This is a genomic window from Aliiglaciecola sp. 2_MG-2023, assembly GCF_030548145.1.
GTDB lineage: Bacteria > Pseudomonadota > Gammaproteobacteria > Enterobacterales > Alteromonadaceae > Aliiglaciecola > Aliiglaciecola lipolytica_A.
This window is the reverse complement of sequence record NZ_JAUORY010000014.1, coordinates 57,672-115,342: the sequence shown is the minus strand read 5'-3', so window position 1 is coordinate 115,342 and position 57,671 is coordinate 57,672. Positions and strand designations below refer to the sequence as shown.

The following is a 57,671-nucleotide window of genomic DNA, read 5'->3' as shown; positions in this document are numbered from 1 at the left end:
ATATTGTACGAGAAAAAATTCAGTATTTGAGTATAGATAAAGTCCCTTTAATCTTAGCTTTTTCTGGTCAGCAAGGTAGTCAATTAACCCTAAATATTCGCACCGATGATGGGGCTTTTTATCGAAGTACTGAGGCTCAAGTATCTCAAGGGCGAAGCAAAAGTTTTACATTACAATCGAGCAGCTTATTAGCAAAAAGTGATAAAAATGCGATTGACGAACAGGTCTTAGAGAAACGCTTTAGAAGTTTGGGGAATGGGGATTATGAGCTCCAAAGCATTGATACTCAGCATCTGTCAACTGGGTTAACTGTGCCTTTTAGTGAAATGACAACTTTGAAAAATGAAGCGATTAGATTGCTCAATGGTGCGCAAGCGTTGATCCCTCCTGTGACATTACCTAAATTGAAAAATCACCCAAAAAGTGCAGATACTAACGTTAAGCTTTCCATATTAATTTGTGACCAAGCAGATGTTGCTTTGGCAGACGTTTCCAGCGCTGATATTTACTTTAAATTACCCGATGCTTATAAACGTGATTGCACGAAGTACGTTGACTTTTTGGCTGACAATCCGCGCCTGATACCATGGTTTCCAGCAGTATTAATTGGCAAAGATTATGATGTGGCAATTAATATTTTGGAAAAAGTTATGCCGCCATTAATCGTTACTAACAATACAGGTATTGCTTACCGTGCTAATCAGTTAGGAATAAAGTGGATAGCAGGACCATTTTTAAATACAACCAACTCGTATGCATTGATGGCAATGAAAGAAGATTTTGATTGTAGTGGCGCATTTATTTCGAATGAGCTTAATCGTATGCAAATGAAAAACATTGCACGTCCTGAAAATTTCAAACTATTTTACAGCATCTATCACCCAATTTTACTGATGACTAGCCGACAGTGTTTCTTCCAGCAAAGTGTCGGTTGTGAAAAACCGAGAATAGATAACGGATGTATGCTGTCTTGTGATAAATCCACTAGTATTACTAATCTTAAAGGGATGTCTTTTGCCATTGATAAACAAAAAGCGGGTTACCCTAGCATTTACAACGAAGACCAGTTTTTGAATATGCAGGTGATACATGATTTGGCTGACTTATTTGATGGTTTTATGATTGATTTAACTAACATTGGTGCTGGCGATAAAGTTTCTCCGGATAAAATTGCGTTAATTCATCAATTCGAACAATTACTCGCGGGAGATAAAATGGTGGAGGCAACGTTAAATGCTATGGTGCCGGAATCAACAGTTAGTCAATATCATGCTGGGCTTTAAGTAATGGAGGTATATTGACAATTAACTTTTAAATACCGATGGTTCTCTAATTAAAAGAGCTCAAAATCTGGCAGGCTAAATTTAACATCTTAAGGCATTTGTTAATTTGTTCTCCGTCAGTCACTGTCACACTGACAACTCGGTTATATACTTCAAAATTAACATTGCTTGCGCAAACGCTATCACTTGCCTCTCCATTTTGATTTCAAGCCAAACTCACTATTAAGACACCCATGCTTAGTTATTGAGGCCGTTATCAAGACACCCACCTTTGGATGAGAACTTGAAGTAAACAATTTTACGGCTGGATTAAATTTAAAACCTTTCAGTTTTGAAACAGGTTATGCTCATGTGTCTATTTCAATACTATTAAATTCTCAACTCTCGGCTAAACTTAAAAGTCTTCAATCAACCAAGGAAGGATGATGTATGCCGCAAGCTCGAAAAAATCAAATAAGTTTAATCGATACTCCTTATTATCATTGTGTATCCAGATGTGTAAGACAGTCATTTTTATGTGGTGAAAATAAATTTACCGGGCAAAGTTATGAGCATCGACGAGGCTGGGTGGAATCTCGTCTATTATTTTTAGGTTCGGTCTTTGCTATCGATATCGCGGCTTATGCGGTTATGAACAATCATACTCACGTGGTGTTGTTTGTAGATAAAAACCTTGCTGAGAGTTGGTCGGAAAAAGAGGTACTTACTCGCTGGCATCAATTACACAGAGGCACTCTGCTTACGCAAAAATTCATGCGCGGTGAAGAGCTAAGCGAATATGAGCAGCTCACGGTGGATCAAATTGCCGAAGTAAATCGTAAACGCTTGTATGACATAAGTTGGTTTATGCGTGATTTGAACGAGTACATTGCTAGAGAAGCAAACAAAGAGGATGAATGTACAGGCAGATTTTGGGAAGGAAGATTCAAATCTCAAGCGCTCTTAGACCAACGAGCCGTTATTGCCTGTATGGCATACGTTGACTTGAACCCAATTCGAGCGAAAATGGAAAGTACGCCGCAAACCTCCAAGCATACCAGTATTTTCCAGCGTATCGCCGCTGTAAAAACGGGTAAACAACCTGATTCACTGCTGCGTTTTGTCGGTAATCATCAAAAAAATATGGCCTCAGGTATCGCCTTCAGCTTAATTAACTATTGTGAGTTAGTGGTTCGCACCGGTCAATTTATTCGAGACGATAAAGTGGGACACTTAAAGGCAAAAGAAAGCTCCATTATAGATAATTTAGGTATCAATTCAGAGCAATGGTTTACTCTTACCACTGAATTTGAACAGCATTTTTCGATTGCAGTGGGCAGTGAACATATGCTGCAACAATTTAAGCGCAACACAAAACATCAACGAATACGAGGCATGGGAAAAGCAAAAGTGTTGCTTAGACAAATTTAAAGTCATACACCTAAAATTACCAATATTGCAGCAAAAGTTGGCAATCACTGTTGTCTTTGGAATGTTAAAACAGAGACATTATCAATTTGAAAATGACCATTAGCCCTCCAGAATATATATAGAACCTCCTAAAGCTCAAGGAAACTAAAGCATCGTAGTCATCAAGTATTAACTTAGAGGAACATATATATTTTCATATATATGGGTGTCTTAATAATTAGGTGTCTTAATAATTAACGAAGACATTACTACTCGAGCATTTTACCGCAGACTTCTTTGTATAACTTAGTGGCAACCATAGCGGTCATATCGTTTATGTCACGTATGGGATTGTATTCGACAATGTCAGCGCCTATTACGGGTACGTTTAAGCGATGAATAACATCCAATATTTGGCGTACACTTAAACCACCTGGTTCGTGGTGAGATACGCCTGGGGCATAGGCTGGGTCCAGTGCATCCATGTCTATTGTTATATATACAGGGCCGGTAATGTTGATTTGTTGAGCGCCTTTGTAGTGGGTCATTTCGTGTACTTCAACCTCAAAGCGTTTTGCTTGTTCTCGTTGGTGTTGATTTAAGGTGCGGATCCCTACTTGTACTAAGTGATTGGCCAACTTATTTTCCATGATTCGCGCAAAAGGGCAGGCGTGGGATAATGGATTGTTATCAAGAATGTCATATAAATCGGGATGAGCATCGAAATGCAAAATAGTAATGTCAGAATGATGTTTTGCCAACGCTTTAATAATCGGATAAGTAATGGAGTGATCGCCACCAAAAGTCAGGGGTTTCGCACCTTGCAAGGCTATCTTATCAATGACCTTCTCAAGCGCTTCAAATGCGTCGACTTCTTGTGTCCAAGACACTTCACCGGCATCCACTAACCTAGGATTATCATTAAGCTCTTGCCCCAACTCAGTAGCTGAATTTGATGAGCCCGACTCCATCATTGTGCGTATTGCTTTTGGTCCCAAAGCAGCGCCTTTCAGATGTGACGAAAAAGCGTCAAATGGCATGTTCAGTAAAGCAATGTCATCTTTAGATAATGGTTTATCTTGCGGTTTTTTCATAGTGGCGTACTCAAAGTTTCATATCATTAGCACCACTTTAAATTGCCATGAATGATAAATCCACCTGCAGGCACCTGCTATCCTGTTTGTTTTATGGTAAATCGTCAGGAGCTACTCTGCTTTGATTAAGTGGATGCTGAATCTTGCCAACCAGATAGAAATTCAGGCTCAGATTGCCAAGCCGTATATCTGCTGCACTTGATAATAACACTCGAAATATGACGCCAGTTCATTAACCCATTGTAAAATTTTGTTATGGGTGTGGTGTCTAGTTAATACCTTCTATCATGGGTGTCCAGCTAATAATATCCCTATCATGGGTGTCCAGCTAATCATGGGTGTCTCGCTAATATCTAATATCTCCAGCTAACAATCATGGGTGTCTAGCTAATACCTTTACTGCAACTTCAAAGCAAAAAATGTCCACTTATGTGGACATTTTAATCTTGATTCTGGGTTCTATCTAGCGATAGCTATGGCTCATCATTGAGTAGTAATTCCTGGGCACGATGTTGATAGAATGCTGGATTTAAACCTATTAGTTGCGGGATTGTGGCCGAAACTGCAATTGAAGAGAGTGTTCCAAACACAACACCTGCAAATAACGCAATGGCAAAACCTTGTAATGGCTGTCCACCGAATATCCAAATGGCGCCTATTGTAGCCAGTGTTGTGCCTGAGGTTATCAGTGAGCGCGTTAATGTTGATTTAATTGCGGTATTGACTAAGTCATTCATCTTTAAGCCGGACTTGGCGCGCATTACTTCACGGAGCTTGTCGCCTATTACAATAGAGTCGTTGAGTGAGTAGCCGATGATGGCTAGTACGGCAGCAAGCACAGTTAAGTCAAAGGTCAAACCGAGCCAGGCGAATAGCCCAAGAACAACTAAAACATCATGTACTAAAGCGACCAATGAACCACAGGCTAAGCGCCATTCAAAGCGCCAAGTTAGGTATACCATCATAGCAATTGCCGCTACGATCAAGGCTAAACCACCGTTATCAATCAGTTCAGATCCAACCTGGGAGCCAATAAAAACCGAATCCTGAGGTGTAATATCGTAACCGCTTTGGTTGGCAAATTGATTTAGCCACTGTTTATCAATTACATCCGTTGTGTCATCCCCTTGGCGAATAGTCCAATGGGTATTTGTCATGCTGCTATTGAGTTCAAAATCGCCAGTTAACTGCGCAGCTAATTGGTTTTGCATGTGTGATTTTTCGATACTCTGGCTGGTGGTAAATTCGGTCAAATAACCGCCAGTAAAATCTAATCCCAAATTTAACCCGCGCAGACCTAATCCCAATGCAGATATTACCATCAAAGCCATAGCCAAACAAAAGCCCGCCAAACGATACTTGCTAAAACGAGAAACGGTTTGAGTTGAACCTTTACCTTCATTGGACTCATTATTACTTGATGAGTTGTTGATTAAATGTGTTGTCATTAACTGAGCTCCTTATGTGATACCGCAATTTGTGGTTTCACCAAATAGGTTAAAACGTGGGAAACAAATACACCGGTAAACATACTGGTTAAAATACCTAGGCTTAACGTCATGGCAAATCCTTTTACTGGGCCATAGCCAATACTTAAGAGTATTAACGCGGTGATCATTGTGGTGATATTTGCATCTAAAATCGTCGAAAATGCTTCTTTATAGCCAGTTTCAATGGCTGAGAAGTTACTTTGTCCACGCCTTCGCTGTTCTTTTATTCGCTCAAAAATTAGCACATTTGTATCTACGGCCATGCCCACGGTTAATACCAAACCAGCAATACCGGGGAGGGTAAGCACCACATTTGGTAACAATGCCATTAAGCCCAATAAACACACTAGGTTAAGCACCAAACTGGTGTTAGCAATTAAGCCGAGTTTTCGATACCACAAGCCCATAAATAGCAACGTAATGCCTAAACCAATGGCTAATGCCATGATCCCGTTGTTGACATTGTCTTGCCCCAAAGAGGCTTGAATTGTGCGTTGTTGAACTATAGTAATGGGAGCGTCTAACGAGCCTGCGCGTAAGAGTAATGCAAGGTCAGATGCCGCCTGATGACTTTCTAAATTAGTGATGCTAAAACGGTTACCCAACTGACTTTGAATAGTCGCAACGCTGATGACTTTGCTTTTTTTGATCATCTCATCAGCAGCGTTTCTGTGGTACTCAGAAAAAACCACTACCATAGGCTTGCCAATATTGTTTTTGGAGAACGCTGACATTTTTTGACCGCCAATAGCATCTAACGACAGGTTCACCAAGGCAACGCCCATTTCGTCGCGACCTGTGCTGGCATTTTCGATACTCGCTCCTGTAAAAATGGGCTTTGAAGCTACCCGCAAATGACGACCGTCTTCATCGCGAAAGGTTTTAGTTCCAATTGCACCATCGCCAGCTATTTCATAAAAATCTAATGAGGCTGTCGCTCCTATGATTCGTTTGGCTTGTTCTGGATCTTTAACCCCAGGTAATTCCACACGAATACGATTCTTTCCTTGTCGTTGCGTAACTGCTTCGGTAATTCCTAACTCTTCAATTCTGCCACGTAGAGTTGTAATTGCCTGGGCCATAGTTTCACTGTGAAATGTGCTAAGGCTTTGTTGGGAATACATTAAAATGCCGTTGTTATCATCAACAGATGTGTAAGTTATGCCCGGCAAACGTTTCTGTAATTCGTTTACTACTATTTTCACATTGCCGGATTGATGACTCAAAAAATGTAAGTTAATTTTGCTCGTCAAATCCTCGTTATCAGCAGCAACCTTGACAGTCATACCGCGCAAACTATTTTGATGAATGATTTGCAGGGCTTCGTCTTTGGCACTTTCTATTCTTTCTTGATCAGCTTTGTGGATATCCACTTCCAGTACAAAGAGCACTCCACCGCTTAAATCTAAGCCCAATTTAATCGGCGACATACCTAGTTCGTCGAGCCACTTAGGGGCCGCAGATTGGCTTCCTAAGCGGACTTGGTATGCCGAACCTAAATTACTTTTTAGCTGCTGCTGTGCCCGTGACAGTGTTTCATCGTCTCCTTCAATAACGATCTTACTGTCTACTTCGCCGTTGATAATTTGTTTAACTTGAATGTCTTCTTGTTGCATTAAATTACGCAACTGTTGTGGCGACGGCAGTGATTGAGTTGGGGTTTGCGCGCTAATCAATAACGCGTTGTTGCTCCCGTATAGTGTTGGAATCGCATTTAATCCCAGAATGAGTACAGTGACAATGATCACTATTATTTGCCAAGTATGCTTGGGTTTTGCAGTTGTTTTACGCATATTCGTTCTCTTTTTACCCAAATGAAGCGCTTTGAAGCGACTATCATTTAGGGGGCAAGGGCGCGGATTCGCGCCAATGCAAAATAAAATTCAGTACTGAAAGTACAATTAATAAAAGTGCGCTCTAATCAGCGCGAGAACGTTTTAACTTAGGTAGGTAATGGTGCCGGTATAAAGCGTGTTTGCGTCTTTCCAGCCATTTAATTTGCTTTGATTACTTGCCGCATCGGGGCGCAAATACCAAGGAATATCAACACTTGGTGTTAATGGTGCTAAAAAGTGCTGACGGCCTAAAATTTCGGGGAGAAATTCGTAGGCTAAAACAAATATAGGTTCGTTTTGAATTGAAGAGCTAAAAGCGCTATATGCTGAGCGTTCGAATGGGGGCCAGCGTATGTCACGATTAAATCTAATATGTTCAGGAGGAATTTCCGAGCGAAAGTCATCGCCTACTTGATTGTTATGCTCTTTTAACCTGTTATTTCGTTTAATAAGCAGGTAATCCGACGACAAAATTTGAGTGGTGTGGTTGAGTTTAGCAACACTGTTTGGATTATCGATGTTGTGATTATAAACACTAATATGTACTGTTTTATTTTCGCTATGCAGTGAGATTTCTAAACCGCGGGCAGGGGAGCTTAGTACCGCAAAAAGTGCAATACACATGCTTAAAATAAACGCCCGCCAAGTCCACATGAAACTGTTTAATATACTCTTGTTGAATTGTTAGCTTTAATAAGGACGAACTGAAAAAATGCAAGGTCACTTATAAATAAAAAATAAACAAATATTACTCAGAAGGTGCAGCCTATGCTTTCGTTGAACCTAAATAGCGGGTTCGACGATTTCAAATCTAAACTAAAGACTTGGCACCAATTGAATCGCACCTTCTACCACTTTTATATTCAAAGGGACTTTGCTCAAGAGCGCAACTTTAGGGTCTGCCATATCTAATTTATACACTGGTGTGGTCGCTAAAAATGTATTAATCAGATTCATTACTTGGTCATTTAATAGGTTCAAATTACCTTTATATTTACCCGCTTCAACCGTTGAGTCGACGAGTTTAAGGTTTTGTAAATATACTGCTTTTTTATCACTGTCGTAAGAAGGGCTACCTTCGATTTGCAACATTAAACGTACTGGATATTTAAATGCGAAGGCGTTTATTTCTGCACCGGAATCAACGCCAAGGGCGATGACATCCCGGTTGTCCGGACCAATATTAACACTTAGATTGTTAACGTTCAGCTCTACAGGCAACCCCATTACATTGACCTTTTCGCTTAAATTGGGGAGTTGTTGGCTTAGTAATGATTGCACTTGAGCGTTTGAGAATGAAAAAACCGATAAGCCTTGTGTGCTGGCACACCCAGTTAGAAATAAAGCTCCAATTACAAATAAAATTTTCATGACAAACCTTCTGGTGATTTGATAACAATAAAGTGGCACAACGTTAGCGACTAAATAAACAATATGATTGTAGCGTTTCACAGCTTAAGATCGACGAACGCTTAGTTCGTATTGTACGAGCTTGCAGTGCGTAATGCTATTAGTCTTAAACTCGGGAGGAGGTGAAAATAAATAAATGCTAGTAAACAAAAAATTAATTGCAGCGAAGCTAGATATTTGTTTTTTGCGCTTAAACTTGAAAATAAGTGCTTACGACTAACACTATTCACTAGTAGTGATATATCTGAATCGATAACCTTAAATTGAAAAACAGCCAAATATGGTCGCTCAATAATATCTTGGGTATTATACTTAAGTATATGATAGAAATGAGATTTTTTGTCAGATTTATTTACAATAGATTTTTATTCTAAAACGTGAATTGATAAATAATCGTTATTTATCAACCGTTTAAAATATTGACCTGACTATTGCTTTTGTTTTAACAGTTGTATCATTTATGAGGTTTTAAAAATGAATAAAGTGTTATGTTTAGTTGCTTTACTTTTTGCGGGCGTGGCTAATGCCACTATTATTTCCGGTGATTTTCGCACTGAAAGTGACCTTCCATATTGTTGTTTCGACGCTGGCCCATTAGTTTATGAAGACTTAAATGCATCGGTTGGAGCGGGTAACGAATTAGACAGTACAGACTTGTTGAGTAATGACAGCGATTGGTTTGGAGGTTCAGTATTTATCGATCTCGACCGACAACAAACATCGTTACTCTCAGTTCACAAGATAACCTCGATTTTGAAGTTTTCACTGCTTTTATTAGCAATATCGTTTTTGATGCCGGTGAATCAATTACAGGATTGTCATGGATATCAGGAAATTTAACCGATATCGCCGTTCCTGAAGCATTGTCTTTTACCGCCAATAGTATTGAAATCAGTTATGATGTTGGTGACGGTAATGACACTTTCTACTTCACCGGAACCCAAGCACAGTTTCAAATTGAAACTCAATCTGGTTCTGTAGCAGTACCTGCGCCAGCTTCCGTTTTATTGCTTAGCTTAGGTTTATTAGCGTTGGTTGGAAGAAAAAGATATCACGCTTAATTAAGTACTATTTAAATTATTCAAAGCCTCGATAAAATCGGGGCTTTTTTATTGCTAGAAATCTTGCTTTTTAGTTGGGAGTTAATAGAACACTAGTGTAAGTTGCGGGGTTTGTTGAATAATAATTTCAAAGCACAAAAGGCACTTTTTTGCTGTCTTACTTTGTTAAATAGTATTCGCCATGGTGTGAATACCACATCATAAAATGACACCTTATATTGACGTTCAGTCACGCCATAATTTGGAGCTTCGCCATCGCTGCTGACGAAGGTTCCGAAAATTTTATCCCAAACAATGAGTACACCAGCATAATTTTTATCAATATATTGTGGATTACTGGCGTGATGTAAGCAGTGGTGAGTTGGTGTATTAAACACTTTACCAAGTACTTTGAATTCGGGACCAAGCTCGGTGTGCACAAAAAATTGGAATGCCAGATTCAAGGCTACCACTGCCAATACTAACTCGGGCGTATAACCCAAAATAATCAATGGAAGCCAAAATATCCACATGCCAACAATGGGATAGAAAAGACTTTGCCGCATAGCAGTAGAAAAATTCATATTGGTGGAACTATGATGCACAACATGAGCTGCCCATAACCAATTGCATTGATGACTAGCACGATGAAACCAATAGTATAAAAAGTCTTGTAATACGAATGCTAAAATTAACCATAGGGGACTTAATTGAATGGTAAATATAGCAAAATTACTATGTATCCAATAAAAAAATGGCATTAATGCGAGCATAGCAAGTATGTCTGTTGCTTGATGAGACAAGGCTAAACCTAAGTTTAAACCAAACTCTTTTAATGAATAACTTTCTCTGCGTTTACGCACTTCTATGCCAATAGCAATAAGAAATAACGGGCTGAGCAATAACAAGATATATTCAACGCTCATAGAGTAACTTCCTTAGTCGTTTGCCGGCTAATTTAAAGTCGTAAAACATCACTACTTTTAGCAGCCAATTGGGGACCCACGTATTGCTTTGGCCTTCAATTAGATACTGTAAATGTGGTTTTGCACTATTGCTAATATAATTAATTTGACCTTGATGCTGTTGTATCGGTCCGTTTCCTACAATCTGATATACAAGCTTAGTATCACTAAGTTGAATGATCTCCTCAACAAACTGATGGCCTCGCATATCAACTAAGCGCCGAGGTTTTCTGCCAGTGTTATCCAACTCAATGATTTTTGTAGCAAATACTTTGCTCAAAAACTCACAGTCAGCTAGCTGATGCATAGTGAATGCAGCAGCTTTGGGCAGCATTATTTTTATATTTAATAAAGCCATCTAAGTTGAACACATTTTACAAAAGAGGCGCTAGCTTAACTTATTAAATACGGATTGTTTACTCGTGGGGGAAATAATAGAGATACAGTGTATATTTCTAGTTTATTTTAGTGCTTGATTGAGAATGAGCTTTGAGCTGCTATATGCAGATGCGCCCAACCCAATGGGCGCAATAAAATGATCAGTATTAACGATTATAAATCTTGATGAGGACCAAATAGTTCATAATGAATACGGCTGTTATCAACGCCTAAATCTAGTAGTTGAGTTTTAATAAAAGCCATAAAATTAACCGGACCACAAAGATAAAATTCACCATTATTTATCGGCAACTCCGTATCTAAATCGCGAAGATTCATTAAGCCGGTATAGTTACATCCTTCTCCACCTTGATTAAACCAAGTCGCGGTTTGTAAGCGATTGTAAAGGCGACTAAGCTCATTTAAATCATTGGCAAATGAGTGTTGCTCTGGGGTTTCGCATGCGTGTAAATAGATAATGTTTTCGGTGTTTTTATCACTCAACAAACTTTGTAGCATGGCCATCATGGGAGTTTGACCGACGCCTGCAGACACAAGCACTGTTGGCGTTGCATTATCACGTAAATAAAAGTCTCCGGCAGGCGGGTATAGCTCTACAACACTGCCTTGAGGTAAAGAATGCAAATAATTAGAGACTACGCCAGGTTTGGGGAATAACTCTTTTTTAACGCTAATACGATAATTTTTGCCGTTAGCTTTTTGCGAAATAGAATACTGCCTAATTTGTTCATACTGACAATTATCAGGTTTGATTTTGATCCCTAAATATTGGCCAGGTTTATGGGAAATTACTTCCTTACCATCTACGGGGGTAAGTTCAAAGCTTGTCACTAACTCTGACTCTTGCTGTTTATTCGTAATTTCGAATTGACGTGTGCCAGACCAACCACCTTGGGTATTTTTGTTATGGGCGTACAAAGCTGCCTCTTCAGTGATGCATATATCACTTAACACTGCGTAAGCTTCGCGCCAGGCATACTCCACCTCGGGGGTAAATTGGTCAGGAATGAGCTCTTTGAGGGTAGCAATTAAGTGTCCACCTACAATTGGATAGTGTTCCGGTAAAATATTAAGACTGGCATGCTTATGATTAATCCGTTCCAGTGCATCTTTTAGTACAGCCAATTTATCAATATTTTGCGCGTAAGCAGCTAAGGCGTTAAATAATGCAAATTGTTGTTTTCCTTTTGCTTGGTTTGTCATATTGAAAATATTTTTAAGTTCTGGGTTGTGACTAAACATACGTTTATAGAAATGTTCAGTTATGACTGTGCCAGCTTCCGCTAATAGCGGAACTGTGCTTTTAACTATTTTTATAGTGTTATCAGTTAGCATATTTGTATCCTAAAGTGTTGTGACTATTATCCACGACGACCATCAATGCGAGGCCGAGTTAAAATCGGTATGCAATGAATCAAAAATAATAAAAAGGCCACTAACCACAACACAGCACTCAATTGCCACGCAAGGTATGACTCAATAAATAGGGGAAAAAGCGAGCGAATAATTCCTGCGACCATCACGAGCGCAAATGCGACTGCCATAAAATGTGGGATCACTAAGGGTCTTCCTGTATGACCGTGGGATACACGGGTCATCATGGCTAAAATCATCATTCCAATAGTACCGATGGTGATAAGGTGCAGTGCATCTTGGAACTCAATTAGCTCGCTACTTAAACTTAAAGCGACTAAAAATAATCCCACACTCAATGTGAAGTAAGAAATGTGTAACGACCATAATAAAGGCACGTTTAACACACCTTTATTCCACCAAAAATACGATCGAATCAGATGCAGCACGGCAACCAAGGTGAATCCTAAAGCTGGATTAATATCGTTAAGAAATAACTTACTGATAAAAAATAAAGCAATGGCAAGTATTGAAGAATACAAAAGCGCGATATCGATTTTAGGCGTGCTTACTTGCTTGGCGAGCTGCAATCCTTTGGCGGTAAAAAAGGGGATAACTCGGCCAGCAACAATGCCAATTAACAAGGTCATAATTAATACCGCAGTATCGACGGTGGCCAAAGCATACTGCACATCATGGTTCAATATTAACGCCAAATAGAAGGTGTTTAATGCGCAAAGCACAACCAAAACGGCTAACAAGGGATAGTTATTTTTATTTTTTACTTTGAACAACATGTTAGCCAGAGTCGCTATCGCGCCTAACCACCAAATTAACTGCAGTATCATGACTAAATATAAATTCAGGTTGGCAAAGTCTGGTACAAGGATAAAAAAACAAAATCGCGCAGCTAACCATATAAAGGTGAGCCAGATTAAAGGCGTTCCACTGATACTTGGAACTCCTGTCCAAGTTTGTGCTGCTGTCAGTAAAAATCCTACCGCGACTACCCCAGCGAAACCAAATAACATTTCGTGAGCGTGCCAAAGCGTTGCGGGAATTGTTAATTGCCACGCAGTGTATCCAGTTAAAATCAGCAGCCAATAACCCACAGATACCAGTGCGAGCATCGCTCCCATCAAAAAGAATGGTCTAAAGGCAAGCATCCAAACAGGACTTTTGGAAAACGCTAGAATACCTTTTTTCGGTGTTTCTGGCTCCTGTAAATTGATAGGGCGCATTAACGTACCTCCTGACCTAAGCCGTGCTGCGCTATAAAGCGAACGACGTAGCCAACTTTCAAAATGGCAGCCATAATAATCGTACTAATGTGGGAAAATGTTTGCGTCAACATTGAAAAATGCTCGGCAAAGGGGTAACTAATTAAAATACTCAGAACGATTAAAATAACACTAATAATCAGTACTAAATTAGCGCCTAGCAATAATGATTTAAACTGTGTATCAAAGGTTAATTGTCTATTTACTGTGTTCATAACTTCCTATTAAACACTTACCTTGGTTGGAATATTGCAGGTATTGATTACACTTACTTCAATAATGACTTTACAGGTTTCGTGCCAATAAATTTTATTGATAAAATTCAATTGGTTAGGTATTTGTGCTTTACATTTAGAGTCGAAATGACCTATTGTTTAACGTGTTTATATAACTCGAATAGGTCTTTTTGACATGGTTGGGCAAGTTGATTTTTCAAAGGTAGCATTGCAACTGGCACAAGCAACTTTGCACCAGAAAGTTTATGATCTGTTACTCAACACCGTTCAACAAGTTGTTCCCTGTGATGCTAGCGCGTTGTTACAGTTCCAAGGTGAGCAACTAAAACCGCTTGCTATCAAAGGTTTGATGCCAGACAGTTTGGGACGGCGCTTTAACATATCAGAACACCCTAGATTAGAAGCCATATGCAGTGCTAAACAGGCTTTGCAGTTTGCTCACGATTGTCCCTTACCTGATCCATATGACGGTTTACTTTTAGCAAAAGAGGGAGATATTCCAGTTCATGCCTGTTTAGGTTTACCATTATTAGATGGGGATTTGTTATTGGGGGTGCTTACATTTGATAGTTTGAATGCCAGCGCCTTTAATAATATCAGCAGTGAAACCTTAAATAAGTTACAAGCACTTTGTAGCGCCCACTTCAAAATTGCCTTGCAGCTTGCGCAATACAAACATCATGCGCAACAGTCTACTGCTCTGGTACAAGAGCTCAACCGCGAAGCGTTAACCCGTGATGGTGGCGAAATTATTGGTCAAAGTCCGGCAATACAAACCCTTAAAAATGATATTCAATTGGTCGCTGGGTCTAATTTTAGTGTACTTATTTTAGGTGAAACAGGCGTTGGAAAAGAATTAGTTGCACGTAATATCCACTTGCATTCTGCGCGAAACGATCAACCTCTTATTCATCTCAACTGTGCTTCATTACCAGAAAATCTTGCGGAAAGTGAGTTCTTTGGACATGCTAAAGGGGCATTTACCGGCGCGCAGAACGCACGTCAAGGCAAGTTTCAATTAGCCAATGGTGGAACCATATTCTTAGACGAAATTGGCGAGCTTCCTTTGGCAATGCAAAGTAAGTTACTTCGCGTTTTGCAAAGCGGTGAAATACAAACTGTTGGTGAAGACACCCTGAAGTATGTGGATGTAAGGGTAGTGGCTGCGACCAATCGGGATTTGAAAAAAGAAGTGGCACAAGGGCGTTTCAGGGCTGATTTATATCATCGGCTGAGTGTCTATCCTATCAAAGTGCCACCACTGCGAAAACGCGAACATGATGTGACTTTATTAGCCGGTTATTTTATCGAGCAAACAGCCCGTAAATTAGGCATAAAACAACTTAAACTAAGCACTGAAGCACAGTTGCTACTCAATCAATATGGTTGGCCTGGTAATGTTCGGGAGCTGGAACATGTGATTAGTCGCAGCGCATTAAAAGCAATGCAGAGTCAGTGGCAAAACCCGATAGTTACGATTACTCGTGAACATTGTGACTTAATGCCACAGATACAGCAAAATGTGACGACTGCAGAGCAAAACATTGTCGATTATGCAGCCAATCAATCGTTGAAAAAAACCGTTGAGTCATTGCAGTACAACTTAATTACTGAACAGTTAAAACTGCACAATTACAATTGGGCAGCGGTTGCTCGCGCACTTGACCTAGATAGGGCGAACTTAGTTAGGCTTGCTAAACGTTTAGGTATAAACATCAAAAAAACATTGTAAACAACGTTGTGCTAAGTGCAGGTTTTAGTCATTCTACTTTTCTAGCAACGGCCTATCATTAGGAGCCAAGCTGAAAAATGAAGCGACAATAAAAAAGATGCCGAAGCATCTTTTTTCACTGTGGTTATTTACTCACTCTATTTTTCTTCATCGTATTTTATATATTCAAAATCGTGCTCTGACTTGGACATATTAAATGAATACATTTCAGATAAAACATGGATTCTAAAGTCTCTTTCAACCACGGCTTTCCATGGACGAACACAAATGTAATGGGTCAGGCGGCGGCATGAACGACTTTTAGTCATAATGTTGCGGGCTATTTCCCAAGCACGATCTACAATGTTCTCGCGCTCTACTACTTCGTTTACTGCGCCAAGCTCCAAACAGGTTTGAGCATCCATAGCTTCGCATGTCAGCATCATATAGTTACCGCGTTTCACACCTAAGATTTCCTGTAGACAAAGACCCATACCGTCACCAGGTACATGGCCGCTATCCATGCCGTAGTGGTCATCCTGCAACACGAAATCAGGAGTACAAAGGGTGATGTCACTCATCATACACATTTCCCAATGAATCCCTTTGCCGTTAATTACAGCTATTGTGGGAATTTCGAGATCATTAATAAAGTTCTCTACAATTTTGAGAGTGTCGTAGATTTGCACATCAAAACGTTTGTCGTCATCTGGTGATTGCTCAACTTCTTTGAATGACTCAACATCCCATTCGTTGATCCACTTATCGTCAGTTGAGGTGAGGATAAGTACTTCATTTTCTTTATCGTGACCTATGACTGTCCATAATTCAGCAAGTGCGTGGTGGAACTGATAACTCCACTTTACTGGACCGTTTTTGGTGTGCATTTTCACTTCGAGAATGCCATTTTCACGTTTGAACTTGAAAAAGTCCTTAAACTTTTCGCTGTATTCTTCCAATTTAGGTACTTGATAATATTGATTAATAGCCATTATGTTGTCCTCTTTAGGTTGCGATTTTCGCTCAATTAGTTGTTGTTTGTTTCGCTTTCGCGACTAAGTGTTCACGTACGCGAGTGCGCACGTCGTCTGCGGCTTCAGGCGTCCATTGGCGAAAACCGCCACCCGTCTTCATGCCTAATTGTCCAGTTTCGACTCGCTCAACCAATGCGGCTTGCGGTGATGAACTGGTATCTAGTGATGGATAAATTGTGGTTAAAATACGCAGGGTGAGATCCAGTCCGACTAAATCAGATTGCTCCAGTGGACCGAGCACCGCTAGGCGTTGGCCAAATCCGTACTTCACCACGTCATCAATGGTTTCTGCATCGCAGACCCCAGCTTCAAGCATCGCAATGGCTTCGCGTTTCATTGCATGCTGTAAACGGTTGCCAATAAAACCTGGAATATCCCGTTTAACGTGAACTGATTTCATGCCTACCGCATCAAGTAATGCAATGGTCTGTTCCACCGTTGTTACGCTAGTCTCATCCCCTTGCACCACTTCAACCAATCTCACTAAGTGAGGTGGATTCCAGAAATGGGCACCCACAATACGTTGTGGATGCAAAATACCTTTGGCTATCTCAGAAATCGGGATGGCCGAGGTGTTACTCGCTAATATGCATTTTGGGCTGCTAAAGCGGGCTAGTTGGCTAAAGATGTCTCTTTTTACATCTAGTATTTCTGGTCCTGCTTCAATGACAAACTCAGCGTCTTCCACCGCAGGTTGTATCTCTGTGTATAGGCTTAAAAGATCTCCCTTATCATAAGGTTGTTCAAGCAGTGTAAAAATGTCACTGATTTGCTGCTCAGCTTGCTCAAGCACTTGCAAATTGGGGTCAACTAAATTGACTGGGTGACCAGCAGCTAAAAAGCGCTGAGCAATACCGTGTCCCATTAAGCCTGCACCTATTACGGTGACCTTAGGTTGATCTGCCATTGTCATTACCCCGCTGTAAAGCCGCCATCAACGTACATAATCTGACCTGTACAAAAATTTGAAGCAGGTGACAATAAATACAACGCCATACCGACTAAATCTTCTGGTTCGCCGAGGCGTCCCAAAGGTAAACGAGACAAAGAACGCTGCTTAGTTGCTTGTCCTAATTCATTGTCTTCGTCAAACATCCAAGCGGTGAGTTTTGAGCGGAATACCGTAGGCGCAATTGAGTTGACGTTGATACCATGTTGTCCCCACTCAGTAGCGAGTACTTTGGTCAACATATCGGTAGCACCTTTACTGGTGCAATAACCTGTGTAGCCTGAAATATTGCCGTGGCGACCGCGCACAGACGACACCATAACTACTTTACCGCCAGTTAAGTTATTGTTGATGCGATAGGTGCCATAAGCTTTAGCCATGAACCAGTTACCACGCACATTAGCATCCATAACAGCTTGCCAATCTTCATAATCTTGTTCGTGAATAAAACCTGCCTTGTTGTAACCTGAACCGATAAACATCAATTCAATATCGCCATAGGCTTCTACCGCTGCATTCACCATCGCATTGGCGTCTTCTAATGTATCTGGACGCAAATTTAGAGTTTGTACAGTGCCGCCCACTTCGCGACATTCCTCTGCAACTGCTTCTAATTCTTGTTTGTTGCCAGCCACTAAAGTCAACTTTGCGCCAAGTGATGCTAAGGTGATGGCCACAGCGCGACCAAAGGCCCCGGATGCACCTGTAATCAATGCTGATTTGTTACTCACGTCAAACAAAGATAATGGATTTTTCAACGTTTCAGATATCATAATCTGATCCTCCTAGTTGGATATCACTACAAGCATAGTGACAACTTTATTACTGCGATTTTCAACTGCGCGTTCTTCATTAAATTCAATGACGCAAGAGTCTAGTGGACCTAAAACCGTTTCTTTTTGAGTTCCATTTTCCTTGGTAAGAATAGTCACTTCGCCGTCGAGTACGATATAAGCTTTCTCGTTTGGAGAAGAAGCCCATTCCGCACCGCCACCGGGGAGGAAGTAAGATAAACAACAGCTAAATGCGTCGATATTGGTGGCATCTGCGCCTTGTAGTCGTAAACCTGCCATATCCCAATGTTGTCTAGCTTCATAGGTTTTGGCGTCGTTCAATTTAGTTACTTGCATAATCGTCTCCTTTATCGATCACATAAGATTGTTCTGGGTCAATAATCGCCACAAGTCGAATACCGCAGCCATCGCCACCAGGCCAGCGCCATGGGAAGCCCATAAAAGTACAGCGTTTTCCGGTGACTTTATCGATGTCTCCACCAACGTTTTCGATACCGGGGATCCCCGCTGCAAGTAGTGCTTTATGAGATGGTTCCCAATGTGGGAAGTCCTTCATCACATCGCGACCTGTTTCTTCTTTGTATTCTTTAAATAAGTGGTGGTGAGTAGGGCCAGGACCATGATCTACCAATTTAGTCCCAAGAGGGTGGTCTAAGGCCTGTACATCAATGCCCAATAATTTTATTTTGTGCTCAACCAGCCACTCAGCGCCTTCTTTATAAAGTCCCGGGGAATATTGATAATATTCATCGTTATCCCCCAAGTTTTTGTGGCTGCCAGTATTGATTATCACAATGTCGTTTTCGCGGATTTGTGGTCTGGCTTTCTCTAAATCTTCGGGTGTTACTACGCCCCATTTTCCTTTCGGTATCGACACTACTACGCCGGTGCCAAAAAAGCGCCAAGGCTCAAAGTCATCTAAATGTGGCGCGTTTTCGGTTACATGAATAGGTGCATCCATATGGGTGCCGCGGTGCATAATGCCTTCCCATTCAAGTACTTGGCAGCCATTCATGGCATGAAATTGTTGGGTGCTAATGGCAATACCTTTAGGGCTAGATGGCCATTGAGGCATACCATGTCCCCAACGATTACTTAAATCAAAAAACTGTAAACCTTGTGTTGTTTGTGACATTACGCTCTCCTTATTCCTGATTCGTACCGGGTTCGATACGGTATTGCCCATTTGGATCTGAAATTGCCATTAATCGAATTACGCAAGCATCTCCTTCATTCCAACGCCAAGGCATGGCATGGAAGGTAGTGCGTTTGCCGGTGACAGAGTCAAGGTCGCCGCCTACATTCTCGATAGTTGGAATGCCGTTCTGTAACAATAATTTGTGAGCTGGTATCCAATCAGGAAAGTCTTCACTTGCACTTCGGCCGGTTTCAGCTTCATATTCTGGGGCTAGTCGTTTCATTGTTGGGCCATTTCTGTGCAACCCTAACGAGGTAGCAAGAGGATGGTCGACTTGCGGAGTGTCTACTCCCAACATTTTGATTTTTTTATCCACGAACCATTGAGCTGCATCTTCTGTGATGCCTGGAGAGTGGCCAAAATAGGCTTGGCTATCAGCATAAAGGTGATGCCATCCGGTGTTGATCAAAACGATATCACCGGCATTAATATATTGATCAAATGAAGCTAAATCAGCGGCGCTAACTTGCTGCCATTTTTGTTTGGGTATAGAAATTACGACGCCTGTACCCCAGAATGTTTCTAGCGGCAATTCGCCGATGCCTTTGGCACCAGAGACTAAATGAATAGGCGCATTAACATGTGTTGAAGTATGAAAAGTCGTTTTAAATTTCTGGCTCATCACACCATGTTTCGCGTGATTCACTGAACGGTATAGAATAAGTTCATCGTGTCCAGGCAAAACGGGTTGATTGTGATGCCATGGGTGGCTCAACTCTACAAATTGAAGGCCAGTGTTTGGTTCTGTTCTAACGGTCATTTTGTTATCCACAGTTGCAAGGTGTGAAAAGAGTATTGCACGGGAAAAGGGACGCTTCGACAGGGTTGTCTTAACTATTGAAACACTATTTAAATTTAAATGGTTTTTAGGCTTAGACTGCAGAATACTTGGGTTGGAGGCAATTTATTGTCAGTTTGAAACTTAAGGGAGTTACAATTATGCAACAAACTTCACCAGCATCTTTATTTAGCCTTGATGGCAAGTCAGCCCTCGTAGTTGGTGCTACGGGTGCGTTAGGATCGGCAGCAGCAAAAGCGTTGGCCGCAGCAGGTGCAAACATTACATTAACAGGCTCGAATAGTGAGACATTATCGGCCCTTGCACAGGAAATTCAGTCTTACGGGGTAGAGGTTTCCTATTTTGTGGGCAGACCGGAAAACGAAGAAGTGGTAGAGCGCATGCTCAAACATGCAACGCATAAACATCCACTCGATATTTTAGTCTGTGCCTCAGGTACGGCTGTTGTAAAACCTATCGCACAAATGAGCCCAGAAGAATTTGATAGAGTCATGGACGCCAATGTAAAACAAAGCTGGCTGGTATCAAGGGAAGCCAGTAAAGTGATGACCGAGCAAGGTCGTGGCGGAAAAATCATCTTAGTTTCCTCGGTGCGTGCTCAGTTTGCTACCGCTGCCGGTACGTCAGCCTATGGTACATCTAAGGCTGCAGTCAATATGCTTACTCGTTCTTTAGCCGTGGAACTTGGACCACATAATATTTGTGTTAACGCCATCGCGCCTACAGTATTTCGCTCGGCATTAACGAGTTGGTTGTTTGAGCCAGAAGCTGCCGACAAACGCGCCGATGTGCTAAGTCGAATCCCGTTAGGGCGCCTAGGAGAGCCTGAAGACTTTAATGGAATCTTTATGTTTTTAGCATCCGCTGCTTCAAACTTAGTGACTGGCGAAGTGATTAATATCGATGGTGGCTTCTCTTGCAATTAAAGGCCTTGCAATTAACGGTATTGAAGAATGCCCAAGCGTAACAGCTCGGGCACAACCCGTTGATTAAAAGCGGGTTGGCTTTGAGCAATAATTGCTGCAAAGGTTTGTTTCGTTATCGGTTGACCATTTGCATCATGAAACGCATTCTGCAAGTCGCCTAATTTATCCCATGCCGCACCAACGTCACCGAATACCAACGCCCATAAATACAATCTATCTTTGATAGGTAACAGCAAACGTGTACCAATCAACGGCGAAGCAAGGGGTCTTCCATGCTCAAGATGAATATCTTGTTTTAGCAAGGTTTGATTCAATAAAGAAGGCATACATAAAGTACCTTGTGGCGAAGATGGGGCAATTGGTTTCGCCAATGACATAACCCGAGTAGCCAGCAATTGAGTCACTAGCTTTTCAGCTTCTAAAAAAGAACTGGCTAGTTTCGCTTGGTAACGCTCACATAATTTATTGATCAACGCGTTTATCGTACTGCAATCTGCATGATCTCTAAGCAAAGATACAATAGTCGGGGTGAGTAGGTTGGCGGCTGGAAATTGAGTCGTAATGTGGCCAATCATGTTATCGCTAAGGGCGCCTGGCGCAAAATAAAAATGACATTCTCCAACTCTTTGTAACAATGACGAGGTTGAAGGTTTGGCCCCTTTACAATAAATATCTTTACGTTGTGCAATATTCCAAGCTATATCTTGCAACATTTGCTGTGTTGCCACTGAAAACTGTTCGCTATTAGCTGGTAGTCCCAAGTGTGCAGAAAATTCGGCTATATTATGATGTAGGCCCGCACTGCCGACAAACTCAAGCCCAACACTTTGTGCTTTTGCAATAATGTCGCGACTCCAAACGCTGCGAGGTTGCAGGTTGAGCACTTCGTGGGCTTCATCCTCTGGGGCATTTGCAAGCAATCGGGAAAAACGCTCGTTTGCTTGACCATTTTGTTGGAAGAATTGGCCGTTATTTCCTCTGACTTCAGCCAGTAACTGACTCGCACCTTTGAGCTTCTCAGCACTAGATCCTGAATACTCGGTGGAGAGTTGTTGCAACATGCCATACAAAGTCGCGTTTTGAGTAATACCCGGTAAGGCACAGTAATCTAAAAAGAATAAGCCTCCTTGTACAAGTGCACGGGTCGCAACATCGAATAAATCTGTTTGGCGTTTTTCATCGAGCCACGAAAATACGCCACTGGCCGTGCAATAATCAAACTCCTTCAGGTTTAATTGCCCAGCATCGGCTATATCGCTGCAGAAAAATTGTAGATTTTTTAAATTTGCTTGGCGGGCGAGTGTTTGCCCTTGTTCAATGTGTGTGGGATTGATGTCTACCCCAACAAACTCAGCTTCGGGGTAGGCATCCGCTAATAGCGTTAAGGTATGTCCATTCCCGCAAGCTAAATCTAAATACCGAAAATGGCCTGCAAATTTATGTGCAGGCCAACCCGATAGTAGGGCTGCAGTAGTGATGTGAACAGGTGTTTGTAATGCACCAAAATCTGAATTAAACGCGACGTCTTGAGTGTATTCTGAATTCATTACTGCACCTGTTAGCTAATTATTATTCTGCTGTTTCCACCCAAGGAGCACGGGTTTCGGGTTTACGTATATCGTAGATAAAGTTACCGTCAGGTCCATAAAAAAGCGATTCTGGAGGAGGACCTTTCGCCGCTTTTGAAGGGAGCGCTGTTCTTGAGGTTAACTGTTTTGACAAGGCAGCTACTAAATCTGGGTGCATTGCGGCTAAATTATGTTGTTCAAATTCGTCCTCTAGCAGATTAAACAACAAAGTATCAGTACCTTCTTTTATCAGTTTAAACGGCCACTGATACACGGCTTTTGATTTTGCCGTACCAAGTAAAACTGTCCTTTGAGTATTGTCTGTGGTTCCTGTTTTTAACAGCGTAAACATACTCTGACCATCAAAATTAGCTGGATCATATTGGATGTCCGCGGCGTCTAGTAAAGTGGGCAGCCAGTCTTGCGTAAAAAGTGGTGATTCTGCAATATTCTTCTTACTCAAACCTGCTGGCCAGCGCACAATGGTAGGTACACGAACCCCGCCTTCGTAGGCGCTAGCTTTGCCTTTTAACAGTTGGCCGTTGTTCGCTCCCGCTTCCAAGTTACCTCCATTATCACTCATAAATACCACTAAGGTGTTGTCGGCAATACCTTTGTCTTCAAGTGCTTGAAGTACTTCACCAATACGCTGATCAACATGAGATGTCATGTCAGCAAATACACGACGGTCAGCCGATGGTATCGCGCTATAGTCGTAAATTGGCTCAGGCACATATTGCAAAGGCGTATGTGGTGCATTTAATGATAAATACATGAAAAAGGGGGCATCGTTGTTATAATTTTGGATTTTTTCGATTGCCTTGTGGGCTAACAAATCAGTGGCATGTCCTTCTTCTCGCAGTGAGGTGTCATTGTGTTGCCAATCAAGACCACCAAAATACACATGAGTATAGAAATCAACAAAACCACCTAGGAAACCATAAAAATCATCAAATCCTCGGTTGTGGGGCATTGCAGACTTCTTAGCCATGCCTAAATGCCATTTCCCTACCATCCAGGTTTGGTAACCTGCATCCCGAAACATCTCAGGCATAGTTGTCAGGCTCTCAGGCAGCATAGCATCGTTTTCCATTGGCCCATCAATGCCAAACCCTAGAGGGTTTTTTCCGGTCATTAAAGCAGCCCGAGTGGGGCTGCATATGGGATAAGCATAACTATGACTTATAACCACGCCTTGATTGGCCAACGCGTCTATATTAGGCGTTTTAATCTCAGACCCTAAATAACCCACATCACCGTAGCCTAAATCGTCTAGCAGAATAAAAATAATATTCGGCTTAGCATTAGTTTGTGACGCTATTTGAGTTTCAGCTTCCGTTTTAACACAACCATTAATACAAACGCTTAAAACCAACACACCAATAAGGTGCAAAACAGACTTAGTTATATTCATAATACTTAATACCTCTTAAAGCACTAATCAAAAGAAACTGTAGGCTAGATTAATTCCAGCGGTTCTTGGTTCACGTAAGCGAACACTAGTGTTGTAAGACATACCTGAGATGCGTCCATCAAAAAAGCGCACTGCGCCTGCAGGAGAGTCTTCATCAAACAAATTATTGACGTACAATTCGATTGACCAGTTATCGGCGCGAATACCACTGCGCAGATTAACCATAGAATATGCAGGTAAGTAGTCGGTATTGATTTGCTCAACATAACGTTTGGAACGATATTGGTAGTCAACTCGGCTATAAGACACTAAATCGCTGTTTAGTTCCACCGTGTAGGTAGCATTTAAAGACCAAGTGAACCGCGATAACATAGGCGGCGCATTGCCACCAATAGTTGCAGCACAGTTATAAGGCTCAGTAGAAGTTGCAGCAACACCATAATCTAACGGAATGGGGGAACATGCATCATCTTTAAATTCCAGTCCGGTGTAAGAGATAGCAGTACCTATGTCAAGATAGTCGATTGGTTGCCATTCACCTTCAAATTCGATTCCCGCACCACTTAAATCTCCGGTATTTAGAAATAATCGAGAGTAGTAATCATCTGCAGTCGTGCCTTCAGATAGCTCGCCATCAGAGGGAGTCCAGTTAGCTGTAGCTGGCTGAACGTAGCCTTCCCAATCTAAATAGTAGAGGGCTAAAGAATAGCGGAAGTCGTGGTCTGGCAAATACCCTTTTACGCCTAGCTCATAACTCACAATCACTTCTTCTTCATAGGTTTGAAATGCATCTAAATCGAAGCCTTCTTCTGCGGCAGTTTGCAGCAAAATTGGATCAAGGGCATTGGCATTGAAGCCTGCAGGGTTAGTACCTCGAGCTAACTGAGCATAAACATTATTGTTGTTGTCTAATTCATAACTTAGGGCAATACGAGGCTGGAACGATTTAGTATCGCTGCTGGATTGAATATCACTGTCAACTCCTCTGGCTGCATTTTCTGGATAAACACTGTCTATCTCATCAGATTGGTAACGTCCTTCAATCGAGCCAGTTAAACGGTCGGTAAATTGATAACCAAGGTTGAAAAATACGCCGATATTTCTTGCGCCTTCAGAATATAAGTCCATCACCGCACCGGTAGATTTATTCGCATATACCGTATTCAAATAGTCGTACTCATATAAAGAAGCACCGACCAACCAGTTGAAATCACCTTCGTCTGATGAGGCCAAACGCACTTCAGCATAAGTTTCATCGCTTTCTGGTGAAGAGGCCACATGTATGGTGGTCACATCATTGTAGGCATCACGATCAAAAGAGGTATCACCCACTTCGTCAGTGACAGCGCCTAAGACTGTTAACGCCATGCCGTTATCAAACTCAATCTCAACTGAGCCTTGAATCCGTTCACGATCAACCCGTGTACCAGGATTAACGACGGGGTTAACCGCGTGATCAAAGTTGTAGTCAAAATAAGGCTCTATATGATCGATTTCGCCGTTTATCACACAGGCGTTACTGCCGCCATTGATGACACATAAACCGTCACTATCAAGGGCGTAGGGCTCAAGTTGGTCAAGGTTAGCAAACAATACAGCCGTGTGACCGTCATCAATTTCTTGGTTGAGGTACATCAATTCAGCTTTAATATTATCGGTGGGTGTATACACTAGTTTCACAGAACCTAGGCTGTCTTTTCTCGCGCCTAATTGATCACCCGATGTGGTTACCCATTCACTTGGACCACCATAGTTATTTGACTCTAAGGTGACTGCCACGGCCAACTTATCTTCTATTAAGGGGGTAATTAATGACAGGCTAACATCTCGGGTTTCATCTGTTCCAAGTCTGCCTCTAACATCAAACTCTAAATCACCAGAAGGATCCGGATCGCGGGTAACATAATTAATCGCACCACCAAATGTAGAGCGACCAAAAGCGGAACTTTGTGGGCCACGAAGTACTTCTACTTGCTGTAAACCTGCAAAAGAACTCATCCCTTGAGCACCGACAATGGGAATGCCGTCAATAAAAGTGGTGACCTTAGCTCTGATTGATGAGTTTTCAGTGGAGCCTACACCGCGAATGGCAGGCTTGTTAGCGATACGACTGCCGTCTGCATTATTTTCCACACCAGGCATCAGGGCAAATAAACTGGTAATGTCAGAAACACCAGCTTGGGTCAACTCATCACCAGTCATTGCGGTGAGAGAAACGGGAACATCTTTTTCCTGTTCACCGCGTTTACGCGCATAAACAAGAATTTGTTCTACCGCTTCTTCTTCAGCGATGTTGGGTTGTTCTTGTGCAAATAGCTGACTATTACCAACCATGGGATTTAGCAAAAGCGTACAAACCGCTAGTGCCAGTGGGTTTCTTTTAAAACGTCTTTGTACAACATTACTCATAAGTACTCCTCAATGCGCCAATGCATTTTCGTGAAACGATCAATGTAATAAATTTGTTAAATCTAGGTTACGAATGGTCGATTCTCCGGTCAATGCATGTGTTTCACATGTTGAAACGCTTTGAAAGTAAACTGTGGGCCCTGTTGTGGCATTATTTGCGCATATACTGCAGATTGTCTCATATGGTGAAACGCCTATCTTGCTGATGAATACTTATCACCCTTACTATTGTTAACGAAAGTTTAACAAATTAAATGCAAAAATCGGGTGATTAGTCATGGTTTCTCAACAAATAAAGCAAATTAAGCGCGTCGCGGTAATTGGCGCGGGCGTAATGGGTGAAGGAATTGCGCAAGGTTTTGCGCAAGCCGGTTTACAAGTCGATGTATATGATATTTCGGAAGAAGCCTTAGTGCGATGTGAAAATGGCATCGCGCGTAATTTAGAGCAGTTTAAAAAACATCAATTAATCACCGAAAACCGAGAAGATATACTTCAGCGAATTAGCTACACAGCAACCACCGATGTCGCTGAGTATCTCTCATCGACGGATGTGGTGATTGAGGTGCTACCTGAGCTTATTGAGCTTAAACAATCATTGTTCGAGCGCCTAGATAAGTTACCTGAAAATATTATTCTAGCCACTAATACCAGCAGTATGACTGTGTCTGAAGTCGGCGCCAAAATGGCCACGCAGCATCGTTTGATTGGCCTGCATTACTTTAATCCTGCACATATTATTCCAGCAGTAGAAGTGCATAAATGTGCGCAGACCTCACAACAGACTATTGATTTAACCCTTGAACTAATGAAATCAATTGGCAAACAGCCGGTTTTGGTTAGAAAAGAAATTCCGGGATTTATCATTAACCGTCTAACCGGTGCTATGGAGCGGGAAATCGATTATTTGTTGGAGCAAGGGGTAGTCTCACCTGAAGACTTAGATACTGCTGTAAAGGCCAGTTATGGTTTCAGGCTTGCGTGCCTTGGACCAATGGAAGCCGAGGATATGATTGGCTTAGATACCGCAGCTAGGGCATCAGCCAACATTTTCCCAACGTTAAGCAAAGCCGATTTACCCTCGCAACAACTTATCGATAAAGTTGAGCGTGGGGAATTAGGATTAAAATCCGGTGAGGGCTGGTATCAGTATCACGACGGGCGCGGTGACAAAAAAGTGGCAATAAATAACGAACGTTTGCTGCGTCAACTAAAGCTTTTCATTGCAAACAATTAACCCAGCTTATCGAAACTAAAACTCGTTTTTATTAACGACAAATATTATTTGGCAAGGATTACACCTATGAAACTTATTTCTTTTTCTGTCGACTCTCCCTTTGGACCGATCAACCGTATAGGTGCGCAATTGCACGAGTATGTTGTCGATCTTAATTTCGCTTACGCATTTTATTTGAAACAGCACACTGATACTGAACGTTGTCAGCAAATAGCCGATGCAATTGTTCCCGCTGATATGTTGTTGCTGTTACAAGGCGGCAGCTACAGCATGGAAGAGGCGAAAAAAGGATTGAATTTTGTTAAATCTCGCTACACAAATAATCAACCCATGTTTGGACCTGACAACCAGCCTTTACAATTTTTGATGTCGCAAGTTACTTTGCTCGCCCCTGTGTTACGTCCAAATTCCATACGCGATACTATCAGCTTCGAAACCCACGCCAAGAATTTTGAAAAACGAACGGGTAAACCGATTCCAGAGCTTTGGTATCAACAGCCGCTTTATTACAAAGGTAATACAAGCACGGTTTGCGGTAATAACAGCATCATCCCATGGCCAAAGTATACTAAAAAGCTCGATTTTGAATTGGAATTCGGTATTTATATAGGCAAAACGGGACGCAATATAAGTGCTGAAGATGCAGCGTCTTATATTGCCGGTTACACCATATTTAATGATATTAGTGCAAGAGACGTTCTTCAGCAGGAAATCACTATGCTTTTAGGGCCTGCGAAGGGAAAAGATATGGATATGGGGAACGTAATGGGACCTTGTCTGGTTACACCCGATGAAATTGATCCTGCAAACCTGAAAATGGAAGCACGAATAAATGGAGAAACTTGGTCGTCGGGCAATACATCTGACATGTATTGGAGCTTTGCCCAAATCATAGAGCATGTATCAAAGTCTGAGACACTCTATCCGGGGGACTTTATTGGTTCTGGTACCATCGCCTTTGGTTGTGGTGACGAACTTGAGCGATGGATAGAACCGGGAGATAACATTGAACTGGAAGTTGAAGGTATCGGTATCCTGCGCTCTCAGGTCGGTTCACCCGAGTAATACGCTGTTTTTTGCCTGTAGCAGAATGCACCCTGCTATGGGCTTTTTGCTGTTAATGATTAATTTTCAAACCTCCATTCTTACAAAGTGTTCACAAATTAAATACACTATATAAACTTTTTGTCTCAAATAGTGAGACACCTTTATTGCGGAATTTAGCGTCGGCAGTAATATCTGTTTAACCAATATTAGGGGGCGCTATGAAAGAATGTGACTCATCGTCTACCGTAGACAAAGCCATTCGTATTCTCATCGAACTGGCCAAAGAAAATCAAGAAGTTGGCACTACGAGTCTAGGCAGGAAATTGGACATTCATAAAGCAACCGTGTCTCGGTTGTTAATGAAGTTGGCCGAGCATGAATTTGTATATAAAAACAAAGAAACAGGCAAATATTGGCTAGGACCGGCTATCTATCAGCTTGCAATGACCATGGCAGATGTCAATTTTGATGAAATTCTGCATTTAGCAAGACCTCATATAGACGAGCTTAGAGACTCATTACAAGAAACGGTTACTTTGGAAATATGGTTAGGTAACTCTACTGTACCTACTTACTCCGCTCCTTCTAACCTGCCGTTAAAAGTGGTGCTTCCACCGGGCGAAGTCCTGCCATTACACACCGCAGCCGGTGCCAAAGCAATACTTTCATACATTCACGACGAGCGGGTAGATATGTTGTTGAAGGGGGAGCTTGAGAAAATAACACCCAATACCATTACGGATAAACAACAATTACGCCAACGCCTGATTGATTACAACAAACAAGGGTATGCCACAGATGAGGAAGAGTTGCATTTAGGAATATGTGCAGTGGCGGTGCCAATCTTTAATAGTATCCGTCAGCCAATTGCTGCCATTGTGGTGTTAACACCGTCTTCTCGCTTTAGCCAAAAACTAGAGCCGTCGTTAATCAGTAAATTAAAAAAGAAAGCCGCTGTTATCGGCACGGAGATGATGAAACGTGGAATCAGATATTAAACTCGCGCAACACAATCCTTTTGTAGATGAAACTCATAATCCGTCACTAATAAGTTGGCTGAAAAGTGCCAACGGGCACCCGAGTTTCCCAATTCAAAATTTGCCGTTTGGGGTCTTTATTGACGCCGAACAGATACCACGCTGTGGCGTCGCTATTGGTGACTTTGTGATTAACCTTCACACCCTCGGATTGCAGCGGATTTTCAGTGGTAAAGCGCAAATTGGACTCGAAGCGCTAAGGGAAACCTGTTTGCAACGTTTTATGTCTTTAGGGAGAGATTTCTCTGTGGCGTTTCGACAAGCGTTATCTAATGCCTTAACGGATGGGTCTCAGCATGAAATGGCCGTTAGGAAGGCGTTAATTCCAAGCGCTGACGTAAGTTTTTGTCTGCCTTGTCAAATCAGTGACTACACTGACTTTTATACGTCAATTCATCATGCGACTTCGGTAGGGAAATTATTTAGACCAAATAACCCTTTGCTTCCAAATTATAAGTGGCTGCCCATTGGTTATCATGGCAGAGCATCAAGTATTCACCCTTCTGGTATACCGGTTTTTCGTCCCATCGGGCAAACCTTAAATGCCGATACTCAACAACCAGAATTAACAGCCACTGCGAAACTCGACTATGAAGTTGAACTGGGAATTTTCATCGGTCAATCTACGGAGTCCTTTGAGCCGGTTTGCATTCAGCAGGCCGATGCTCACTTCTTTGGCGTTAGTATGCTAAATGATTGGTCAGCGCGGGATATTCAAGCTTGGGAATATCAGCCTTTAGGTCCGTTTTTGTCGAAGAATTTTATAAGCAGTATTTCGCCTTGGATTATTACCGCTGAAGCCTTGGCACCATTTAGAGTGCCGCCAACGAATTACCAAGATAGGCCTGAAGTTGTAAATTTACAAAGCAATGAGAATAGCCTTTTAGGGGGATTCGATATTCAAATGACATGTCACATTAGAACCGAACAAATGCGACATCAAGGAATTCCAGCATTCAAGTTAAGTCAAACCACGTTTAAACATGCATTTTGGACTATAGCGCAGATGATAACCCATCATACGCAGACTGGTTGCAACCTTAATTCTGGTGATCTTCTTGGGTCGGGAACGCAATCTGGGCCCACCGAAAGTGAGGCCGGCTCTTTACTTGAAATAACCCAAGGCGGGCAACATCCAATCCATTTACCCAGCGGTGAGAAACGTTTTTTTCTTGAAGATGGGGATGAGATTGAAATTTCCGGTTATTGCCAATCAGAAAATGGATTACGCATTGGAATTGGTTCTGTTAGTGCTGTTATTTATCCGCCCAAAAACACTAAACCGACACAAACTATCAAACCTGCTGCAAGTAGTGACTCTGCGCTTTGTCACAGCGATCCTGTCGCGCATTTAGGAGAGTAAATCCGTGAATATAACCCTAATTATCTGTGTGCTTGCTTATGAACTGATTCTAATTGGTGGAGTCGGTTATTACGTATCAAGGCAATCTAAAAAGAGCACTGTTGCCCATGATGCCGAGTTTACTCATGGCGGACGCCAGTTAGGCGTCACTGTGATTGCCGCCACTTTGGCTCTTACTGTGCTAGGTACGCCGCATATTATGGGCATTTTCGAACTGTCATGGGATATGGGAGCGACCTCGTTGTGGTTCTCAATAGCACACGTCATTTTGTTGGTGATAGTTTGTTTGAGTACCGGACTGTGGATGCGTCGCACTGGGGTGAATTCTGTACCTCAATTGCTCGAAGATTTGTATAACCCAGGGATTCGAGTGGTGGTGGGCTGCGTGATGGCTGGCTCCATTTTTGGCGTATTAACCTTAGAAACCCAAGGTCTGGCGATTTTGCTCTCGGCTATGACCGGGTGGAATGTGCAATACAGCGCAATCGCTGGTGGAGTATTAGGGATACTCTACGTGGTGTTAGCGGGTATAAAAGAGGTGGGTTGGATAAATGTGGTAAACGCCATCCTCATGTATATAGCTGTTATTCTGGCTACCTTATTTATTGCCTTCCAACTTCCAAACAACGATTTTAGTTCGGTTGCCGATTTTTATGTCAGCAGCGGTAACGAAGAAGCCTTGTCGGTGTTTGGAAATCCACATTTATTATGGACATTCGCGTTTGGTTTGGTTGTTGCGTTGGTATTTAGCCAACCGGCCAATCAGCCCCTATTGCAAGTTTGCATGAGTGCAAAAGATGAAAAAACCATCGTTAAAGCACTTTGGATTGCTGCGCCTATTAACGGCATGTTTGGGGTTTTCATTTGCGTGATAGGCCTAACGGCTAAATCAATTCCAGAATTTGCAGCCTTGGGTCCGAAGACAGCGGCCACGACCATGTTGGTTAATATGCTTCCTGGTTGGTTGGTGATTCTATTACTGGGTTCATTTATGGCGGCAATACTTTCGTCTTTTGCGATGACTGCCTTGGCACCAGCTACCATTTTTAGTAACGATATTTATCGTCGATTTTACCGTCAAGACGCGACAGAAAAAGAAATCGCCAAGGTGACACGAATCGTAATTGTTGTGTTATCCATTATTGCCATTATGGTGGGCTCGTTCTTACCGCAAATATTGGCGTCTGTTGGTTGGGTTCTTGCGTGGTTAATGCCGGTATTGTGGTTGATCGTAAGCGGCTTATTTTGGAAGCGTTCAAGCATAGGTGCGGCAATTACATTAGCTTGTGTGTGGTGCGTTAATACCGTCTGGTCTTTTACCAACCTGCCACAGGTGCTAGGAATGGCAGATATTCCTAACTCTTACATTATGCTGATTTTGACGGTATTTGTGGGTGTTACTACTAACTTACTGTGCCCTGGTAAAGATAAGTATTTCAATTCAGTGGAATATAACGCGCAAGTTGTTGCAAATAGTAAAACAAATTGAAAAAGGAAGTAACATGTTCTGGCATATTTTTTTACAAGTATTTATCATCATAATAACAATCATGTTAATAGGTTATGCTTTTTACCGAATTTTTTATGCGGGTAAGTGGTAATAACCGATTAAAAATAAACGAGGGTAATATCATGCAAGAATTCGAAATCACTCATTTTTGGATGTTAGGTGTAATGTGCGTTATGTTTATATTTTTAGGCGCGGCACTTATTGGGCATTATCACAATCAACCACGTTAAACTTTATTTCTGTTCATTCAATATAATAAAAAGGGTCAGTATGGGTTTCACACTGACCCTTTTTGTTTTTAACTATTTAAGATTTGCGGCGACGCAAACCCATAGCGAACATGCCTAAACCAAGCAGTGCAATTGCGCCTGGTTCAGATACCACACCATAAGTTAGGTTGTCATAACGCACATCAAATGAATTTCCATCATTCTTAGCGTTCAAAATAATATCACCAAATGAGCTTGTACCAGATGCTGTTTCTGAGTACACCATAGTGCCATTAACAAAATACTGCACTCCGTTATTCGCAGCTTTGTACGCAATCGTGTTGAATTCATCTAGATTAAAAAGCGTTGATAGGTCAACCCACGCGTTATCCCATATTGCTAAACCGGCGCTAGGATCGGTAACTCCGGGTCCTTGAAATTCTAAAATGGGGTAGCTAGATATATCATTCGCATCATTTTTGCCAACTCCCCACATACCAGCGAAACGCTCGCTATTAGACCACGCCGAATCAATGTACATATCAACTGATACGAAGTTTGAGCCAGTAGTGTCGATTTTCATACCTTGAGTATCGTAAAATGCACTGGGTCCAGTACCAAAAGTTGAACCATCAATACTCATCACAAGTTCATTATTTATAATTTGGAATCCCGCTGGCGCAGCACGGTCTACAGAAAAATCTGCCAATGAGTCGCCATTATCAAAAGTTTTAGTGACCAATGTTGCTTGACTAGACATTGTCATAAACGCCGAACCTAAAACTACTAATTTCATTAATTTAGAAAAATTCATAATACTTCCTTTTTAATTTAGATTTTCACAAATTTTTAAATTTGCACTCTGGTTTTTGCATATTCCAAGCCAAAATAAAATATTATTAATATTCAGTAGCTTAATTTTAATTTGTTATTTAAATGTTAATTTTTTTGACAGTTTATAGGAGCGTTAGGGAATAAAAATATGCAGAGTTAACTCAACTCGAGAGCATTGAGTTTGTTAACGTTATCGTCTTTGCTGAACAGAAAAAATCCTAGATTGTCTTATACTATTAAGCACAATGTTGTGAGTAATTAACTTACTCTAATGTGAGTGTGACTATGAATCTGAGACAAATAAAAAAGCAGAAAAAAAGCATACAAAAGGTGGAAGATGCAGTTGATGTTAGTTCTTCACCTTGTGATATGGCAAGGTTTGCTGATTATTTTTTGGGTTTGGATAAAGAACCTAAAAAACCGATAGAAGCGAAACTGCCCATCAAACACCAAGAAGAGCCAGATTAGTCATCTGCTATGCTGATTTGTTTAATACCTTTTATTGTTAATACTGCTAGCCGCAAACAAAAAACCAGTGCTGCAAGAACACTGGTTTATATGTATACAAAGTTTACAAAAACCTACTAGCTTTAAAGTTGAAACGATGCACGAATGTATAGATTGCGCCCATCGGTATCGTATGGAGCGTTACGGGAATATATTAAGCCTCGGTTTGCTTGATAAACCGCTTCTTGTGGATATGAGTCAAAAATATTCTCTGCCCCAAAGTTTAACGTCAGTTTTTCACTCACATTATAAGAGGCCGATAGATCAGTGAAAAACTCGCCATCAAAATCTTGGAAAACGTCTCCATCACTGTTCCCTGAATAGTCAGTCCAAGAGCCGTAGTAGCGAACTCGCGCCATCACACTAACGACGTCCATTTGATAATTTAGGCTAAGGTTCGCGGTATTTTGCGGCAGGATATTTTCGAAACGGTTACGGGTGGTGTCGTTGCCAACTAGACTTCCATTAAGTACTTCAGTTTTGTTGTGATTCAGCGCTGAGGTTACCGATAAAACACCTTGGTTTAGATCAGTGGTATAACCTATTACTACATCTATCCCTGTGGTGCGCGTATCAAAGTCATTTTGATAAAAGTTAACGCGGGTAATACTCTCGCCACCCGGTACACCTAAAGATGCAAATTGTATTCTTTCCTCATCGCTTACCGTGTAAGTAGAAGAGGTGCTCAAGCGATTATCTACATCTACTCGATAGAAATCTAATGATGAGTGAAAGCCGCTGTCATGACGATAAACTATTCCTGCGCTCAGATTGTTTGATTCTTCCGCTTCAAGGGGGGTGATTGTCACGTCTTCACGTTGTGACAATACCGCTGCCACATCACCTTCAGGTGAAAAACGTCCGGTTGTGAAAATATTTAGGGTATTGGTGTCTAGTCCTTGGGAAGTACGCTCACTAAATAGTTGCCCTGGTGTAGGCTCTTTGAATCCTGTGGATACAGTTCCTCTAAGCGCTAAGTCACTATTGATTTCATAGCGCGCAGAGAGTTTACCGGTCAATTTACCGTTGCCATATTCTGAATATTTTTCATAGCGTGTGGCTAAGCCAATCGTTAATAGTTCGCTTATTGGTAAATCTATATCCACATAAACTGATTGGCTATTTTGACTGGATTCTCCTGATTGATTTGGCGAAAATCCTGGGAAACCATTTGATCCAGACGGCAAACCCACAACTGCTCCTGGGCCTATTTCATAAGAGGCCAAATCACCGGGTTTTATTTCATAAGTTTCTTTACGATATTCTGCGCCAAATGCAATATTCGCTGCGTCATTTAACATGGATGAAGCCCATAGATAATTAAAATCGGCATTAACGTTGGTTTCGGTTTGATTTAATTCACCAATATAGAAATCGGTTGGACTTGCTGGGCCTAGCGAGGCATTAATACTATTGGACATGTTATATTCGATACGGTTTTGTCCAAAACCGACACTAAGATCCCAATCAATATCGTTAGATAAAGTGCCCTTGATTCCAAGATTAACTGAGTGGTCGCTATCTTCATGACCAAACTGGGGAGAAAAGCCGGCAGGATAGGTTTCCCTTAGATCAAAGTCAGGAAAGACATCAGTTAAATTAAAAGCGCTGGTGCTGTCTGGATTACGCCAGTTAAAATCAGTTAAGCCCTCACCTTGACCAAATGTTGCAAACAAATAAGTCATGCCGATTTGGGTGTCTAAACCTGAATTCAATGCGATTCGCCAGGTTTCTGTCTCCGGCTGTCCCCAGTTTTGTACTGGATTAGGGACTTCCACCTCAGGGTGATCTGCTGCGAACTGGATAGCGTCAGGACGTTGTCGGCTGCGGGAGGTTTTCTGCGCATCTGCATATTCAAAACTGATGGTGACAAAACCATCATTGCCTAATTCCATTCCGCCTTTAATACCTGTTCTGATATTTTCTCCGTCTCCTTCGGCATATTCAGAGTATTGAACAAAGCCTTCAAGTCCTAGGCTATCATCCAATATGATGTTAATTACCCCTGCAATCGCATCAGAGCCGTATTGGGCCGATGCACCGTCGCGTAAAACCTCAATTCGTTTAATTGCTGAAGCGGGAATTTGCGATAGGTCGGGCGCTTGTGCACCATTGCCGCCTAAAAGGGCTGAACGGTGGCGGCGTTTACCGTTGATCAAGACTAAGGTGTGATCCGCTGATAATCCACGCAAGGAGGCTGGGCGAACAAATACCTGACCATCGGCCATTGGTAACCTTTGAACTTTATAAGAAGGCACTAACTGGGCTAGGGTATCTGACAAGTCTTCTGATACTGTTCCCATAAGCTCATCTGCAGCAATTAGATCGATAGGAGCACTAGAATCAAATACGGTTTTTTCGGAAGAACGAGTTCCAGTAACAATGATACTCTCTAAGTTGTTACTCGCAGCATCATCGGGCGTTTGTTGAGCCTGACTTAAAGAGGGAAGAATGGCACTAACACTGCAAACAAAACATACAGAACGAGAAACCTTTGATAACGCAAACATAAATTAAACCCTAGAATTATTTAAATGTGAATGATGAAGGGCGCTACTGTTGCACGTTAAAATGACAAAGCGGTTAAGGAAAAATGGCAGTTTTATTTATCCTTTCCATTTGATTTTATTAGGTTTTATCTTTCGGTAAAATAAACTCTCGCAGATCAAATATCGATTACAGATTCCTTATTTTATTAAAATGTCATAAATTACCTTTACCCTAATTTTCGAATTGAAATGAATAAGCAGCCCTCATATGAACCACTCTAAATTTTCCTTAACTCGTCGTAATTTATTAACTGGAGTTGCCACAACGGCTGCTCTTTCCTCATTTGGCGTTGCTGCTGAAAAAGAATCTTCGAGGTTAATATTGCCTAAAGCAACTCATGGTTCTGCGCAAAGTTTAGCCGCTGACGAAGGGTTCTGGGCTGAGGTCGCCACTTATTATGATCGAACACAGGGAATCGTTAATCTAGAGCACGGTTATTGGGGAAAAATGGCTAAGCCAGTCATTGAGGCTTACCAACGCGCCACTAAGATGGTCAACGATCAAAACTCGTTTTACGCCCGCAAAGATTTTCCTGGTGATATCCGCCATGCCATGAGTCGAGTGGCTCATGCCCTTGGTGCCCAAGATGGTGAAATCGTTTTGACCCGCAATGCCACTGAGGCTATCCATAATCTGATTCGTCAATATCAAGGATTAAATGTTGGAGACGGGGTGTTGTTTGCAGACAGTGATTATCCTAGTTTTAAAACAACCATGAAATGGTTGGAGCAGGATCAAGGGGTGGAAAGCATAGAGGTAATCACACCGAGTCTGGCTGACCAACAACAATTATTGCAAGCCTATATTGCCGCTTTCGATAAGCACCCTAATATTAAACTGATGTTACTCACCCATGTGAGTAATCAACATGGATTAGTCTTTCCTGTGGTTGAAATTGTCGAAGAAGCTAAAAAGCGGGGAATTGATGTTATTTGTGATTGTGCACAATCGTGGGGGTTAATTGATTATAAAATCTCTGATCTAAACGTCAATTGGGCAGGATTTAATTTACATAAGTGGATAGGCTCTCCGGTAGGAGTCGGTGCTTTATACATGCAAAAAGGGACGCTGGATAAAATCGCTCCTTATCCTGGTGAGTCCGATCCGAATAACAATCGAGCTTACACCCGCGTGCATACGGCCACTGCCAATTTTGCAGCGTTTTTAACAGTGCCTGTAGCGCTGGATTTTCATCAGGCCATAGGTGGAGAAAATAAACAAGCGCGACTTAAATACTTGCGAGATTTGTGGTTTTCAGAAGCGCAGTCAATGGGACATATTGAAGTGTTAGGTGGAAAAGACAGCATGTCAGCTACCGGTATGAGCTCATTTCGAATAAAAGGTAAAACCACAATCGATGATGCCAATCAACTGCAACAAAAATTGGAGAAGGATTTTGGTATTTTTACGGTTATCCGAAAGGGCTTAGATTCTGGTGCATGTGTCCGTATTACGCCCCAAGTATTTACCAGTGCTGATGAAATTCAACAATTAGTGGAGAGTTTAAAGAAGCTAGCTTAATAGGAAAATAAAAAAGAGGCGTTGTGACATCCTAAGAGACTTAGGGTACAAGGATTTAAACGTACTTCTAATTGCTGAAAACAAGTGGGCCAGAGAGAAGCTGTACTTTCTCTCTGGCTTTTTTCATCGTGTTTACAGAATAGTTTGCAATACTTTTTGAACAACTATGTTGCTTTGTTCAGCACAGACATCATAACCATTGCAATTAAAAAAGACGGTGAAAGCAATATCGTCTTCCAATATATAAAAGGTTTCTGTTTTATAACCAGGTTCGTCTCCGCCGTGGTGGTATACAGTTTTAGCGTTGGACATTTCTTTGAAAATACCCAAACCATACTCTAGGGTGTTCGAAGCTTGTACCATACTTTCAGGTGAGGTGATTAACGCTCTCACATCGCTGGCGACAACAGAGTCCTCATCTACTATGGATTTCAGTAATAAAGAAATATCGCTGACTGAACTCACTAATGGCGCATCAGAAACCCCAATGTTTTCGTACACGGGTTTGGCATTTTCCAATACGCCGTCAATGTTGACGTATCCAGATATAATAGTGCCCAAATTTTTTTCTAAACCATTGTAGTAGGTACTATTTAATCCAAGGGGAAGAATAACCCGATTGCGCATTTCGGTATAATGATGTTCGCCCAATACTTCATCTAAAATAAGCCCTGCAAGCAAATAGCCAGTATTCGAATAATGAAAATCAGTGCCTGGCATAAAATAAGCCGGCTGATCTAGTGCAAATTGCAATGCATAGATATCGGTTTTGAGTGAGCTAGGGTCGCTCATTATTGTCGAGTACCAATGTGCTTGAGTCGCAGAGTCCAAATAGTCATAAACACCAGCGCTGTGGTTCAACAACTGACGCAACGTCATACTGCGACTATTTTCGATTCGATCTAGAATTTCATCGGGCAGCCAAGTATCGATAGTATCGTCAATATTTAAAACTCCGTCGTTATGTAACATCGCTACGAGCAACGCTGTGGCTTTTTTACCCGCGCTGCCATTGGGCATGACATGATCTATTTGCATGGGGGTTTGCTGTTGTATGTCGGCTAAGCCAGCGCTGCCGATGAAGTCTATTTCTGGTCCTTCAATGGACATTATTACGCCTGGGATACCCTGTTCGACGGCATCGTCTAGAAATTCCTGGTAATCCACCTCTTGGGCAACAGGTGGTGAAATAGTTGTGTTGTCATTGCTGCTAGAGCCACATGCGCCTAATAGCAATATGGCAGTCGCGCTAGTCAATAAATAGTTGATTTTTCGAAATGTAGTCATTGTTAGTACCTTTATGCGTTGTCTGAAAGTGAGCTTAAAAGTAACGGGTGGGAGGTGAACTAGAAGTGAAATTAAGACGGAATTATGTACTATGGCAACGTTTATTCCTTGCAAACTAGTTTAATAAGCCGCTCTGCAAACAGCCGACATTGTTTTGATTAATTTCACCCTGCTTTTACCTTGCCGTTGTAAAAATGCCCCCACTGAATCAACTATAAACAGGCATTAACAGATGAAAAAACAACTCTCAATATTAGCGTTACTTTTTATACCCACCCACCTATTCGCAAATACCTTAAGCGATGCAAACCCGGTAATGCGCAATTTAACCCTGAATGACAACGAAATACTGATTGGATTAGGGGCATCCTACGGTACAGGTTATGGGGAAAATGATGTTCAACCCTTGTTCTCACTTGCCTACGGTGTTACTGACAATTTAACCATTGGCCCAGCAGGAGTAAGGTATGCTGTTTGGCAACGCCCTGAAGCGAATACCGGTTGGGAAATTACCATTGATGGTGGCTTGATGGGGCTATATGAGTCTGCAGAATATGATGATAGTTATGCACTCGGGGGAGGACTAAGCAGTAAATACGTCATATCTAAAGACTTTTCTATTGGTGCATCGGCCCACTATTTACATTGGAATGAAGATAAGCGTGATAATAAAACTGAGTTCAGAGGCGAGTTGTCAGCAATGTGGCGGGTAAACAGTGACCTGACATTGTATGGCAGTGGTATGTATCGAGAGCTCAAAGACTTTGCCCAAGATAATGCTTACGCCCTATCGACGGGACTAATTTGGAACCCATCCAAACAAATGGATGTAATCCTTGATTTTACCTACACGGATTTCGATTCGTTGCAAAACGGTTATGACATTGACGCGCATTTTAAACGTCAATATGGCCTTAAAGTCATCTATCGCTTCTAACTAAAAGGTTGTTTAACGCAAGTTTATCATCGATGCCGTTCCCGTCGCGATCGGTGATGGACTTGCTAAACATCGTGGACATTTTTTGGCGGCGCTAGCGCCGTATCGCGCATCTTTGATAAGCAGGAAGTTGCTAGCATTAGGTCGCATATTTTAATCTAGGAGGTATTATGAAGTACCACATCAATATAATCATTTTGCTAGTCGTGTTTGGCTTGTTGTTGAGCGGCTGTTCCTTAGTGAATAGTCTTCGAATGATGCATGCCAATGACGATATTGAGCCTAATTGGCCGTGCCCAAAAAACGATCAAGTTTTACCTGCAATCTATATTGGTGAAAAACCCTATGTGCGTTTGTTAGTAAATGACTCAACAGAGCTGCTGTTTTTAATTGATACAGGGGCTTCTTTCAGCATGGTTTTTGATACACCAAAAGGGAAATCTCTACTCACTAAAAAAGGTTTTGAACTGAAAATAGCAGGCTGGGGTGAAGGCCAAGATACCCAGGCTTATCAATCTGAACTAGCTAGTTTACATATTGGCGAAGTTGAGTTTGAAAACGTCAAAGTTGCTTACATTCCTATTTCATTAAGCCCTTACTATTTGCGCGAAGATGAGGCGATTTTTGATGGTGTTTTAGGTCACGACATACTCCGACATTTTGCCTGGACCTTGGATAAACAAAAAGCCTTAATAACCGCATCTGCTGAGCCGCAAACCGTACATAAAGGCGATGCTGCTATGCCGATTTCCGTGTCATTTAGCAAGTTAAGCATTGATGCCACTGTGGAGTTTAATCAAAGCACAAAATTGCAACGAGAAGTATTGATAGATACGGGGAGCAGGCATTATTTTAAAATGAGTGCGGCCTTCCCAATTGAAAATGATATTGCGCTACCCACTAAAAAAATCATGGCTGCCGATTTTGGAATGAGTGGCATGACCGAACATCAAAGGGTTACGATTCCTGCAATACATTTTCAGTCATTACAGATAAACGGAGTAAAAACCAATCTAATCCCAAGCGATGATGAAGACGACTGGTGGGTGATTGGTAGCGCACTAATGAATCAATTTATTACCGTGATTGACTATCACAATCATCAATTCATTATGCGAGCTTATCCTCAGCATGTTTTCGCTTCACGATATAATTTAGCTGGCGTGGAGTTGCGAAAATTACAAAACGGAAATTTCGTAGTACGCTATGTCACAGCAGGACTTCCCGCTGAAGTTTCTGGATTACAAGCCGGGGATGAAATTATCAGTATCAATCAAATACCAGCGACACAGATTTCAGAACAGCAATGGATTGAACTCAATGCAACCCCCGGAAGCAGACAGATGTGTGTTAGAAACCGAGATTGTATTTCCTATGTCAGTCAACATATTTTAGGTTATTCTTCCCACATGTAAGCGTGATTAAGGAAAAGATATGAGTCGACTAAAAGATAAAGTTGCCCTGATAACCGGAGGAGCCCAAGGTATTGGATTAGCCACTGCTCAGGCTTTCGTCGACGCTGGCGCTAGGGTCTATATTGCCGATATTGAGGATGATATCGGCCGAAAGGCGGCTGAGATGCTTGGCACCAACGCGGAATACTTATCTCTGGATGTTGGTGAGGAGACCCAATGGAAAGAGACTACAGCTTTACTTTTACAAAAGCATGAATGTCTTGATATTGTTGTCAATAATGCGGGAATCACTGGGTTTACAGAGACCTCCACGCCTCAGGATCCGGAACATTTTGAGCTAGCGGCTTGGCACAGTGTGCATAAAACCAATTTAGACGGTGTTAGTTTGGGCTGCAAATATGCCATTGCCATGTTAAAAAATGCCAAGTCAGCGAGTATTGTGAATATTTCTTCTCGTTCTGGCATGGTTGGCATTCCTGGCGCAGCGGCCTATGCCAGTAGTAAAGCTGCAGTGAGAAACCATAGTAAAACAGTTGCCCTGTATTGTGCGCAACAAGGTTACCCTATTCGCTGTAATTCGGTACATCCTGGGGCAATATTAACCCCCATGTGGAATGCAATGCTAGGCGAAGGAGAGCAGCGCAAGGCCGCTATAGATATGGTCGCACAAGATATTCCATTACAAACCATGGGCACGCCGGAAGACGTTGCTTATGCGGTACTTTACCTAGCGTCTGATGAGGCTAAGTATGTGACTGGTATCGAATTGACAGTGGATGGCGGTATTTTGGCCGGTGCCACTGCAGCACCTAAAAAATCAAGCTAACAAAATTTGATAATAACTGAAACAGGCATTCACCAGTCATATAGCAGATAACAATAAAAAGCCTAATTGTGTAATCAATGAATATGTAAATTTAAACACATTTTGAATTACTTTTTAGTAAGCCACTAACCTTACCCAAGACTTGGCCGATGGTTATTTGTGCTATATTCTCGCTTCATCAATAATGATCATAAACTCAGCATTGTGGAAACTGACGAGTGAAAACTCAAATTAATTTAGCGGCAATTGCGTCTTTAACCTGCGCACTATCATTTATCTTTGGATTGACTCTAATATTGGTGTGGGTGCCTGACTTCAATGACGGACCTTCTCAGCGTCTGCAGGTGTTTACCGAGCACCCAATGTTAATGCAATTTTGGTATTTTATTGTATATATTGTTTTCGCGGTGGCCATTTTATTATTGAGCATGCAGATCACGGCTAGAGGCACACTAGAACATTCAAAAATGCATAAACTAACGATGTTAGTCAGCTATATTTGGTCTTCATATATTTTTGCCAGCGGTTTAATTGCAATCCTTTCTATTGAGTTTTTATTCAATGCTTGGTTACCCGCTAAAGGGGAAATTTCGGAAATATGGCAAGATATTTACGCCATTCAAATGGGTTTAGGTGAAGGCGTAGAGTGGGTAGGCGGGATCTGGATGTTAGTCATGACTTTAACCCTCATTGAGCAACGGCGTTTCTCTAGGGTAATTCATGGTTTAGGTTATATTACTGCCGCCTTTGGTTTATTAACCTTGATACCGAGTTTAAGTATAGTCGGCGCACTTTTTGGTGCCCTACAGGTTGTTTGGTTTGTATGTTTAAGCCTTTTACTGTTTAAACAAAATCAACCTGTGGCAATTAGTGAGGGATAACTGTCACTCGATATGAATCATCAAACTGCTCTATGGATAAATCCCAGCCCATCACATTGGCGATTCGATTAACTAAATATTGGCCGTGACCTAACCCTTGATAATAGGGTCTTTCGTCTATTTCACTCAACTCGTTTTCAAAAATTAATTTGTTGCCTTCTGCACTAATTTTCATGCCGCCTTTATAGCCGTGATAGAAACCATTATTGACTAGATTTTGGCAAAGGAGAGAAATTAAATAGTGGTTTCCAGTGACTTTCATAGAAGGAGGAATAGCAATATTGACTTGAAAACCGATGTGCGGATAAATACGGTAGATAGCTAGCACGGTTTTTTCAACAATGGGTAAAATTGCTAGGGACTTGAATTCAAGGTTTTTTTCTCTGGCTAACGCTAATAAAACTTCTACTGTTTGTTTTAATTCATTGCTAGCTTGTTCTAAAATTAAAAATTCTTCTTTATCTAAAGGCGATGTTTTACTCAGCTCCAATGTGTTTTTAATCAGTGTTATTGGGGTTCGTAATTCATGGCTTACGTCACGTGTGAAATCTTGTTCTCGTTTTAGTGCTCTTTGCAACTGTTCAAAGGTTTCAGAAAATGCTACTGCAAGATGGCCAATTTCATCTTCTCGTTCTTTTCCTTGGATTTCACAATCTTGAGTTGATCTGTGGGCGATTACGCTGTTGGTAAGAGATTGTACAGGACGGGAAATCAATGTCGCCAGATACCAAGAACTGAGGAGGGTTAAAACACTAACGCCGATTGAAATGCTAAACAAAAATAGTGGCATGACGCTCGACATATGGGAGGCAGATTCTAACTGTGTTCGATTAAGTAATAAAAACACCTGGGCATTGTTAGCCAAGGGCTGAGATAACAGAAAGCTATCGTTGGATTGATAGTGAATTTTATTGACCCCTTGATTTTGGTCGAATTGCTGTTGGATCTCTGGCGGAAGCTGACTTAGGTCGGAGTATATTGAAATATAGTTAACACTCGTGTCTGGGATAGTCTTGTACTGTTGGTAGATGGAAGCGATATGCAGACCTTCATTACGCAAAATAGTCTCTGCACTGTTCTGTTGAATAATATCGGCAAATAAAAAACTGAGTCGAATAAAAAAAAGACAAATGATTAAACTCAATCCACCAAATGCACAAAACAACTGTAGTTTCAGAGATTTAAATTTAATCATCTAAAGCCTGCAATTGGTAACCTATATTGCTTATAGTGCATAATACCGGCTTGTCTGTGACTTTTTCAAAGGATTTTCGTAAGCCGTAAATATGCGATTTTAAGGCATTGCTCTCAGGAGGTTCATCGCCCCATAAATGACGAATTAATTCGGAACGACTCACGGGGTAAGGGTATTCCTCAACTAACTTTTGTAAAATACGAAAGCCAATACCTGTAGTGGTTAATTCTAAATTGTTAAAGGTGGCTTTATGGGCTCTACTATCAATGCTCAACATGCCTTTTTGCAGCAAAGTTTCACCATGTAGTTGAGGCCTTCGCGCCAATGCCTCACAACGAAGGACGAGTTCTCTTAAATCAAAAGGTTTTGTTAAATAATCATCAGCGCCAATACCAAACCCTTTCGCTTTATCTTCGAATGCATCGCGGGCAGTTAACATTAAAATGGGAATGTTTCGGTCAGCTGTGCGTTTTATTTCATCGCAAACAACCAGACCATCTATATCTGGAAGATTGAGATCCAACACAATTAAATCAAAGTGATGTTGCAGGGCTAAATCTAACCCTTGTTTGCCAAGGGTAGCACAATCAATAATCCAGTTTTGCGCCTCTAAAAAGCCAGCAACCTGTTTCGCAATAGCTAAATTGTCTTCTATCAATAATACCGACAAATTACTTTTATTTTTTGCCATTACCAATCCTACAGGATATATCTTTGCCATATCTGCTTAAGGTAAATACTTCAATAATTCTGCAAATATGGCAAATTTTTATCAATGTTATTTGTTTCGAAACCGCATACTGACATAGACAAGGTCAAACGAGGGTAAAATTTCTGGTTAGCGTGGGTGTCTATGTAATTGCTATGGGTGTCTCAATAACGGACGCTGACATTAACATGGGTGTCTTGATAAGGAGGGGGCTCTATTCCCAGAGGATGTAGCTGACTAATTTGTATAAAGCTGCTAGTTTTAGAGTGAAAATAATACAATTTGGCATGAGCCTCGTGGCTAGTCGTCGCTAATGGAAGTGAATTAAGGATGGATTTGTGTTTAATAAAAACAACCCAAAAGAGAGCGGTGGAGAGTTACTTCACAACCACATACCTATTAAGCTCGTAACTGTCCATGGCACTGGAGCGGGCGATATCACTAGCTCAGGAGATAAGTGGTGGCAACTTGGCAGTGTGTTTATGGACGAATTACAAAAACGACTAGACCTGGATCCTAATCAAGTCGAAATAGTACCGTTTCAATGGGAAAATGGTCCTAACAGCGAAGATAAAAGGCGAGATGCAGGCTCTGCACTAGCAAAACAGTTAGCATCCTATGACGAAGCTGAGCAAGATTACTATCTAATTGGACATAGTCATGGGGGCTCGGTTATTTATAATGCCTTGTTGAAATCAGTTGACAATAAAACCCCTTTTAAACGGCTTAAAGTGTGGTGTACCGTTGGCACTCCTTTTCTAGATTACAGACCAAATACGTTTCTATTTCAACGCCTTAGAAGCATAGGATTAACTATTTACACAACGGGTATTGTGTCTTTGGTGTTGGGGTTCTGGATCATGCTTATGGCGTTATTTAAAACTGAAGTTAACCAAAATATAGTAACGCTAGGTCATGCAATGACACTTTATGGAGTGATTACTTATGCTTGCCTGTGGTTATATGAACGTCGGAGAAAAAGTTGGTTTACGAAAAAACAGAAGAAACGAGTAGAAGCGCTGTACAGTAATTTGTGGTGTGGATTGTGGCATAAAGAAGACGAAGCGATTAGCGCACTTAGTAACGTGCAAAATATAAGTGCACCGATTATTCCAAGTACATTTCTACTCCCCGTTGTTGCCAGCTTTCAATTTGGGTTAGTTATTTTGATTGGTTTGATCTTTGCTTTTGATTTGGCTTTTAATAGCGGTGACATGCTCAATTATTTTCTCACATCTGAGGATGGCTCTGAAGGTTTTAGTATTGGCGGTATTACTTTTTCAATTGCATTTGAAATTTTGCTTATTTGGATTCCCATAACATGGATTCTTACCAAACTATTGAGTGTATTCGCCCACTTATTTGGTCGCCCTTTGGCTTATATACTGAACAAAATTGTTTGGGCATCCATTCAGAAACGCGCATGGGGTGATGATTTATTGAAAGAAGATGTCCATGCAATCAGTTCGCACCCTCCTGAATTTGAGCACAAGTGTGATTTTCTTGGTGATTCAATTGCAGATCCGTTACGTCAGCACAGCGAGAAAAATGCGATTAAAACCCTACATAAAGTGCGCTTAGTGTTAGGCATGTCTGAAAATGCCGATGCCACACCAGATATTCGCACCGAATTGAGTGATAGTATCAATTGGCAGGAGTTAATACATACCTCGTATTTTGATGTCCCTGCATTTATTGATTTACTCGCGGAGTCTTTGCAACAGGCAGGGTTAGTTAATGATAATCAAGCAACCTTAGCTGACAAATGACACAGAGGATCTACTCTTGTTTGAAAATTTCCAATATACGTGATGCTGGTTGCATAGTTCAGTCATTATATTTATGCTTCTGCAGGTTAATTTTGTCACAACTAATTGAACCAAAAGGAATAATAAAAAAGTGAAATTAATTAGTGTGTTATTTGTATTGTGGTTGCCGTTTTTTGCATTTGCTCAATTTTCAGACCCATCTCCGTGGCCAGAGATCCGTAAACAGCGAATTGCCACATTGCTGCCATCAGCACTGGCAAAAGCAGAGGTTGATGCTTGGTTGGTGATTTGTCGAGAGAATAACAATGACCCGCTGGCTGACCATGTGGGTTGTGAGAATGCGGGTCAAACTGCAGTGTTTTTATTCTATAACCACAAGAATCAATTCCATTCAATGGCGTTCTCGCCGGCGGGTGAATCTACCGCCCTCAAAGATGTCAATTTATTGGATGAAGTGGTTTCAGTGGAACGAAGTGGATCGGCCATTCAAACCGCTGCGAATTTTATTATCGAAAAGAACTTTGCCAATATCGCAATTAATATGTCGACTAAAAATGCTCAAGCCGATGGAATAAGTTTCACCCAGTATCAACAATTAACCAAAGCTTTAGGCGCGAAGTTTACGCAACGTTTAACCTCAGCTGAAGAGGTCATTTATCAATGGTTGTCCATCAAGCTACCAGCGGAAATTGATATTATGCGCAAGGCTGCAGTGTTGACTGCGCAATGGCAGGTTGAGGCTTATCAGCAAGTTATACCTGGGGTCACCACCGATGCCGATGTTGCTCGTTTTCTTAAAATGAAAATGCGAGAAGCGGGTGTAACAGACGGTTGGGCGGCAGCGCAAAATCCGAATATCAATTCAGGTTCAGATCGTGGACACTCCCACCCAACCGACAAAATTATTCAGCCTGGAGATGTGATTCAAACTGATTTTGGTATTCGTGTTTACGATCGCTGGGTAACTGACATTCAACGCTTTGCTTATGTATTAAAAGACGGTGAAAGTGCTGCGCCAGCTGATATACAACGCTATTGGAAAAATGCTAAACAAGGACAAAATGCCGCGTTTACTGCAATGAAACCTGGTGTTAGAGGGATTGATGTAGATACCGCACAGCGCAAAGTGATGGAAGCCACCGGTTCTATACCATTGATGTGGAGTACCGGGCATCCAGTGGGATATGTTGCCCACGACACTGGACCTAACCTGGGTGGTTCAAGGGCTGTCAGCGTGCGACCCGCTTCTTTACGAACCTTAGCTGAAGGCATGACCTTTGCTTTTGATGGATTTTATAGCTGGTCATTAGACGATGGTCAACCTAAAACCATATCGGTTGAGGAAATGGTACAAATTACCAAAGACGGAGCTGAGTATTTAATTCCTGTGCAACAAGAACTTATATTGATTAAATCTAATTAGTATCAAGGTTCACTTTATGCAGATGCTGGAGGGATTGAGCAACCAGCATCTGCGTACATTCAATACAAGTCTTTAGATCAAATTCAAAATACACGCGATAATAACGCCAGCTAGATGCGCTTAAGTTATAGCGAATATTGGCGGCAGTCCTGACAATTTCTTGTTCCGCAGCATGGGGATAAGCTTCAGTTAGCAGCTGGGTTAATTCAGTCAGTCGTTGTTTTGCCGTGGTTGACAAAATACGTTGAAAAATCTCACCTTTTAACAAAACCAGAACCTGTCTAGGTTGGCTGTCCAGTTTAGTATAAAAATGCGAAATGTAGTCGGGCAGCTGATTTATTGTTGCTGGCAACATGGGCAACGCCAATTGCTGATAAAGCAGTGCTGTGAGTTCATTTAAAAAAGTATCTCGACTCTCAAAGTATCTAAATATTGTGCGCTCAGAAATATTTGCATGTTGAGCAACTTTCTTAAAACTAATTTCATCAACATCTAGTTCATGTGTTAAGTCACATGCCGCGTCCAAGATTAGGTTACGGGTAAATTCCATTTTTTTTTGCTGCAAAGTCGTCATCGGATCTAAGTGGTTTGTCATTTATAATGTAATCTTGACATAGGTACTGACATCTGTCTAATATTTATACTGATTAAAGTTTGTACTGGCTAATATCTAAAATAGGAGCATATCAGATGGAGTCGAGATCTATAATTAAACATGCGAGTGACGAAAACTGGTTAGCTGTTCTAGGGATGAGACTAAAGTTTTTATGCACCGCTGAAGAAACTAACGGCCGTTACTCCAGTATGCTCAATACCGTCCCTAAAGGGCTAGGCGCGCCTCCTCATTCACATCCTTGGGACGAAAGCTTCTATGTTTTACAAGGGCGAGTTGAACTGCGTTTAGGTGACACAATCACGCGAATGAATCCTGGTGACTATGCCTTGGTTCCGGCTAATCACGTGCATGGATTTACTGGTTTATCAGATGAAGAAGGGTTGCTCATTACGTTTGAATCTCCCAGTCATTCCCATTCGTTCTTTCAGGAAATTAACGATCGCGTAAAAACCATGCCTGATGATCTGTACAAAATGCCAGACATTGGTGAGCGCCATAAGGTCACCTTTGTTGAAGGGGGTTAAATAAATCTCTGTATTTGGATAACGTTTAAGTGACAAACAATAGATGAACAATAACGCATTTTACATTACAATCCGCGACTTTATTTTTCACTAGTGTTGGACTCAAATGGCAGCGATTGGTATAGATTATGGCACCTCAAATTCCGAGGTAGTTTTTTTTGATGGTAAGAAACACCAATTTATCAAACTTGACCCTGATCTTGATGCAGCTAATAAGATTCGATCCTCAGTCTTTATTTATTATGAAGACGATTTACCCTTGCCACCCATTGGAATTATTGAAGCAAAAGTCGCGCAAATTAAACGTGCGGTAAATGACCAGATTGAAAAAGCCAAGCAAAGCTACTATGAAGCTGCAGATCCAAGAGAGCAGCGGATCTATAGTGAAAAAATAGATGACTTGCGGGGCGAATTACACAACTTGCCAGCACTGCAGCGTAAGGCTATTCAACTGTTGCTGAAAGACATGACCGTGCAAGATTTATCCTTACAGCAACTCGTTGAAACAGGCAAATTCGCATTCGGTGAAGAGGGTTTTAAACGTTATTTAAAAATGCCGGAAAAGGGGCGTCTTATTTATTCACCCAAGAACTTTTTGGGAGCCACCTTGATTGCCGGTCAGCAGCAAGCATTCGTCGGCATTATAGCGAAACAATTGGAATTCTTTCGCCTAAGTGCTGAAAAACAATTACAAACTTCTGTGGATACAGCGGTTATTGGAAGACCTGTTAAGTTTCACGGTACTCGAGGCGACGCTGGAAACAATCAAGCCATTGAAATTATGACCCAAGCGGCGCAAAAAGCAGGCTTTAATCAAGTTGAATTTCTCGAAGAGCCCATTGCCGCGGCATATCAAATTGAACGAACCCTAGATAAACCAACCAATGTGCTGGTGGTGGATATTGGCGGTGGGACGACCGATGTGTGTTGCATTAAATTATCCCCTCAAAAACGCACGAACCTAGACCGTCAACAAGACGTACTTGCGGTGACAGGTACGCGCTTGGGAGGAATGGAGTGTGACAAAAACCTCATTGTAAAATCCATTGCACCGACCATGGGGCAGGATTTGTTAACCCAAAGCGGATTACCTATACCGCCTACCTATTTTTCAGATATGTGTGCCGTTGATGACATTGCGAAACTTAATCGGTTTTTCTCTGAAGATTATGGGTTAGAAATCGCACAAACCATGTCTATTACCAAAGATCCGAGATTGTTGGAAAGGTTGTTGATAGTACAAGAACAAAAATTATCAGCTAGACTTGTCAACTCCTCGCGTTTAGCAAAAGAATTGCTATCTTCTAAAGATGAAGTGACTCTGCCACTGCATTACATTGAGCCAGATTACGATGTTAATATTACTCTGACTGACTTGAATCGCTCGATGCAAACTTGGATGCGCAGAGTGAAACGTTTAGTCACTCAGTGTTTAGACAATAGCAGTGAGCCCCCTGAAATGTTGTTTATTACAGGCGGTATGAGTTTGTCACCGATTGTCAGAAAAGAACTGCAAGAAGTGATGTTACCTCACCTGCCCGTGATGGAAGGGGATGCTTTTAATTCAGTCTGTGAGGGGCTGGCAATACAAGCCAGTAAATTAGCGCAAACTAATTAATTGAGTAATGCGTGTTTATTTAGAATATTGAGCAATCTACCACCACAACTTTGTCGTGGCGGTAGATTAACCCAAGGTATCAAGGTTGCTATTAGTGCTGCAATACGATGCGGTAATGAGGTTTACCATTGCGTAATCTGTCAAGGGCCTCATTGACTTGGTCGAATGGGAAATATTCAGTTATTGGCTCAACTTTATGCAGGGCTGCAAAATCTAACATCGTTTTGATTGTCGCTGGGCTTCCAACTGGCGATGAAGATACTGAGCGCTGACCGGCCATTAATGGGAACAAGCTTAAATCTAGTGGTTCTGTTGTCGCTCCAACAAAATGCAAACGACCCTTTGGCGCTAGCGTTGCCACATAAGCATTCCAGTCAAGTTTTACATTTACCGTCGATATAATTAAGTCAAAGCTGCCTGCTGCTGCTTTTAACTCTTTTTGTGAACTGCTATTGAGCACTTTGTGTGCGCCCAGTTTTATTAGCTCGTCTTGTTCTTTAGTATTGCGAGTAAAGGCTGTCACTTCGCATCCCCAAGCATTCAGAAATTGCAAAGCTAAATGACCCAGTCCACCAATGCCTATCACCGCAACTTTGTCTGTTGGTTTGATATCGAATTGTAATAAAGGATTAAATACCGTGATGCCACCACAAAACAATGGCCCGGCGCTTTTTGGATTAATATTATCTGGCAGCGCCACAACTGCACTTGCTTGAGCGCGCACACGATCAGCAAATCCGCCATGTCGACCACCTAATGTCAGTTCAGCCGATGAACATAGGTTATGGTCGCCAGACTGACAGGTTCTGCAAGTATTGCAATAACCTGATTGCCAACCTAGACCAACCCGTTGACCTACTTTCAATGAGCTAACGTTTTCACCTACAGCGTTAATAATTCCAACAACTTCGTGTCCAGGAACGAAAGGATATTGGGTAAAGCCCCACTCATTGTCTAACATGCTTAGGTCACTGTGGCAGATACCGCAAGACTCAACGGTAATATCCACGTCATCGTGCTTCAAAGGACCTGGATCGTATTCAAACTTTTCTAATTTGTCTCCAGCGGCATTAGCTGCATACGCTTTAATCATTTTAATTCCTCGCATTTAAGTGGTTATTGCCTAGTAAACGGCATCGATGAGACTATTTTATGGATTTATTAAGAAGTGACAATCCATTGAAAAGAAACTCTGAGTTTCCAATATGGAAACAATGTTGTAAAATCTTCGAAAATAAAATTCCTAAATCAGTTGATTAAGCTTTGAAGATATCTAAATGACGAATAATCAGGTAATCGATTTAAAACTGTTACGACATTTTGTGGTAACTGCGGAAACGCTGAGTTACACCGAAGCGGCTAATATACTTAACGTAACCAAGTCTAAGTTGAGTAAGGATATTGCTAAACTCGAAGGGGAGTTGGGCAGTAAAGTGTTTGAGCGCTCTTCTCGCGTTGTGCGTTTATCTGAAACTGGGAAAATTCTTTATAGCCGCGCTCTGGTGCTGTTAGAAGACTCAAATCATCTGTTAAATGATATCAAAACACTGAATAGTAGTGTGTCAGGAAAGCTAAGTTTAGCTGCACCTCCGGCTTTGGGAAGGGTATTAAGCAATAGTCTTTTGCCTAACTTTTTGAAAGATTGGCCTCAAGTTAGCCTAAGCCTTAAACTTTCTTACGAATATGAAAATTTATTTAAGGAAGGCTTAGATTTGGCATTTCGGATGGGCAAGAATCAAGATGAAAACCTGATTCAACGGCAAATCGGTAAAGCAAATAGAGTATTAGTAGCCTCGCCTAATTATCTTAAACACCATGCAATCAAAACCGTTAAAGACTTAACGTCGTGTAGAAGTGTTCAATTTTTTGAACCAACACAAAACACATGGACACTGCAAAATGGTGAAAAAACTGAATATGCATCCGTTCCTGTGGCATTTCAATGTGCTGATTTTGTAGCGGTTTTAAACTGTGTGAAAAATCACTTAGGGATTGCTCAGTTGCCTTGGTTTTTAGTTCGTGATGGGATTAAGTCTGGTGAATTACGGCAGGTTTTGCCTGCATGGGTAAGTCCCAGTTTACCCATTTATATGGTTTATCGACAAGGTTTTAACAAACCCAATAAGCTCGCCGAGTTCCTAAGTTACATTGAAGCTCATAAATCCATGTTTGATTTAGAATTTATGAGCTCATGAGACAGGAAAAAATACGCTTTTAGCTTGCACTTATAAATTTAGCAACAGCATTGGCTAACGATGGGAATGCGATTGCACTGACATCAACATCTTCTATTGCTATCCATTTAGCTTCCAGTATTTCAGTTTTTTCTAAGTGTATCTTCGGTTTTTCGTTTAGCTCACAAACAAACGCGCTATCTATGGTGTTGTAATTGATATTTTTATAAAGATATTGATTCGGAAAAGAGCATAAATACTGCCACTGTGACGGAGCAATAGATACATTTAACTCCTCCATTAATTCTCTACTTAATGCTTGTTCTAAAGTTTCATGGAAATCCACAAAACCACCCGGTAGATCGAGTTTTCCTTTACAGGGATGCTTAGCACGAACTGTAAAAAGTAACTCGTTGTGGCAACTTATAATTGCGCCAACGCCACCGGCGGTGTTATGAAAATAAACAAAGTCACAGTTGGCACATTTCCAGTATCGCTGACTTACAAAACTAATCTCGGTACTTTTACATTGAGGGCAATGTTTAAACATGTTCTGGCTTTTTCGTTGTTGAATGTATTTATTGCCGATTTTACACAAAATGTGGCGACAAGGTGGAACTCATACGCCGTTTCGTTTGTATATTCGAATCAACATTATTTACTTGCGATAGCCGACTGTTTTGTTGTTGAGAGGTTTATTCATAGGCCTGTAATGGTAGAATTTTACCTTCACTATCGTGTATTAATTCTGACATTTTTACACAGCGTAAATGGGTTTGGCCGCCTGATAAGGTACTGTCATGATAAAACAAAAACCACTTGTTGTTGTATTGCACTATGGAGTGATGATTGGTCCAACCCAATACAGGGTTGAGAATGACCCCTTGATAAGTAAATGGGCCGTAAGGGCTCTTTCCGGTGGCATAAACTATTTTATGGGTGTCGCCTGTTGAATAAGAAAAGTAATACTGCTGATTATGTTTGTGTAACCATGATGCTTCAAAAAAACGTCGTTGGTTATCGCCAGCGCGCAGTAGTTTGCCGTTTTCATCATAAATAAGTATATCCTTGGGCGATTCAGCAAGGGATAACATGTCGTCAGATAATTTGGCGACTAACGGAGCGTAAGCAGGTTGATCATCGGCAGGGTAGATATCCCTTGGATGGAATTGACCATCTCGCCAGTTTTGTAGTTGTCCTCCCCAAATTCCTCCCCAATACAAATAGTAACTACCATCGTCATCTGCAAACACCGCAGGGTCGATACTGTATGTGCCTTCAATGTAATTATCTTGCGCCGTGAAAGGGCCTGTTGGACTGTCACTAACGGCAACACCAATACGAAAAATACCGTCGTACGCACGAGCCGGAAAATAAAAATAATAGCGCCCATTTTTTCTGGTTGCATCAGGTGCCCACATTTGCATTTGAGCCCAAGGCACATCCTCAACACTCAAGGCAACACCATGATCTGTCGCCTCAAAGGTATCGCTATCTAACGACAATACATGGTAGTCCCGCATAGCAAATTGTTCACCGTTATCATTTATCTCAGCGTCGGTTTGAATGTCGTGGGAGGGATAGATATAAATTTTACCATCGAATACATGGGCAGAAGGATCTGCGGTATAAATATGCTCTACTAATGGTCGGTGTTTCGGCTGTAAAGATTGTGCGCGAGCCAAATCTTGTTGCTGTTTGCTCTGCGCGTCACTCAATTCAATTTCGAGTGGACTGAGAGGCTGCTCATTGTGGTTGCTCATGAAGGCTCCAAATAGCGATACATATTCGTTTTCGATTGTATGTTGAATGACCCCGAACCGGCTATTTGACTAGCCTCGGGATAGTTTGAGATCAGCTTCGATACGCTGTTCCATCTTCTTGTTTATCTCATAGAAAAATAGGCATCCACAGCCGAGTAAGAAAGGTATGGCGGCATAGATACTCACTGCAGTTTTAATTCCATTAATTGTGTCTGGAGCTTGTACCACCAAGTCTGCGTTGTAGTGATAATAGGCCAAGATGCCTGCCACTAACGAACCGCCTATTGCCAGCCCAGCCTTGAGACCAAATAACATAGCTGAAAAGACAATTGCCGTAGCTCGACGATTATTTTTCCATTCAGAGTAATCGGCCACATCGGCAATCATTGCCCATAAAATTGGGGTGGTAATGCCGTAGAAAAAACCATGAAAAATTTGCGAGCCAAACATCAAGGCGATAGATTCTGGCGAGTAAAAATAGAAAAACAGCACGAACAACGTGGATAAAAACAATGCACAACCAAATACATCGCGTTTGCCAAATCTGTCTGCTAGTGGCTTAGAAAAACCAATTCCAATTATCATAAAAATGATGCCACAGGCGTTAAAAATACTGTTGCCTGATATTGCCGTGTCCTTAGGCCATTGGAACTCAGCCAATCCGGCATTGGTTAATAAGCTGTTTAGCCCTGCAATGAGATTGTTAAAACCGATATTCTGGTGAAATTGAGCAAGGTGGGCTTCGTCGACATAATTTTGGAAATAATAGATATACATGCCGCCTTTAAGGGCAAGGGTAATAAAAACAAGAATAGTGAGTATCAACATAATCACCCAAGGTTTGTTTTTTAATAGATCAACAATGTCTTGTTTTATCGATGATTTTTGTTCGACTTTGGTGATGACCCTTTCTTTTGTGGTGATAAAGGTGATGAGGAAAAACACGATTCCCACAATTGAAAATATCATCATGGTATTTTCAAATCCCACCGCTTTGTCACCATCACCAAGAATAAGTACTAAAGGCAGTAACAAAACCTGAATAATAAATTGCGCGATCATAACTGCAACAAAGCGATAAGCTGACATACTATTGCGCTGTTTCATGTTGCCAGTAATGACGCCACTTAGTGCAGAATAAGGCAAGTTATTAGCGGAATAGACTAGTACTAAGGCGATGTAGGTAATAAACGCATATAACACCTTACCTTCGGGCGCAAAGTCAGGAGTTGTAAAAGCCAATAAGGCTAAGGTTCCAAAAGGGATGGATGTCCATAATATCCAAGGTCGATAACGGCCCCAGCGGGTTTGGGTTCTATCGGCAATAATTCCCATAACCGGACTGAAAAATGCGCCAATCATGCCGCCAGTGAAAATGATCATGGTTGCTGTTTGTGCTGGAATTTTGTAAACGTCGGTATAGAAAAAAGCAATAAAGGTAACAAAAGTTTGAAATATCAGATTGGCAGCTAAGTCACCTAGGCTGTATCCAACTTTCTCTACTACCGATAATTTGTCAGCAATAGGTGCTTTGTTTAACGAGTCTTCTGTTAGGTCGATATTATTCATATTTTTATAATTCTTTTAGTTACCGCTTAACTATGGAAAGTAACAGGTAAATCAGTACCTATCTAGCGAACAACTTAAAACACTAAGGCGAGATTAAAAAAAGTAAAAGATGTAATTAAAAAGTTAAAGAGAAATGAGGTGGGAAGCTCACAGGTCTGGATAAATTAGCACTGGGAGCTTGGTTAGCACTTTTAATGTTGTTAACGATGAGTTGATTTTGCGCAAGTAATAACAGATTGTTGACGGTTATAAAGAGCCTGCTGCTTAGGGATTTAAGCCTGCAGGCTAGGGTAAGTTTTACAGTTGTTTTGTACGAAATAATCTAATTATTGCCAATGGAGTAATGATTAATAACCAGAATAAACTGCCGCCTTGGCGCTCAACTTCCGCTTCTAGTGCATCACAATTATCTATAGAGCCGCCTGAAATTGGTTCTAATTTTACCGCCACATAATGGGTGGTTTCAATTTCAGCGCCATAATCATCATAGATAATCTCGCCAGATAGATTGCGACTCGCCTCTGTTACTGTGGCTGTGGCAACAATGGTATTGTCATCGTTGATGCCGTGAACT

General features: G+C 41.4%; 52 protein-coding genes (2 of these 52 cut by a window edge). 22 read left to right on the top strand and 30 right to left on the bottom strand.

What is annotated here, in order from left to right; all coding sequences use genetic code 11:
- On the top strand, positions 1 to 1,283 hold the 3' portion of the coding sequence (locus Q4567_RS14660; protein ID WP_303500880.1) for a peptidase U32 family protein. 1,045 nt of this gene lie to the left of the window's left edge; the window shows 1,283 of its 2,328 coding nt (coding positions 1,046–2,328); its start codon lies off the left edge, out of view; its stop codon occupies positions 1,281 to 1,283.
- Between the two features lie 429 nt (positions 1,284 to 1,712).
- On the top strand, positions 1,713 to 2,693 hold the full coding sequence (locus tag Q4567_RS14655; protein WP_216047158.1) for a transposase: 981 nt from the start codon (positions 1,713 to 1,715) through the stop codon (positions 2,691 to 2,693).
- A gap of 248 nt (positions 2,694 to 2,941) precedes the next feature.
- Here the strand turns inward: Q4567_RS14655 and speB are convergent, their stop codons facing one another.
- The 5 genes from speB to Q4567_RS14630 all read right to left on the bottom strand — a co-directional run bounded on the left by speB (position 2,942) and on the right by Q4567_RS14630 (position 8,462).
- Positions 2,942 to 3,766 (bottom strand): agmatinase, encoded by an 825-nt coding sequence (gene speB, locus Q4567_RS14650; RefSeq protein WP_303500879.1) that lies wholly within the window; start codon positions 3,764 to 3,766, stop codon positions 2,942 to 2,944.
- Positions 3,767 to 4,239: 473 nt separating this feature from the next.
- Positions 4,240 to 5,214 (bottom strand): protein translocase subunit SecF, encoded by a 975-nt coding sequence (gene secF, locus Q4567_RS14645; RefSeq protein ID WP_216047156.1) that lies wholly within the window; start codon positions 5,212 to 5,214, stop codon positions 4,240 to 4,242.
- Positions 5,214 to 7,049 carry a protein translocase subunit SecD gene (gene secD / locus Q4567_RS14640; RefSeq protein ID WP_303500877.1) on the bottom strand — a complete coding sequence of 612 codons (1,836 nt, stop codon included), beginning with the start codon at positions 7,047 to 7,049 and terminating at the stop codon, positions 5,214 to 5,216. The genes secF and secD overlap by 1 nt, the downstream gene beginning before the upstream one ends.
- A 144-nt stretch (positions 7,050 to 7,193) precedes the next feature.
- The gene (locus tag Q4567_RS14635; protein ID WP_303500876.1) at positions 7,194 to 7,715 is read right to left on the bottom strand and encodes a hypothetical protein; all 522 of its coding nucleotides are present in this window, start codon (positions 7,713 to 7,715) and stop codon (positions 7,194 to 7,196) included.
- 192 nt (positions 7,716 to 7,907) lie between these two features.
- Entirely contained in the window at positions 7,908 to 8,462 is a 555-nt protein-coding gene (locus tag Q4567_RS14630) for a DUF1439 domain-containing protein (protein WP_216047153.1), read from the bottom strand.
- A 513-nt stretch (positions 8,463 to 8,975) separates the two neighbouring features.
- On the opposite strand from Q4567_RS14630, the gene Q4567_RS14625 reads away from it, so the two are divergent.
- Positions 8,976 to 9,341 (top strand): hypothetical protein, encoded by a 366-nt coding sequence (locus tag Q4567_RS14625; protein WP_303500874.1) that lies wholly within the window; start codon positions 8,976 to 8,978, stop codon positions 9,339 to 9,341.
- Entirely contained in the window at positions 9,317 to 9,562 is a 246-nt protein-coding gene (locus Q4567_RS14620; protein ID WP_303500872.1) for a PEP-CTERM sorting domain-containing protein, read from the top strand. The genes Q4567_RS14625 and Q4567_RS14620 overlap by 25 nt, the downstream gene beginning before the upstream one ends.
- Positions 9,563 to 9,654: 92 nt before the next feature.
- Here Q4567_RS14620 and Q4567_RS14615 read toward each other — a convergent pair whose 3' ends face one another.
- From Q4567_RS14615 to Q4567_RS14595, 5 genes are all read right to left on the bottom strand, one after another.
- Positions 9,655 to 10,467 (bottom strand): sterol desaturase family protein, encoded by an 813-nt coding sequence (locus Q4567_RS14615; protein ID WP_216047151.1) that lies wholly within the window; start codon positions 10,465 to 10,467, stop codon positions 9,655 to 9,657.
- Positions 10,457 to 10,864, bottom strand: coding sequence for a hypothetical protein (locus tag Q4567_RS14610; RefSeq protein ID WP_216047150.1), 408 nt, complete (start codon positions 10,862 to 10,864; stop codon positions 10,457 to 10,459). The genes Q4567_RS14615 and Q4567_RS14610 overlap by 11 nt, the downstream gene beginning before the upstream one ends.
- A gap of 194 nt (positions 10,865 to 11,058) precedes the next feature.
- Positions 11,059 to 12,240 (bottom strand): NO-inducible flavohemoprotein, encoded by a 1,182-nt coding sequence (gene hmpA / locus Q4567_RS14605; protein ID WP_216047149.1) that lies wholly within the window; start codon positions 12,238 to 12,240, stop codon positions 11,059 to 11,061.
- Positions 12,241 to 12,266: 26 nt separating this feature from the next.
- Positions 12,267 to 13,499 (bottom strand): NnrS family protein, encoded by a 1,233-nt coding sequence (locus Q4567_RS14600; RefSeq protein ID WP_216047148.1) that lies wholly within the window; start codon positions 13,497 to 13,499, stop codon positions 12,267 to 12,269.
- Complete coding sequence (locus tag Q4567_RS14595; protein ID WP_303500871.1) at positions 13,499 to 13,753, bottom strand: hypothetical protein; 255 nt, start codon at positions 13,751 to 13,753, stop codon at positions 13,499 to 13,501. Before Q4567_RS14595 ends, Q4567_RS14600 begins: the two co-directional genes overlap by 1 nt.
- 196 nt (positions 13,754 to 13,949) lie before the next feature.
- Here Q4567_RS14595 and norR point away from each other — a divergent pair, with 196 nt between their 5' ends.
- Entirely contained in the window at positions 13,950 to 15,506 is a 1,557-nt protein-coding gene (norR, locus tag Q4567_RS14590; RefSeq protein WP_303500870.1) for a nitric oxide reductase transcriptional regulator NorR, read from the top strand.
- Between the two features lie 137 nt (positions 15,507 to 15,643).
- Here norR and Q4567_RS14585 read toward each other — a convergent pair whose 3' ends face one another.
- The 6 genes from Q4567_RS14585 to Q4567_RS14560 are packed head-to-tail and all read right to left on the bottom strand — an operon-like array spanning position 15,644 to position 20,220.
- The gene (locus Q4567_RS14585; RefSeq protein ID WP_216047145.1) at positions 15,644 to 16,477 is read right to left on the bottom strand and encodes an enoyl-CoA hydratase/isomerase family protein; all 834 of its coding nucleotides are present in this window, start codon (positions 16,475 to 16,477) and stop codon (positions 15,644 to 15,646) included.
- Between the two features lie 31 nt (positions 16,478 to 16,508).
- The gene (locus Q4567_RS14580) at positions 16,509 to 17,426 is read right to left on the bottom strand and encodes a 3-hydroxyacyl-CoA dehydrogenase family protein (RefSeq protein WP_252728823.1); all 918 of its coding nucleotides are present in this window, start codon (positions 17,424 to 17,426) and stop codon (positions 16,509 to 16,511) included.
- Positions 17,427 to 17,431: 5 nt separating this feature from the next.
- The gene (locus tag Q4567_RS14575) at positions 17,432 to 18,241 is read right to left on the bottom strand and encodes an SDR family NAD(P)-dependent oxidoreductase (RefSeq protein ID WP_303500867.1); all 810 of its coding nucleotides are present in this window, start codon (positions 18,239 to 18,241) and stop codon (positions 17,432 to 17,434) included.
- Between the two features lie 12 nt (positions 18,242 to 18,253).
- Positions 18,254 to 18,598, bottom strand: a complete 345-nt coding sequence (locus Q4567_RS14570; protein ID WP_303500865.1) for a cupin domain-containing protein — start codon at positions 18,596 to 18,598, stop codon at positions 18,254 to 18,256.
- The gene (locus tag Q4567_RS14565) at positions 18,585 to 19,397 is read right to left on the bottom strand and encodes a cyclase family protein (protein ID WP_216047141.1); all 813 of its coding nucleotides are present in this window, start codon (positions 19,395 to 19,397) and stop codon (positions 18,585 to 18,587) included. Before Q4567_RS14565 ends, Q4567_RS14570 begins: the two co-directional genes overlap by 14 nt.
- A 10-nt stretch (positions 19,398 to 19,407) precedes the next feature.
- Positions 19,408 to 20,220, bottom strand: coding sequence for a cyclase family protein (locus Q4567_RS14560; protein WP_216047140.1), 813 nt, complete (start codon positions 20,218 to 20,220; stop codon positions 19,408 to 19,410).
- A gap of 179 nt (positions 20,221 to 20,399) precedes the next feature.
- Between Q4567_RS14560 and Q4567_RS14555 the strand changes: the two genes are divergently transcribed.
- Positions 20,400 to 21,185: an SDR family NAD(P)-dependent oxidoreductase gene (locus Q4567_RS14555; protein WP_303500863.1), complete on the top strand. Its 786-nt coding sequence runs from the start codon at positions 20,400 to 20,402 to the stop codon at positions 21,183 to 21,185.
- An 11-nt stretch (positions 21,186 to 21,196) separates the two neighbouring features.
- On the opposite strand, the gene Q4567_RS14550 is transcribed toward Q4567_RS14555, so the two are convergent.
- From Q4567_RS14550 to Q4567_RS14540, 3 genes are read right to left on the bottom strand one after another with little or no spacing between them, the layout of a single operon-like run.
- Positions 21,197 to 22,732, bottom strand: a complete 1,536-nt coding sequence (locus tag Q4567_RS14550; RefSeq protein WP_303500861.1) for a class I SAM-dependent methyltransferase — start codon at positions 22,730 to 22,732, stop codon at positions 21,197 to 21,199.
- A 22-nt stretch (positions 22,733 to 22,754) separates the two neighbouring features.
- Positions 22,755 to 24,167: an arylsulfatase gene (locus Q4567_RS14545; protein WP_216047137.1), complete on the bottom strand. Its 1,413-nt coding sequence runs from the start codon at positions 24,165 to 24,167 to the stop codon at positions 22,755 to 22,757.
- A 27-nt stretch (positions 24,168 to 24,194) separates the two neighbouring features.
- The gene (locus Q4567_RS14540) at positions 24,195 to 26,576 is read right to left on the bottom strand and encodes a TonB-dependent receptor (RefSeq protein ID WP_216047136.1); all 2,382 of its coding nucleotides are present in this window, start codon (positions 26,574 to 26,576) and stop codon (positions 24,195 to 24,197) included.
- 277 nt (positions 26,577 to 26,853) lie between these two features.
- Here Q4567_RS14540 and Q4567_RS14535 point away from each other — a divergent pair, with 277 nt between their 5' ends.
- The 5 genes from Q4567_RS14535 to Q4567_RS14515 all read left to right on the top strand — a co-directional run bounded on the left by Q4567_RS14535 (position 26,854) and on the right by Q4567_RS14515 (position 32,749).
- Positions 26,854 to 27,813 carry a 3-hydroxyacyl-CoA dehydrogenase family protein gene (locus Q4567_RS14535; protein WP_216047135.1) on the top strand — a complete coding sequence of 320 codons (960 nt, stop codon included), beginning with the start codon at positions 26,854 to 26,856 and terminating at the stop codon, positions 27,811 to 27,813.
- 66 nt (positions 27,814 to 27,879) lie between these two features.
- Complete coding sequence (locus tag Q4567_RS14530; protein ID WP_303500859.1) at positions 27,880 to 28,878, top strand: fumarylacetoacetate hydrolase family protein; 999 nt, start codon at positions 27,880 to 27,882, stop codon at positions 28,876 to 28,878.
- Between the two features lie 200 nt (positions 28,879 to 29,078).
- On the top strand, positions 29,079 to 29,858 hold the full coding sequence (locus Q4567_RS14525; RefSeq protein WP_216047133.1) for an IclR family transcriptional regulator: 780 nt from the start codon (positions 29,079 to 29,081) through the stop codon (positions 29,856 to 29,858).
- Positions 29,842 to 31,260, top strand: a complete 1,419-nt coding sequence (gene fahA, locus Q4567_RS14520; RefSeq protein WP_303500858.1) for a fumarylacetoacetase — start codon at positions 29,842 to 29,844, stop codon at positions 31,258 to 31,260. The genes Q4567_RS14525 and fahA overlap by 17 nt, the downstream gene beginning before the upstream one ends.
- A 4-nt stretch (positions 31,261 to 31,264) precedes the next feature.
- On the top strand, positions 31,265 to 32,749 hold the full coding sequence (locus tag Q4567_RS14515) for a sodium:solute symporter (RefSeq protein ID WP_216047132.1): 1,485 nt from the start codon (positions 31,265 to 31,267) through the stop codon (positions 32,747 to 32,749).
- A 327-nt stretch (positions 32,750 to 33,076) separates the two neighbouring features.
- On the opposite strand, the gene Q4567_RS14510 is transcribed toward Q4567_RS14515, so the two are convergent.
- Complete coding sequence (locus Q4567_RS14510; RefSeq protein ID WP_303500856.1) at positions 33,077 to 33,793, bottom strand: PEP-CTERM sorting domain-containing protein; 717 nt, start codon at positions 33,791 to 33,793, stop codon at positions 33,077 to 33,079.
- Positions 33,794 to 34,098: 305 nt separating this feature from the next.
- Between Q4567_RS14510 and Q4567_RS14505 the strand changes: the two genes are divergently transcribed.
- On the top strand, positions 34,099 to 34,281 hold the full coding sequence (locus Q4567_RS14505; protein ID WP_216047130.1) for a hypothetical protein: 183 nt from the start codon (positions 34,099 to 34,101) through the stop codon (positions 34,279 to 34,281).
- A 122-nt stretch (positions 34,282 to 34,403) separates the two neighbouring features.
- Here the strand turns inward: Q4567_RS14505 and Q4567_RS14500 are convergent, their stop codons facing one another.
- Positions 34,404 to 36,830, bottom strand: coding sequence for a TonB-dependent siderophore receptor (locus tag Q4567_RS14500; RefSeq protein ID WP_303500854.1), 2,427 nt, complete (start codon positions 36,828 to 36,830; stop codon positions 34,404 to 34,406).
- A gap of 247 nt (positions 36,831 to 37,077) precedes the next feature.
- Here Q4567_RS14500 and Q4567_RS14495 point away from each other — a divergent pair, with 247 nt between their 5' ends.
- On the top strand, positions 37,078 to 38,391 hold the full coding sequence (locus tag Q4567_RS14495) for an aminotransferase class V-fold PLP-dependent enzyme (protein ID WP_303500853.1): 1,314 nt from the start codon (positions 37,078 to 37,080) through the stop codon (positions 38,389 to 38,391).
- 132 nt (positions 38,392 to 38,523) lie between these two features.
- On the opposite strand, the gene Q4567_RS14490 is transcribed toward Q4567_RS14495, so the two are convergent.
- Positions 38,524 to 39,678 (bottom strand): serine hydrolase, encoded by a 1,155-nt coding sequence (locus Q4567_RS14490; RefSeq protein WP_216047127.1) that lies wholly within the window; start codon positions 39,676 to 39,678, stop codon positions 38,524 to 38,526.
- 232 nt (positions 39,679 to 39,910) lie between these two features.
- Between Q4567_RS14490 and Q4567_RS14485 the strand changes: the two genes are divergently transcribed.
- The 4 genes from Q4567_RS14485 to Q4567_RS14470 all read left to right on the top strand — a co-directional run bounded on the left by Q4567_RS14485 (position 39,911) and on the right by Q4567_RS14470 (position 43,737).
- Positions 39,911 to 40,615 carry a hypothetical protein gene (locus tag Q4567_RS14485; RefSeq protein ID WP_303500851.1) on the top strand — a complete coding sequence of 235 codons (705 nt, stop codon included), beginning with the start codon at positions 39,911 to 39,913 and terminating at the stop codon, positions 40,613 to 40,615.
- 170 nt (positions 40,616 to 40,785) lie between these two features.
- On the top strand, positions 40,786 to 42,030 hold the full coding sequence (locus tag Q4567_RS14480) for an aspartyl protease family protein (RefSeq protein ID WP_216047125.1): 1,245 nt from the start codon (positions 40,786 to 40,788) through the stop codon (positions 42,028 to 42,030).
- A 19-nt stretch (positions 42,031 to 42,049) separates the two neighbouring features.
- Positions 42,050 to 42,856: an SDR family oxidoreductase gene (locus Q4567_RS14475; RefSeq protein ID WP_303500850.1), complete on the top strand. Its 807-nt coding sequence runs from the start codon at positions 42,050 to 42,052 to the stop codon at positions 42,854 to 42,856.
- A gap of 218 nt (positions 42,857 to 43,074) precedes the next feature.
- The gene (locus Q4567_RS14470; RefSeq protein ID WP_216047123.1) at positions 43,075 to 43,737 is read left to right on the top strand and encodes a hypothetical protein; all 663 of its coding nucleotides are present in this window, start codon (positions 43,075 to 43,077) and stop codon (positions 43,735 to 43,737) included.
- Here Q4567_RS14470 and Q4567_RS14465 read toward each other — a convergent pair.
- Positions 43,724 to 44,932 carry a histidine kinase dimerization/phospho-acceptor domain-containing protein gene (locus tag Q4567_RS14465; RefSeq protein WP_303500846.1) on the bottom strand — a complete coding sequence of 403 codons (1,209 nt, stop codon included), beginning with the start codon at positions 44,930 to 44,932 and terminating at the stop codon, positions 43,724 to 43,726. The genes Q4567_RS14470 and Q4567_RS14465 overlap by 14 nt on opposite strands.
- A complete protein-coding gene (locus tag Q4567_RS14460) occupies positions 44,925 to 45,623 on the bottom strand; it encodes a response regulator transcription factor (protein WP_216047121.1) in 699 nt (232 codons plus the stop codon). Before Q4567_RS14460 ends, Q4567_RS14465 begins: the two co-directional genes overlap by 8 nt.
- Positions 45,624 to 45,979: 356 nt before the next feature.
- Between Q4567_RS14460 and Q4567_RS14455 the strand changes: the two genes are divergently transcribed.
- Together Q4567_RS14455 and Q4567_RS14450 are read left to right on the top strand one after the other, a co-directional pair.
- Complete coding sequence (locus Q4567_RS14455) at positions 45,980 to 47,410, top strand: hypothetical protein (RefSeq protein ID WP_303476657.1); 1,431 nt, start codon at positions 45,980 to 45,982, stop codon at positions 47,408 to 47,410.
- A 130-nt stretch (positions 47,411 to 47,540) separates the two neighbouring features.
- Complete coding sequence (locus Q4567_RS14450) at positions 47,541 to 48,833, top strand: Xaa-Pro peptidase family protein (protein WP_216047119.1); 1,293 nt, start codon at positions 47,541 to 47,543, stop codon at positions 48,831 to 48,833.
- Here Q4567_RS14450 and Q4567_RS14445 read toward each other — a convergent pair.
- Positions 48,826 to 49,428 (bottom strand): TetR/AcrR family transcriptional regulator, encoded by a 603-nt coding sequence (locus Q4567_RS14445; protein ID WP_303500845.1) that lies wholly within the window; start codon positions 49,426 to 49,428, stop codon positions 48,826 to 48,828. The two genes, Q4567_RS14450 and Q4567_RS14445, sit on opposite strands and share 8 nt — an antisense overlap.
- A 95-nt stretch (positions 49,429 to 49,523) precedes the next feature.
- Here Q4567_RS14445 and Q4567_RS14440 point away from each other — a divergent pair, with 95 nt between their 5' ends.
- Complete coding sequence (locus Q4567_RS14440) at positions 49,524 to 49,973, top strand: cupin domain-containing protein (protein ID WP_216047118.1); 450 nt, start codon at positions 49,524 to 49,526, stop codon at positions 49,971 to 49,973.
- 106 nt (positions 49,974 to 50,079) lie between these two features.
- The gene (locus Q4567_RS14435) at positions 50,080 to 51,591 is read left to right on the top strand and encodes an Hsp70 family protein (RefSeq protein WP_303500843.1); all 1,512 of its coding nucleotides are present in this window, start codon (positions 50,080 to 50,082) and stop codon (positions 51,589 to 51,591) included.
- A gap of 91 nt (positions 51,592 to 51,682) precedes the next feature.
- Here Q4567_RS14435 and Q4567_RS14430 read toward each other — a convergent pair whose 3' ends face one another.
- Positions 51,683 to 52,684 (bottom strand): NAD(P)-dependent alcohol dehydrogenase, encoded by a 1,002-nt coding sequence (locus Q4567_RS14430; RefSeq protein ID WP_216047116.1) that lies wholly within the window; start codon positions 52,682 to 52,684, stop codon positions 51,683 to 51,685.
- A gap of 184 nt (positions 52,685 to 52,868) precedes the next feature.
- Between Q4567_RS14430 and Q4567_RS14425 the strand changes: the two genes are divergently transcribed.
- Positions 52,869 to 53,786, top strand: coding sequence for a LysR family transcriptional regulator (locus Q4567_RS14425; RefSeq protein WP_303500842.1), 918 nt, complete (start codon positions 52,869 to 52,871; stop codon positions 53,784 to 53,786).
- Positions 53,787 to 53,805: 19 nt separating this feature from the next.
- On the opposite strand, the gene Q4567_RS14420 is transcribed toward Q4567_RS14425, so the two are convergent.
- The 4 genes from Q4567_RS14420 to Q4567_RS14405 form a co-directional block, all read right to left on the bottom strand.
- Positions 53,806 to 54,315, bottom strand: a complete 510-nt coding sequence (locus Q4567_RS14420) for an NUDIX domain-containing protein (protein ID WP_216047114.1) — start codon at positions 54,313 to 54,315, stop codon at positions 53,806 to 53,808.
- A 145-nt stretch (positions 54,316 to 54,460) separates the two neighbouring features.
- Positions 54,461 to 55,528 carry a glycoside hydrolase family 43 protein gene (locus tag Q4567_RS14415; RefSeq protein ID WP_303500841.1) on the bottom strand — a complete coding sequence of 356 codons (1,068 nt, stop codon included), beginning with the start codon at positions 55,526 to 55,528 and terminating at the stop codon, positions 54,461 to 54,463.
- A gap of 69 nt (positions 55,529 to 55,597) precedes the next feature.
- A complete protein-coding gene (locus Q4567_RS14410) occupies positions 55,598 to 57,097 on the bottom strand; it encodes an MFS transporter (RefSeq protein ID WP_216047112.1) in 1,500 nt (499 codons plus the stop codon).
- A 297-nt stretch (positions 57,098 to 57,394) separates the two neighbouring features.
- Positions 57,395 to 57,671, bottom strand: partial view of a DUF3466 family protein gene (locus Q4567_RS14405; protein WP_303500840.1) — the 3' portion only. Its footprint extends 1,388 nt past the window's final position; 277 of the gene's 1,665 nt are visible here — the last part of the coding sequence; the start codon falls outside the window, past its right edge — the gene reads right to left on this strand; the stop codon is at positions 57,395 to 57,397.

What these genes read in the sequence shown, in the direction of transcription:
- Q4567_RS14655 (WP_216047158.1), top strand. Translation starts at nt 1,713, where the DNA reads ATGCCGCAAGCTCGAAAAAATCAAATAAGTTTAATCGATACTCCTTAT.
- speB (WP_303500879.1), bottom strand. Translation starts at nt 3,766, where the DNA reads ATGAAAAAACCGCAAGATAAACCATTATCTAAAGATGACATTGCTTTA.
- secF (WP_216047156.1), bottom strand. Translation starts at nt 5,214, where the DNA reads ATGACAACACATTTAATCAACAACTCATCAAGTAATAATGAGTCCAAT.
- secD (WP_303500877.1), bottom strand. Translation starts at nt 7,049, where the DNA reads ATGCGTAAAACAACTGCAAAACCCAAGCATACTTGGCAAATAATAGTG.
- Q4567_RS14635 (WP_303500876.1), bottom strand. Translation starts at nt 7,715, where the DNA reads ATGTGTATTGCACTTTTTGCGGTACTAAGCTCCCCTGCCCGCGGTTTA.
- Q4567_RS14630 (WP_216047153.1), bottom strand. Translation starts at nt 8,462, where the DNA reads ATGAAAATTTTATTTGTAATTGGAGCTTTATTTCTAACTGGGTGTGCC.
- Q4567_RS14625 (WP_303500874.1), top strand. Translation starts at nt 8,976, where the DNA reads ATGAATAAAGTGTTATGTTTAGTTGCTTTACTTTTTGCGGGCGTGGCT.
- Q4567_RS14615 (WP_216047151.1), bottom strand. Translation starts at nt 10,467, where the DNA reads ATGAGCGTTGAATATATCTTGTTATTGCTCAGCCCGTTATTTCTTATT.
- Q4567_RS14610 (WP_216047150.1), bottom strand. Translation starts at nt 10,864, where the DNA reads ATGGCTTTATTAAATATAAAAATAATGCTGCCCAAAGCTGCTGCATTC.
- hmpA (WP_216047149.1), bottom strand. Translation starts at nt 12,240, where the DNA reads ATGCTAACTGATAACACTATAAAAATAGTTAAAAGCACAGTTCCGCTA.
- Q4567_RS14600 (WP_216047148.1), bottom strand. Translation starts at nt 13,499, where the DNA reads ATGCGCCCTATCAATTTACAGGAGCCAGAAACACCGAAAAAAGGTATT.
- Q4567_RS14595 (WP_303500871.1), bottom strand. Translation starts at nt 13,753, where the DNA reads ATGAACACAGTAAATAGACAATTAACCTTTGATACACAGTTTAAATCA.
- norR (WP_303500870.1), top strand. Translation starts at nt 13,950, where the DNA reads ATGGTTGGGCAAGTTGATTTTTCAAAGGTAGCATTGCAACTGGCACAA.
- Q4567_RS14585 (WP_216047145.1), bottom strand. Translation starts at nt 16,477, where the DNA reads ATGGCTATTAATCAATATTATCAAGTACCTAAATTGGAAGAATACAGC.
- Q4567_RS14580 (WP_252728823.1), bottom strand. Translation starts at nt 17,426, where the DNA reads ATGGCAGATCAACCTAAGGTCACCGTAATAGGTGCAGGCTTAATGGGA.
- Q4567_RS14575 (WP_303500867.1), bottom strand. Translation starts at nt 18,241, where the DNA reads ATGATATCTGAAACGTTGAAAAATCCATTATCTTTGTTTGACGTGAGT.
- Q4567_RS14570 (WP_303500865.1), bottom strand. Translation starts at nt 18,598, where the DNA reads ATGCAAGTAACTAAATTGAACGACGCCAAAACCTATGAAGCTAGACAA.
- Q4567_RS14565 (WP_216047141.1), bottom strand. Translation starts at nt 19,397, where the DNA reads ATGTCACAAACAACACAAGGTTTACAGTTTTTTGATTTAAGTAATCGT.
- Q4567_RS14560 (WP_216047140.1), bottom strand. Translation starts at nt 20,220, where the DNA reads ATGACCGTTAGAACAGAACCAAACACTGGCCTTCAATTTGTAGAGTTG.
- Q4567_RS14555 (WP_303500863.1), top strand. Translation starts at nt 20,400, where the DNA reads ATGCAACAAACTTCACCAGCATCTTTATTTAGCCTTGATGGCAAGTCA.
- Q4567_RS14550 (WP_303500861.1), bottom strand. Translation starts at nt 22,732, where the DNA reads ATGAATTCAGAATACACTCAAGACGTCGCGTTTAATTCAGATTTTGGT.
- Q4567_RS14545 (WP_216047137.1), bottom strand. Translation starts at nt 24,167, where the DNA reads ATGAATATAACTAAGTCTGTTTTGCACCTTATTGGTGTGTTGGTTTTA.
- Q4567_RS14540 (WP_216047136.1), bottom strand. Translation starts at nt 26,576, where the DNA reads ATGAGTAATGTTGTACAAAGACGTTTTAAAAGAAACCCACTGGCACTA.
- Q4567_RS14535 (WP_216047135.1), top strand. Translation starts at nt 26,854, where the DNA reads ATGGTTTCTCAACAAATAAAGCAAATTAAGCGCGTCGCGGTAATTGGC.
- Q4567_RS14530 (WP_303500859.1), top strand. Translation starts at nt 27,880, where the DNA reads ATGAAACTTATTTCTTTTTCTGTCGACTCTCCCTTTGGACCGATCAAC.
- Q4567_RS14525 (WP_216047133.1), top strand. Translation starts at nt 29,079, where the DNA reads ATGAAAGAATGTGACTCATCGTCTACCGTAGACAAAGCCATTCGTATT.
- Q4567_RS14510 (WP_303500856.1), bottom strand. Translation starts at nt 33,793, where the DNA reads ATGAATTTTTCTAAATTAATGAAATTAGTAGTTTTAGGTTCGGCGTTT.
- Q4567_RS14505 (WP_216047130.1), top strand. Translation starts at nt 34,099, where the DNA reads ATGAATCTGAGACAAATAAAAAAGCAGAAAAAAAGCATACAAAAGGTG.
- Q4567_RS14500 (WP_303500854.1), bottom strand. Translation starts at nt 36,830, where the DNA reads ATGTTTGCGTTATCAAAGGTTTCTCGTTCTGTATGTTTTGTTTGCAGT.
- Q4567_RS14495 (WP_303500853.1), top strand. Translation starts at nt 37,078, where the DNA reads ATGAACCACTCTAAATTTTCCTTAACTCGTCGTAATTTATTAACTGGA.
- Q4567_RS14490 (WP_216047127.1), bottom strand. Translation starts at nt 39,678, where the DNA reads ATGACTACATTTCGAAAAATCAACTATTTATTGACTAGCGCGACTGCC.
- Q4567_RS14485 (WP_303500851.1), top strand. Translation starts at nt 39,911, where the DNA reads ATGAAAAAACAACTCTCAATATTAGCGTTACTTTTTATACCCACCCAC.
- Q4567_RS14480 (WP_216047125.1), top strand. Translation starts at nt 40,786, where the DNA reads ATGAAGTACCACATCAATATAATCATTTTGCTAGTCGTGTTTGGCTTG.
- Q4567_RS14475 (WP_303500850.1), top strand. Translation starts at nt 42,050, where the DNA reads ATGAGTCGACTAAAAGATAAAGTTGCCCTGATAACCGGAGGAGCCCAA.
- Q4567_RS14465 (WP_303500846.1), bottom strand. Translation starts at nt 44,932, where the DNA reads ATGATTAAATTTAAATCTCTGAAACTACAGTTGTTTTGTGCATTTGGT.
- Q4567_RS14460 (WP_216047121.1), bottom strand. Translation starts at nt 45,623, where the DNA reads ATGGCAAAAAATAAAAGTAATTTGTCGGTATTATTGATAGAAGACAAT.
- Q4567_RS14445 (WP_303500845.1), bottom strand. Translation starts at nt 49,428, where the DNA reads ATGACAAACCACTTAGATCCGATGACGACTTTGCAGCAAAAAAAAATG.
- Q4567_RS14440 (WP_216047118.1), top strand. Translation starts at nt 49,524, where the DNA reads ATGGAGTCGAGATCTATAATTAAACATGCGAGTGACGAAAACTGGTTA.
- Q4567_RS14435 (WP_303500843.1), top strand. Translation starts at nt 50,080, where the DNA reads ATGGCAGCGATTGGTATAGATTATGGCACCTCAAATTCCGAGGTAGTT.
- Q4567_RS14430 (WP_216047116.1), bottom strand. Translation starts at nt 52,684, where the DNA reads ATGATTAAAGCGTATGCAGCTAATGCCGCTGGAGACAAATTAGAAAAG.
- Q4567_RS14425 (WP_303500842.1), top strand. Translation starts at nt 52,869, where the DNA reads ATGACGAATAATCAGGTAATCGATTTAAAACTGTTACGACATTTTGTG.
- Q4567_RS14420 (WP_216047114.1), bottom strand. Translation starts at nt 54,315, where the DNA reads ATGTTTAAACATTGCCCTCAATGTAAAAGTACCGAGATTAGTTTTGTA.
- Q4567_RS14415 (WP_303500841.1), bottom strand. Translation starts at nt 55,528, where the DNA reads ATGAGCAACCACAATGAGCAGCCTCTCAGTCCACTCGAAATTGAATTG.
- Q4567_RS14410 (WP_216047112.1), bottom strand. Translation starts at nt 57,097, where the DNA reads ATGAATAATATCGACCTAACAGAAGACTCGTTAAACAAAGCACCTATT.